Annotated in this window: 44 protein-coding genes; 24 read left to right on the forward strand and 20 right to left on the reverse strand. The window is 67.9% G+C overall.

The window, feature by feature from the left end; translation table 11 throughout:
- The 8 genes from AB1I47_RS24550 to AB1I47_RS24585 all read left to right on the forward strand — a co-directional run.
- Nucleotides 1–1422 (forward strand): spermidine synthase (locus tag AB1I47_RS24550; RefSeq protein ID WP_354686313.1); only part of this gene is annotated, 1422 nt, incomplete at its 5' end.
- Nucleotides 1419–2396, forward strand: coding sequence for an AAA family ATPase (locus AB1I47_RS24555; RefSeq protein WP_354686314.1), 978 nt, complete (start codon nucleotides 1419–1421; stop codon nucleotides 2394–2396). The genes AB1I47_RS24550 and AB1I47_RS24555, both read left to right, overlap by 4 nt.
- A 19-nt stretch (nucleotides 2397–2415) precedes the next feature.
- Nucleotides 2416–3438, forward strand: a complete 1023-nt coding sequence (locus tag AB1I47_RS24560; protein ID WP_354686315.1) for a DUF58 domain-containing protein — start codon at nucleotides 2416–2418, stop codon at nucleotides 3436–3438.
- Between the two features lie 11 nt (nucleotides 3439–3449).
- Complete coding sequence (locus tag AB1I47_RS24565) at nucleotides 3450–3980, forward strand: DUF4381 domain-containing protein (protein WP_354686316.1); 531 nt, start codon at nucleotides 3450–3452, stop codon at nucleotides 3978–3980.
- On the forward strand, nucleotides 3967–4998 hold the full coding sequence (locus AB1I47_RS24570) for a vWA domain-containing protein (RefSeq protein ID WP_354686317.1): 1032 nt from the start codon (nucleotides 3967–3969) through the stop codon (nucleotides 4996–4998). Before AB1I47_RS24565 ends, AB1I47_RS24570 begins: the two co-directional genes overlap by 14 nt.
- Entirely contained in the window at nucleotides 4998–6632 is a 1635-nt protein-coding gene (locus AB1I47_RS24575; RefSeq protein WP_354686318.1) for a VWA domain-containing protein, read from the forward strand. The genes AB1I47_RS24570 and AB1I47_RS24575 overlap by 1 nt, the downstream gene beginning before the upstream one ends.
- Nucleotides 6629–7990: a BatD family protein gene (locus AB1I47_RS24580; RefSeq protein WP_354686319.1), complete on the forward strand. Its 1362-nt coding sequence runs from the start codon at nucleotides 6629–6631 to the stop codon at nucleotides 7988–7990. Before AB1I47_RS24575 ends, AB1I47_RS24580 begins: the two co-directional genes overlap by 4 nt.
- A 137-nt stretch (nucleotides 7991–8127) precedes the next feature.
- Entirely contained in the window at nucleotides 8128–8571 is a 444-nt protein-coding gene (locus tag AB1I47_RS24585) for a thioesterase family protein (RefSeq protein ID WP_354686320.1), read from the forward strand.
- A 46-nt stretch (nucleotides 8572–8617) separates the two neighbouring features.
- Here the strand turns inward: AB1I47_RS24585 and AB1I47_RS24590 are convergent, their stop codons facing one another.
- Together AB1I47_RS24590 and AB1I47_RS24595 are read right to left on the reverse strand one after the other, a co-directional pair.
- The gene (locus tag AB1I47_RS24590; protein ID WP_354686321.1) at nucleotides 8618–9517 is read right to left on the reverse strand and encodes a recombination-associated protein RdgC; all 900 of its coding nucleotides are present in this window, start codon (nucleotides 9515–9517) and stop codon (nucleotides 8618–8620) included.
- A 119-nt stretch (nucleotides 9518–9636) separates the two neighbouring features.
- On the reverse strand, nucleotides 9637–10218 hold the full coding sequence (locus AB1I47_RS24595; protein WP_354686322.1) for a BPSL1445 family SYLF domain-containing lipoprotein: 582 nt from the start codon (nucleotides 10216–10218) through the stop codon (nucleotides 9637–9639).
- A gap of 229 nt (nucleotides 10219–10447) precedes the next feature.
- On the opposite strand from AB1I47_RS24595, the gene AB1I47_RS24600 reads away from it, so the two are divergent.
- Nucleotides 10448–10864, forward strand: a complete 417-nt coding sequence (locus tag AB1I47_RS24600) for a hypothetical protein (RefSeq protein WP_354686323.1) — start codon at nucleotides 10448–10450, stop codon at nucleotides 10862–10864.
- A 16-nt stretch (nucleotides 10865–10880) separates the two neighbouring features.
- On the opposite strand, the gene AB1I47_RS24605 is transcribed toward AB1I47_RS24600, so the two are convergent.
- Nucleotides 10881–11714: an aldo/keto reductase gene (locus AB1I47_RS24605; protein ID WP_354686324.1), complete on the reverse strand. Its 834-nt coding sequence runs from the start codon at nucleotides 11712–11714 to the stop codon at nucleotides 10881–10883.
- A gap of 141 nt (nucleotides 11715–11855) precedes the next feature.
- Complete coding sequence (locus AB1I47_RS24610; protein ID WP_354686325.1) at nucleotides 11856–12248, reverse strand: tautomerase family protein; 393 nt, start codon at nucleotides 12246–12248, stop codon at nucleotides 11856–11858.
- A 127-nt stretch (nucleotides 12249–12375) separates the two neighbouring features.
- On the opposite strand from AB1I47_RS24610, the gene AB1I47_RS24615 reads away from it, so the two are divergent.
- Together AB1I47_RS24615 and AB1I47_RS24620 are read left to right on the forward strand one after the other, a co-directional pair.
- Nucleotides 12376–13257, forward strand: a complete 882-nt coding sequence (locus tag AB1I47_RS24615) for a LysR family transcriptional regulator (protein ID WP_354686326.1) — start codon at nucleotides 12376–12378, stop codon at nucleotides 13255–13257.
- A gap of 178 nt (nucleotides 13258–13435) precedes the next feature.
- Nucleotides 13436–15574, forward strand: coding sequence for a TonB-dependent receptor (locus AB1I47_RS24620; RefSeq protein WP_354686327.1), 2139 nt, complete (start codon nucleotides 13436–13438; stop codon nucleotides 15572–15574).
- A 296-nt stretch (nucleotides 15575–15870) separates the two neighbouring features.
- On the opposite strand, the gene AB1I47_RS24625 is transcribed toward AB1I47_RS24620, so the two are convergent.
- Nucleotides 15871–16344, reverse strand: a complete 474-nt coding sequence (locus AB1I47_RS24625; protein ID WP_354686328.1) for a DUF2147 domain-containing protein — start codon at nucleotides 16342–16344, stop codon at nucleotides 15871–15873.
- Nucleotides 16345–17979: 1635 nt separating this feature from the next.
- Here AB1I47_RS24625 and AB1I47_RS24630 point away from each other — a divergent pair.
- On the forward strand, nucleotides 17980–18543 hold the full coding sequence (locus AB1I47_RS24630) for a histone H1-like repetitive region-containing protein (protein WP_354686329.1): 564 nt from the start codon (nucleotides 17980–17982) through the stop codon (nucleotides 18541–18543).
- A 235-nt stretch (nucleotides 18544–18778) separates the two neighbouring features.
- On the opposite strand, the gene AB1I47_RS24635 is transcribed toward AB1I47_RS24630, so the two are convergent.
- The 10 genes from AB1I47_RS24635 to AB1I47_RS24680 form a co-directional block, all read right to left on the reverse strand.
- Nucleotides 18779–19246: an outer membrane lipoprotein gene (locus AB1I47_RS24635; RefSeq protein ID WP_354686330.1), complete on the reverse strand. Its 468-nt coding sequence runs from the start codon at nucleotides 19244–19246 to the stop codon at nucleotides 18779–18781.
- Between the two features lie 37 nt (nucleotides 19247–19283).
- On the reverse strand, nucleotides 19284–20231 hold the full coding sequence (locus AB1I47_RS24640) for a carbohydrate kinase family protein (protein ID WP_354686331.1): 948 nt from the start codon (nucleotides 20229–20231) through the stop codon (nucleotides 19284–19286).
- Nucleotides 20232–20373: 142 nt separating this feature from the next.
- Nucleotides 20374–20874: a thiol peroxidase gene (tpx, locus tag AB1I47_RS24645; RefSeq protein WP_354686332.1), complete on the reverse strand. Its 501-nt coding sequence runs from the start codon at nucleotides 20872–20874 to the stop codon at nucleotides 20374–20376.
- Nucleotides 20875–20995: 121 nt separating this feature from the next.
- On the reverse strand, nucleotides 20996–22822 hold the full coding sequence (locus AB1I47_RS24650; protein ID WP_354686333.1) for a DUF3426 domain-containing protein: 1827 nt from the start codon (nucleotides 22820–22822) through the stop codon (nucleotides 20996–20998).
- A 9-nt stretch (nucleotides 22823–22831) separates the two neighbouring features.
- On the reverse strand, nucleotides 22832–23725 hold the full coding sequence (gene prmA / locus AB1I47_RS24655) for a 50S ribosomal protein L11 methyltransferase (RefSeq protein WP_354686334.1): 894 nt from the start codon (nucleotides 23723–23725) through the stop codon (nucleotides 22832–22834).
- Nucleotides 23726–23793: 68 nt separating this feature from the next.
- Nucleotides 23794–25146, reverse strand: a complete 1353-nt coding sequence (gene accC / locus AB1I47_RS24660) for an acetyl-CoA carboxylase biotin carboxylase subunit (RefSeq protein WP_354686335.1) — start codon at nucleotides 25144–25146, stop codon at nucleotides 23794–23796.
- Between the two features lie 247 nt (nucleotides 25147–25393).
- Entirely contained in the window at nucleotides 25394–25855 is a 462-nt protein-coding gene (accB, locus tag AB1I47_RS24665) for an acetyl-CoA carboxylase biotin carboxyl carrier protein (protein ID WP_354686336.1), read from the reverse strand.
- A gap of 161 nt (nucleotides 25856–26016) precedes the next feature.
- Nucleotides 26017–26505, reverse strand: coding sequence for a type II 3-dehydroquinate dehydratase (aroQ, locus tag AB1I47_RS24670; RefSeq protein WP_354686337.1), 489 nt, complete (start codon nucleotides 26503–26505; stop codon nucleotides 26017–26019).
- 197 nt (nucleotides 26506–26702) lie between these two features.
- Nucleotides 26703–27251 (reverse strand): TlpA family protein disulfide reductase, encoded by a 549-nt coding sequence (locus AB1I47_RS24675; protein WP_354686338.1) that lies wholly within the window; start codon nucleotides 27249–27251, stop codon nucleotides 26703–26705.
- Between the two features lie 63 nt (nucleotides 27252–27314).
- Complete coding sequence (locus AB1I47_RS24680; protein WP_354686339.1) at nucleotides 27315–28004, reverse strand: UDP-N-acetylmuramate--alanine ligase; 690 nt, start codon at nucleotides 28002–28004, stop codon at nucleotides 27315–27317.
- 184 nt (nucleotides 28005–28188) lie between these two features.
- On the opposite strand from AB1I47_RS24680, the gene mpl reads away from it, so the two are divergent.
- The 8 genes from mpl (at nucleotide 28189) to mtgA (ending at nucleotide 36761) form a co-directional block, all read left to right on the forward strand.
- Nucleotides 28189–29568: a UDP-N-acetylmuramate:L-alanyl-gamma-D-glutamyl-meso-diaminopimelate ligase gene (gene mpl, locus AB1I47_RS24685; protein WP_354686340.1), complete on the forward strand. Its 1380-nt coding sequence runs from the start codon at nucleotides 28189–28191 to the stop codon at nucleotides 29566–29568.
- An 18-nt stretch (nucleotides 29569–29586) separates the two neighbouring features.
- Nucleotides 29587–30201, forward strand: a complete 615-nt coding sequence (locus tag AB1I47_RS24690; protein ID WP_354686341.1) for a YqiA/YcfP family alpha/beta fold hydrolase — start codon at nucleotides 29587–29589, stop codon at nucleotides 30199–30201.
- Nucleotides 30198–30842: a chorismate--pyruvate lyase family protein gene (locus AB1I47_RS24695; protein ID WP_354686342.1), complete on the forward strand. Its 645-nt coding sequence runs from the start codon at nucleotides 30198–30200 to the stop codon at nucleotides 30840–30842. Before AB1I47_RS24690 ends, AB1I47_RS24695 begins: the two co-directional genes overlap by 4 nt.
- Before the next feature lie 4 nt (nucleotides 30843–30846).
- Nucleotides 30847–31587 (forward strand): 3-oxoacyl-ACP reductase FabG, encoded by a 741-nt coding sequence (gene fabG, locus AB1I47_RS24700; protein ID WP_354686343.1) that lies wholly within the window; start codon nucleotides 30847–30849, stop codon nucleotides 31585–31587.
- Between the two features lie 271 nt (nucleotides 31588–31858).
- Nucleotides 31859–33997 (forward strand): ribonuclease catalytic domain-containing protein, encoded by a 2139-nt coding sequence (locus tag AB1I47_RS24705; protein WP_354686344.1) that lies wholly within the window; start codon nucleotides 31859–31861, stop codon nucleotides 33995–33997.
- A 144-nt stretch (nucleotides 33998–34141) separates the two neighbouring features.
- Nucleotides 34142–35074: an energy transducer TonB gene (locus AB1I47_RS24710; RefSeq protein WP_354686345.1), complete on the forward strand. Its 933-nt coding sequence runs from the start codon at nucleotides 34142–34144 to the stop codon at nucleotides 35072–35074.
- Complete coding sequence (gene aroE, locus AB1I47_RS24715; protein ID WP_354686346.1) at nucleotides 35074–35970, forward strand: shikimate dehydrogenase; 897 nt, start codon at nucleotides 35074–35076, stop codon at nucleotides 35968–35970. The genes AB1I47_RS24710 and aroE overlap by 1 nt, the downstream gene beginning before the upstream one ends.
- Before the next feature lie 17 nt (nucleotides 35971–35987).
- A complete protein-coding gene (gene mtgA, locus AB1I47_RS24720) occupies nucleotides 35988–36761 on the forward strand; it encodes a monofunctional biosynthetic peptidoglycan transglycosylase (protein WP_354686347.1) in 774 nt (257 codons plus the stop codon).
- A 12-nt stretch (nucleotides 36762–36773) separates the two neighbouring features.
- Here the strand turns inward: mtgA and corA are convergent, their stop codons facing one another.
- Nucleotides 36774–37736 carry a magnesium/cobalt transporter CorA gene (corA, locus tag AB1I47_RS24725; protein ID WP_354686348.1) on the reverse strand — a complete coding sequence of 321 codons (963 nt, stop codon included), beginning with the start codon at nucleotides 37734–37736 and terminating at the stop codon, nucleotides 36774–36776.
- Between the two features lie 538 nt (nucleotides 37737–38274).
- A complete protein-coding gene (locus AB1I47_RS24730) occupies nucleotides 38275–39174 on the reverse strand; it encodes a DMT family transporter (protein ID WP_354686349.1) in 900 nt (299 codons plus the stop codon).
- 188 nt (nucleotides 39175–39362) lie between these two features.
- On the opposite strand from AB1I47_RS24730, the gene pyrF reads away from it, so the two are divergent.
- Nucleotides 39363–40181 (forward strand): orotidine-5'-phosphate decarboxylase, encoded by an 819-nt coding sequence (pyrF, locus tag AB1I47_RS24735; RefSeq protein ID WP_354686350.1) that lies wholly within the window; start codon nucleotides 39363–39365, stop codon nucleotides 40179–40181.
- Between the two features lie 68 nt (nucleotides 40182–40249).
- Here pyrF and AB1I47_RS24740 read toward each other — a convergent pair whose 3' ends face one another.
- From AB1I47_RS24740 to thiL, 3 genes are all read right to left on the reverse strand, one after another.
- Entirely contained in the window at nucleotides 40250–40747 is a 498-nt protein-coding gene (locus AB1I47_RS24740) for a CinA family protein (protein WP_354686351.1), read from the reverse strand.
- Nucleotides 40748–40800: 53 nt separating this feature from the next.
- Nucleotides 40801–41367 carry a phosphatidylglycerophosphatase A family protein gene (locus tag AB1I47_RS24745; protein WP_354686352.1) on the reverse strand — a complete coding sequence of 189 codons (567 nt, stop codon included), beginning with the start codon at nucleotides 41365–41367 and terminating at the stop codon, nucleotides 40801–40803.
- Nucleotides 41368–41503: 136 nt separating this feature from the next.
- Nucleotides 41504–42490 carry a thiamine-phosphate kinase gene (thiL, locus tag AB1I47_RS24750; RefSeq protein WP_354686353.1) on the reverse strand — a complete coding sequence of 329 codons (987 nt, stop codon included), beginning with the start codon at nucleotides 42488–42490 and terminating at the stop codon, nucleotides 41504–41506.
- A 429-nt stretch (nucleotides 42491–42919) separates the two neighbouring features.
- Here thiL and AB1I47_RS24755 point away from each other — a divergent pair, with 429 nt between their 5' ends.
- The 3 genes from AB1I47_RS24755 (at nucleotide 42920) to AB1I47_RS24765 (ending at nucleotide 46597) form a co-directional block, all read left to right on the forward strand.
- Complete coding sequence (locus tag AB1I47_RS24755) at nucleotides 42920–45244, forward strand: NADP-dependent malic enzyme (RefSeq protein ID WP_354686354.1); 2325 nt, start codon at nucleotides 42920–42922, stop codon at nucleotides 45242–45244.
- Nucleotides 45245–45611: 367 nt separating this feature from the next.
- The gene (locus AB1I47_RS24760) at nucleotides 45612–45983 is read left to right on the forward strand and encodes a guanyl-specific ribonuclease (RefSeq protein ID WP_354686356.1); all 372 of its coding nucleotides are present in this window, start codon (nucleotides 45612–45614) and stop codon (nucleotides 45981–45983) included.
- Nucleotides 45980–46597, forward strand: coding sequence for a barstar family protein (locus AB1I47_RS24765; protein WP_354686355.1), 618 nt, complete (start codon nucleotides 45980–45982; stop codon nucleotides 46595–46597). Before AB1I47_RS24760 ends, AB1I47_RS24765 begins: the two co-directional genes overlap by 4 nt.
- Nucleotides 46598–46790: the final 193 nt, after the last annotated feature.

The following is a 46790-nucleotide window of genomic DNA, read 5'->3' on the forward strand; positions in this document are numbered from 1 at the left end:
AGCCGACGGGTGGGCGCGGGGGTGGGCGGCGTGGTGGCACTCAATACGCTGGGCGGCATCGCCGGCACGGCACTGGCGGGGTTTGTGCTGGTGCCGCGCATTGGGCTGGTGCACACGCTGTCGCTGCTGGCGGTGGCGGCGGGCGTGGTGGGCGTGGTGGCGGTGGCGCTGGGCAGCGGGGTGCGCCCCGCGGCGCGCTGGGCGGTGCCGATGGTCTGCGTGCTGGCGGTGGTGGCCGCGGCGCTGGCGCCGGCGGACCGCCTCGCCACGCTGCTGGCGCGAGCGCGCGGCGGCGAGCTGGTGTTCTACGAAGAGGGCCGTGGCGCCACCGTCGCGGTGGTGGAACAGAGCTCGGCCACCAACCGCTTCCGCCGCCTCTATATCCAGGGCGTTTCCAATTCCGGCGATGCCATGACGTCGCTGCGCTATATGCGGCTGCAGGCACTGCTGCCGCTGATCGTGCATGGCGGCACGCCGAAGTCCGTGCTGGTGATCGGGCTCGGCACGGGCATCACGGCGGGCGCCACGCTGGCGTATCCGGAACTGAACCTGCGCGTGGTGGCCGAACTGCTGCCGCCGGTGGCGCGCGCGGTGCCGAAGTTCGAAGGCAACTTCGGTGTGGCGACCGACAAGCGCGTGGAAATCCGCCTGCGCGACGGACGGCGCGAACTGTTGCAGAGCGCGCAGCGCTACGACCTGATCACGCTGGAGCCGCCGCCTCCCTCCGCGGCTGGCGTGGTCAGCCTGTACTCGACCGATTTCTACCGGCTGGCGGCCGCCCGGCTGCAGCCTGGCGGGCTGGTGGCGCAGTGGCTGCCGCTGCCGACGCAGAACGACGAAGACACCCGCATGCTGGTGCGCAGCTTCCTCGATATCTTCCCGCACGCCATGCTGTGGACCACCGAGCTGCACGAGATGATGCTGGTTGGCTCGCTGGCGCCGATGGAACTGGATGTCGCACGCATCCGCGCGCGCTTCGAACCGCCCGAGGTCGCCGCCGCGCTGCAGGCCGTGGGCGTGCGCTCGGCGCAAGCGCTGCTGGCCACCTGGGTTACCGACCGTGCCGGCCTGGACTGGTATGCCGCCGACGCACCACCCGTGACCGACAACCGGCCGCGCATCGAATACGCCGGCTGGGTGCGCAAGGAAGCGTTCCCGCAGACGCTGTCGAAGCTGCTGTCGCTGCAGGGTGAGCCGCCACTGACCGGCGCCGACGATGCCTTGTGGCGCGAAATCCGGCACGAGCGCGACGTGCTGCACACCTTCTACCGCGCCGGCCTCGACGCCTACCGCGGCGACCGCGAAGCCTGGGCCAGCGAAATCGCGCAGGTGATGCGCGCGGACCCGGACAATCCCTACTACGCGTGGTTCTTCGGCGGCCGCGCTGCCCCCCGCAGGAACCTGCAGAGGTACCTGCCATGAGCGCCCGCGACGACGTGCTGGCCCTGCAGCAGCGCATGGGCGAATCCATCGTCGGTCAGCAACGGATGATCGAACGCCTGCTGCTCGGATTGCTGGCCGATGGCCACCTGCTGGTGGAAGGCCTGCCGGGGCTGGCCAAGACCCGTGCCATCAAGATGCTGGCGCGCAACCTCGACGCGCGCCTGTCGCGCATCCAGTTCACGCCTGACCTGCTGCCGGCGGACATCACCGGCTCGGAGCTGTATTACACCGAAGGCGGCAAGGGCGAGTTCCGCTTCCAGCCCGGGCCGGTCTTTGCCAATTTGGTGCTGGCCGACGAGGTCAACCGCTCGCCCGCCAAGGTTCAGGCCGCGCTGCTTGAAGCGATGGAAGAGCGCCAGGTGACCGTGGGCGGCACCACGCACAAGCTCGAGCCGCTGTTCCTGGTGATGGCCACACAGAATCCGATCGAGCAGGAGGGCACCTATCCGCTGCCCGAAGCGCAGATGGACCGCTTTCTGATGCATGTCCGCGTCGGCTACCCGGAGGCCGACGCGGAGGCCGAGATCGTGCGGCTCGCGCGCGCGGAAGAGGCGGGCGGCGGCGCCGCGGGCAGCGCCGCGCAAACGATCCGGCTCGCGCCCGAGGCGATCTTCAGCGCGCGCGGCGAGATCCATGCGGTCCATGTCAGCGATGCGGTGGCGCGCTATGTGGTGGCGCTGGTGCAGGCCACGCGCGCACCCAGGCCGGTCGACGACGATCTCGACCAGTGGATCCAGGTGGGCGTCAGTCCGCGCGGCTCGATCGGGCTGGACAAGGTGGCGCGCGCCCACGCCTGGCTGCACGGGCGCGACTTCGTCACGCCGGCAGACGTGCAGGCAGTGGTGCATGACGTATTCCGCCACCGGCTGATCCTGTCGTACGAGGCGCATGCGGCCGGCATCGGCGCCGATGCCGTGATCGATCGCCTGGTGCAGCAGGTGGCGGTAGCCTGATCCCACGCGAGGCAAGACCATGCGCCCGCCGTTCCGCGCCCTGGCCCGCACCGCCGCCCCCGCGGCGCATGTGCGGGCCTCTGCAGCGACGCCCGGCGTCAGCGTCGACGCCGCCGCGCTGGCGGCGCTGGAGGTGACGGCGCGCGAATTCCATTTCCTGCCGCGCCAGCCGGTGCACAGCGTACTGGCCGGGCGCCACGCCTCGCGCGTGCGCGGGCGCGGGCTGACCTTCGAGGAGCTGCGCCTGTACCTGCCCGGCGACGATATCCGCAGCATGGACTGGCGCGTCACCGCGCGCACCGGCAAGCCGCACGTGCGTGTCTACACCGAGGAGAAGGACCGGCCGGTGCTGCTGGTAGTGGACCAGCGCATCAATATGTTCTTCGGCAGCCGGCGCGCGATGAAGTCCGTCGCGGCGGCAGAGGCGGCAGCACTCGTCGCGTGGCGCGTGCTGGCGGAAGGCGACCGCATCGGCGGCGTGGTGGTCGGCGACGCCGGCAGCGAGACCTTCATCCCGCGCCACAGCCGCCAGGCGGTGCAGAAGCTGCTGGGCGGCATTGCGCGCTTCAACCGGGGCCTGCGCGCCGATGCGCCGGCGCGGCGCGCCGCCGGGCAGTTGAATGCCGCACTGGAGCATGCCGCGCGCGAGGCTCGCCATGACTGCCTGGTGATCGTCATCAGCGACTTCGACGGCCACGACGCCCGCACGCGCGCCCTGATGCTGGCGCTGGGCGCGCGCAACGACGTGCTGACCATGCTGGTCCACGATCCTTTCCTGAGCGAGCTGCCGGAGTCGGGTCAGCTCGTGGTCAGCGATGGCGAGTTGCAGGTGGAGCTTGGCTTCGGCCAGGCCGCGGTGCGGCGCAGCATCGCCGAATTCGCCGATGCGCACGGCAAGGCGCTGCTCGACTGGCACCACGCGATGGGCGTGCCGCTGCTGCCGCTGTCGGCCGCGGAGGACACGGCGCTGCAGCTGCGCCGGCTGCTGGGCAGCCCGTTGCAGCAGGCGCCGGTGCGCCGGCGCGGTGGCGTGGCGCGATGAGCGTGACCCTGATGAGCCTCACCCCAGGCACCGCACCGGTATCGCTGGCGCAGCTCGCCGACGTGGCGCTGCCGGCGCCGCCGTCGTGGGCGCCGCAAACCATCGGCTGGCCCGTGACGGGCGCCTTGCTGCTGGCCGCGCTGGTGTGGGCCGGCTGGCGCGCGTGGCGGCGTTACCGCGCCAACCGCTACCGGCGCGAGGCGCTGTCCGAGTTGGCACTGCTGCAGCGGCATCTGGGCGATACGGGCACGGATCCCGCGCTGAGGGCGGCGGCGCTGCGTGCGCTCGCCATGCTGCTCAAGCGCGCCGCGCTGGCGGCATGGCCGCGCGCGCAGGTGGCCAGCCTGGCCGGCGCGGAGTGGGCCGCTTTCCTGCAGGCGCATGCCGGCAAGGCCCACGATGCCGCGCCGCTGCTTGCCGCGCTGGTGCAGGACGCCGAGTACCGCGGCGACGCGGTGCTGGCGCAATGGCCCGACGCGCAGGTACAGGCCGTCGCCGGCGCCTGCCGGCGCTGGATCGCGGGGCATCATGTACCAGTTTGAGTACCCGTGGCTCTTCGCGCTGCTGCCGCTGCCGTTGCTGCTGTGGTGGTGGCTGCCGCCGTACCGCGAGGAAAGCGCGTCGGTGCGGCTGCCGTTCTTCGGCGAGGTGGCCAGCGCTGCCGGCCTGACGCCCGCGGCCGGCGCCGTGGTGCCGCGCACCAACCGGCTGCAGCGCGCACTGGCGCCGCTGGCATGGGCGCTGGTGGTGACGGCCCTGGCGCGGCCGCAGTTCCTGGAGGCGCCGGCGCAGAAGGTGCAGCCGGCGCGCGACCTGCTGATCGCGCTGGACCTGTCGCAGTCGATGGACACGCGCGACTTCCGTGATCCCTCCGGCGCGCCGATCCCGCGTGTGCAGGCGGTGCGCCAGGTGGTCAGCGGCTTCGTGGCGAAGCGTCCCGGCGACCGAATCGGCCTGCTGGTGTTCGGCGATGCGCCGTATCCGCTGGCGCCGTTCACGCTCGACCACCGGCTGGTGCAGACGCTGATCGACGGGCTGCTGCCGGGCATGGCCGGGCCGAGCACGGCGCTGGGCGATGCCATCGGCCTGGGCATCAAAATGTTCGATCACAGCAAGGCACCGCAGAAGGTGCTGATCGTGCTGACCGACGGGAACGACACCGCCAGCCGCATGCCGCCGGAGCGCGCCGCCGGCATCGCCCGGGAGAGGGCGGTGGTGGTGCATACCATCGGCATCGGCGACCCCAATGCCGCGGGCGAGCAGAAGGTCGACCTGGACGTGCTGCAGCGCATTGCCGCGCAGACCGGCGGGCGTTATTTCTTCGGCGCGGACCAGGCCGGGCTGGAGACCATCTACGCGACGCTGGACCGCATCACGCCGCACAACCACAAGACGCTGTCATGGCGGCCGCGGCGCGAGCTGTTTATGTGGCCGCTGGGCGCGGCGGTGGCGATCGTGCTGGTCTATCAACTGCTGATGGCGAGCGATGCGGCGTGGCTGTCGCGCGCGCGCCACCGCGATGCCGGGCCGCTCGGAATGGCGGATGGAGCGGCACGCTGATGCAGGCCATTGCCGACGCGCTCTCGCACTTCCACTTCCTGCGCCCGTGGTGGCTGCTGGTGCTGGCGGCGGCAGCGTTGCTGGTGTGGGCGGTGCGGCGCCGCGGCGACGTGCGCTGGCGCTGGCGCAGGACCATCGCGCCGCATCTGCTCGACGCACTGATGGTCGGCGAGCGCCGCCGGTTGAAGCTGCGCCCGGTGCACCTGACCGCACTGTTGCTGGCGCTGGGCGCGATCGCGCTGGCCGGGCCGAGCTGGCGCCAGGAACGGCCGCCCTTCCTCGATGACAAGGCGCCGCTGGCGATCGCGGTCGACCTGTCGCGCACCATGGATGCGGTGGACGTCACGCCCACCCGGCTGGAGCGCGCCAAGCTCAAGATCAAGGCGCTGCTGGCGCGCCGCGACGGCGGCGGCACCGCGATCTACGCCTATGCCGGCTCCGCCCACCTGGTACTGCCGCTGACCGACGACAACAACCTGCTGCAGACCTTTGTCGATGCGCTGCAGACCCGCATCGTGCCGGCGGCGGGGCGCGACATGGCGCGGGCGCTGCGCATCATCGACGCCGACCTGGCGCATGAGCCGGTGCCGGGCACCATCCTGTTCCTGACCGATGCCGTCGATCCCGCCGCGGTGGCGGCATTTCGTGCACAAGCGGGCAGCGGCCGCAGCCAGCCGGTGGTGCTGGGCATCGGCACGGAGCAGGGCGGGCCGCTGCGCGCAGCCGAGGGCGGCTTTGTCGAACAGGACGGGGCACGCGTGTTTGCGCGGCTCGACGTGGCCGCGTTCCGGCGCTTCGGCGACGACAGCGGCGTGCCGGTCGCGGCCTTCACCCCCGGCAGCGACGACGATGTGGCATGGGTGCAGCGCCATGTGCAGTCACACCTCGAACGGATGCAGGCCGGCAACCGCACGCGCTGGAAGGACGAGGGCTGGTGGCTGATGCCGCCGATCGCGCTGCTGGCCGCGCTGTGGTTCCGCAAGGGCTGGACGGTGCGATGGATCGCCGCGTTGCTGCTGGCGGTGGCGCTGGCGGCGCCGCCAGCGCGCCTGCATGCGCAGCAGCCCTCCGACGCGGCCCGCCCGTGGCGCTTAGCCGACCTGTGGCTGACGCACGACCAGCAGGGCCGCCGCGCCTTCGAGCAGGGCGATTTTGCGCGCGCGGCCACGCTGTTCGACGACCCGATGTGGCGCGGCATCGCCCAATACCGCGCCGGCCAGTATGGGCAGGCAGTGCAGAGCTTTGCGCTGCTCGATTCGCCGCAGGCCGACTTCAACCAGGGCAATGCGCTGGCGCGGCAGGGGCAGTACCGGGAGGCGGCCGGGCGCTACCGGCAGGCGCTGAAGCGGCAGCCGCAATGGCCCGCGGCGACGGCCAACCTGGCGTTGATGGAGAAGCTGCTCGCCCAGCAGAAGCCGAAGGACACGCAGGACCCCGACGACCAGGAAGACCCCCCTGACGTGCCGCCGGACGAGATCAGGTACGACGCCTCGAAGCCGCCGGAGCAGGGCGGCCGGTCGATGCGGGTTGGCGTGACGCAGGATGCGGAAATATGGATGCGCGCCATCCAGACCACGCCGACCGACCTGCTGCAACGCAAGTTCGCGCTGCAGCGTGGGGAGGGGCAGCGGTGAGCTTGCGTGCTGCTGCGCTGCTGGCGCTGCTGGCCATCCTGCTGCTGGCGCCGCCGGCACGCGCGGCCGAAGCCATCGTGCGGGTGGAGATCTCCGCGAAGCAGCCGGTGCTGGTGGGCCAGCAGGTCGGCATCGACGTGACCATCCTCGCGCCCAATTTCTTTATGTCGGCGCCGGATTTCCCCGCGCTGCAGGTGCCGGGTGCCGTTGTCACGATGCCCGACGCGCGCGCGCTGAATACCACTGAAACCATCGACGGGGTCACCTACGCCGGCATCCGCAAGACCTATGCCTTTACCGCCGAGCAGGACGGCGATTTCCGGTTGCCGGCGGCGACGGTGCGCGTCACCTACGCCGGCGACGACGGCGCGCCGCGCCAGGGGAGCGTCACCTTCCCGCCCACGTCGATCCGTGCTGGCAAGGGCGGGGCCTTATCAACCGGTGCAGGGACCGATGTCGCTAGGACACTGCTGCCGGTAGCGCGGCTGGTGGTCACGCAGGCTCTCGACCACGACCCTGAGCGCGGTGCCGTACGGCTGCATGCCGGCGATGCGCTGGTGCGCACCGTCACTACCTTCGCGCCGCAGACGCAGGCCATGATGATCCACCCGCCGCACGCGCAGGCGCCGCACAGCGTGCGCGTGTTCCGTGCCGATCCCAGGCTGTCTGACCACGCCCGGGGCGCGCCCGGGCCGGGCGGCACACGCGTGGATACCTACACCTATGTGTTCGAGCGCACCGGCACCTACACGCTGCCGCCGGTGACGGTGGACTGGTTCGACCCTGCCACGCGCCAGCCCGCGCGTTCCGAGGCGCCCGCGGTCAAGGTGGTGGTGGCAGCCGCGCGCGATAGCGGGGCGCTGGCGCCGGGCGGTTCGGCGCCAGCGCTGCCGGGGGAGGGCAGCCTGCCGTGGCGGACGTTGCTGTGGGCGGGGATGGGGGTGCTGGTGCTGCTGGCAGCGGCGCTGCTGTGGTGGCGGTTGCGGCCCGCCGTCGCGCGCTTGCGGCAGCGGCTGGCCGAACATCGGCGTGCCCGCGCCACAGGCGCGAACGCAAAGTTCATGGCCGTGCTGAATGCCTGCCAGGCCGGCGATGCCGCGGCGGCCTACGGGGCGCTGGCCGCATGGACGCGCACCGCGCACGACGCCGCACCGGCGGCATGGGCGCAAAGCGTTGGCGATGCGCAACTGGCGCAGGCCGTGGCAGGGCTGGAACAGCGCCTGTATGGGGCCACGCGCACGACGGCGGCAGCGTGGGATGGCAGGCCGCTCGCCGCTTCTCTGCGCCGTCACGCCACGCCGGTGTGGGCGCAGCGGCATCGGCATCGGGCAGCGGCCCTGCCTCCGCTCAACCCCTGACCACTCCGGCCGGCAACCGAACCGGCGCATCCTTTATGATGGGCGCCGCGCCGGCATCCGGGCCTGCGGCTCTATATGCGCCTGCCAGCCCCGTCCCCCGCCGTGCGGCGTCCGATCCATCTCGCTTTTGCTGTGCCATGGCCCGCCTCAAACTCGACCTGCCTGCCGACCAGTTCTGCTACGCCACGCACCTGACGGTGCGCGTGACCGATATCAACTCGGCTAACCACCTTGCCAACGATTCGATGATCTCGATGATCTCCGAGGCGCGGGCGCGTTTTCTGTTTGAATTCGGCAGCGAGGACGTGCGGCAGGAGGGCGTCGGCATCATCGTCACCGATTTGGCGACGATGTACCGCAACGAGGCGCATGCGCGCGACCAGCTCCAGTTCGAAGTCGGCGTGATGGACTTCAACAAGTACGGCGGCGACATCATTTTCCGCATCACGCGGCCGGCCGACGGCGCGTTGATCGCGATGGCCAAATCAGGCTTTGTGTTCTTCGACTACGTGCACAAGAAGGTCGTGCCGATGCCGCAGGGGTTTGCGGGGCGCTTTCCCAAGGTGAACTGGATCCAGTGAGGACAGCGCGCGCCGGACCCCGGCGCGCGCCATCGGTCCCATCGCTTCAGGCCTTGCGTTCCCCGCCAAGCGCCTCGGTCAGGTCACCAAGCATGGCGGACAATTCGCCGGCCATCATCGTGAAATCGGCGTCAAAGCGCTCGTCTTCGTCATGCGCGGTGCCATCGGCCTGCTCCTTGATGACATCCAGCGGCGCCACTTTCTTGACCACCAGCCCATCGGTCAGCACGAACGAGACGCGGTCGTTCCACGTCATCGCCAGCCGCGTGCAGCGCTTGCCGCCGGCGATATGGCGGCGCAGGTCCTCGGGATCGAGCGGGTGGCGCACATAGCGCACGGTGGCCTTGCTTTCGCTGCCGGACTGCAGCTCGATTTCCTGGTCGACGGTGAAGCCGGACGGCGCGGCATCGCCGGACAGCCAGTCGGTCATGGCGGCCACCGGGGACTGGTTGACGTGCAGGTTGATCAGCGGCAGCGGGTCGAGCGCCTTGAACAGCATGCCGCGCACTTCATCGGCCTTGGCGGCCGCGGAGGCGTCAATGGCAAGCCAGCCGTTGTCCGAGTCGATCCACACGCGGGTGTCGCGGCGGATGCTGAAGGCGCGCGGCAGCAGTTCCTCGGTGACCTGCTCCTTCAGTTCCTTCAGCTGCTTGCGGCCCGGCTTGTAGCCTTGCTGTTCCTCGATCTCGGCGGCGCGGGCGCGCGTGACCTGGTTGACCACGGTGGTCGGCAGCAGCTTCTTCTCGGTGCGCAGCGTCAGCAGCATCTGGCGGCCGACGGTATGGACGAGCTGGCCGTTGTCACGCGGCGAGGCCCAGCCCTGCGTCTGCATTTCCAGGCTGGTGCCGGGGAAGAAGGCGTGCTTCGCCAGGCTGGCTTCGACCTCGTCGGCGCCGAGCGACCACGGTGCGGAGAAACGATGGACCTGCAGGTTCTTGAACCACATGAGAATTCGGCCAAAGGGACGAATTCTATCCCCTCGCGGCGCCGGGCCGCGAAAATCGCCCTGACAGCGGTTGCCGCACGGCGGTCCGGCCATGCGGCGACCGGCTCAAAGCCGGGACCTTACAGGTCCAGCTTCGAGATCTTGCTGCCCTCGAAGCTCAGGCCTGCCATCAGGCCCGCATTGGTCAGCACGAAGCCGACAATGGGCTGCTGTGCGGTATTGGTGTCGAGTACGCCGCTGGCGCCGACTTTCGCCACCGCAACGGTGGCGTCCACCCCGGCGGTCCATCCCTCGCTGCGCAAGAACTTCTCATACGCTTCCTGCGTCAGGAACATCAGGATCACCGACTTGGACTGCGCGCCGATCTGCCAGCCTACCGAGCCGGAGATCAGGCGGTAGTAGCCGCGCGTGGCGCCGCCTGAGCGCAGCGCGCCGTCGCCGTACTCACCGCCGACGATAAGGCCGGCCTGCAAGGTCCTGGGAAACACCAGGATGCCGCGCGCACGGTTGGCGAGATCTCGCGAGCCGTTAACCGAGCCGTACAGGCGCTGCAGGGTTGCGTCGACGCCCGAGTCCAGCTCGCGCCGGCGCGCGGCCTTGTCGCTGGGGGGCGCGTCGGGCTTGGTGGTAGTGCAGGCACCCACTGCCACGCTGCCGAGGGCCAGGCCGGCGCTGGCCGAAAGGAAGGTTCGACGTTTCATCTTATCTCCTGTGGGTGTTGTTGGCGTCTCTGAAGCATAGGCGCGGGAAGCACTCGCTGAAATGGCAGCTTGTCCTACACACGTATCTATTTGTGAGGAAGATGGTGTCGCAACGCGATATATGGCATGGGATGGCAGCAACATGGCCGGAATTGAAGAAAGTTGCGGCGTGTACTGCCCATTGTAAAAAAAGCGGGAACCCCACCGTCGCAGGGCTGTCGATGGCTGCATGAAAAAGATCCTGACCGCCCTGCCGCTGGCCTTCCTGGCCGCGTGCGCCTCCCATCCTTCGGGTTCCTCCAACGATGCTGCCGGTACCTCGGCGGCCGCCAGCGCCGACACCAGCGGCTGGCAGGCACTGCGTGCCAAGTACATGGATTGCGTCAAGCAGAAGGCCGACGACAACCTGGCGGCCAAGGGCCAGTCGAAGGACGTGGCCAACGCCGCGCTGGCCGCGTGCCAGTCGGATCTGGACGCCATGCACGACTCCTTCCGCACCTACCTCGATGGGCAAATGTCGTCGTCGCACGGCAAGAACAGCGCGCGCCAGGCGGCGGCGCGCGTGACGACCGACACCAAGGAGAAGGCGCGTGCCTACCTGGTGCGCTACGTCGAGCGCGAGCGTTACGCGGCCCGCCTGCCCTGAGGCAGGCGCCAGCGCGTCATAGCATCTCCAGCGCGCCCGGCCCGTCGGGCGGCGGGAAGATGCGGTCGAGTTCGGCCAGCTGATCCGCCGTTAACGGATGCGACAGCGCGCCCAGGTTCTCCTGCAGCCGTTCCCGCCGGCCGGTCTTGGGGATGGCGATCACGCCGTCCTGCGCCAGCAGCCACGCCAGCGCGGCCTGCGCCGGCGTCATGCCGTGGTCGCGCGCAAAGCGCTTCAGGCCCGGGTTGCCCAGCAAGCGTGACTGCTCGATCGGCGAATAGGCCATCACCGGCACGCCGCGCTGGCGCAGCCACGGCAGCAGGTCCCACTCGATGCCGCGGCGGCTCAGGTTGTACAGGAGCTGGTTGACGGCAAGCCGGTCGCCGCCCGGCACCTCCCACAATTCCTCCAGGTCGGCCAGGTCCAGGTTGCTGACGCCCCAATGCCGGATCTTGCCGTCGCGCTGCAGCGCCTGCATGGCCTGCACCGTCTCTTCCAGCGGCACGCCGCCGCGCCAGTGCAATAAATAGAGGTCGATGCGGTCGGTACGCAGCCGTTTCAGGCTGCGCTCGCACGCCTGCACGGTGCCACGCCGGCTGGCGTTGAAGGGATAGACCTTGCTGACGAGAAAGGCCTCGTCGCGGCGCCCCGCGATGGCCTCGCCGATCATCTCCTCGGACTGGCCCTCGCCATACATCTCGGCGGTATCGATCAGGCGCAGGCCCAGGTCCAGGCCGAGGCGCAGCGTGGCGATCTCCTCGGCGCGCGCGGCGCGCGACTCGCCCATGTTCCAGGTTCCCATGCCGAGCGCCGGGACGCGCTCGCCGTCGGGCAGGGTGACTTGTTTCATGTGTTGGCTTCCAGGGTTGCCGGGTTGGGTGGCCGGGGGGCCGGCATCCCACCACACTAGTTAACAACACCTGAAATGTACAAGCTGCGCGCGCCGGCAGCGCTATGTTGGCTGACGCCGGCGCGCAGGAGACGCGCGGCTTCAGGCGTGCTGGTGCCGGTATTCCTGCGTGCGCCCGCCATAGCCGTACGCGGCGGCGCGGGCGTCGATCACATGCACATAAGAGACCGGATGCAGGTTGCCCAGGAGCTCGGACATGGCCTTGAACACGGCCTCGATGAACTGCGCCTTCTCGGCCTTGGTGTTGGTTTCGTCGGTCACGCTGATGTCCAGGTGGAAGGCGTTGCGGCCCTGCCCGGACAGCGGCTCGTCTGCGATGATCCAGCTGACGTGCGGGATGTACTGCACCGTGATGGCGATCACGTCGCGCTTCTTGCCGAGCACGCGCTCGGTGATGTCGGCGACCGCGGCGGCGCTGCGGCGGGTCAGGGCAGCATCTGGCTGGCCGGAGAGATGCAGGACGATGTGGGGCATGGCTTGGCTCCTGTAGCAAGGGGTCGGTGATGCCATGGTAGGTGCCGGTGTAATATCGGAAAAGCGGGATTATTCGATACGATCCATCGGATAAACCGAAGTAACATCGCCCTTGCCGGAGACTGCCATGCGTGGATTCGAAACCGACCAGTTGCGCACCTTTGTCACCGTGGCCGACAGCGGCAGCCTGTCGGCGGCGGCGCCCCGTCTGTTCCTGTCGCAGTCATCGGTCAGCGAGCAGTTGCGCAAGCTGGAGGAGCGCGCCGGCGTGCCGCTGCTGTCGCGCGGCCGGCACGGTGCGGTGCCGACGCCCGCCGGGGGGCGGCTGCTGGAGCATGCGCGCCGCATCCTGGCGCTGAACGAACTGGCGCTGCAGGAATTGCGCGGCCACGCGCTGGAAGGCGACCTGCGGCTGGCGGTGACCGATTACTTCCGCCCCGGCGAGATCGCCGGCATGCTGCGGCGGCTGCGCGAGCGCTATCCCTACCTGCGCCTGCACGTGACTGTGATGAAGAGCGCGGCGATCGACGCCGCCGCGGAGATGGATGCCTTCGATATCGGCCTGAGCATGCGGCTGCCCGGCGCGAAAGGCCGCAGCGGGCAGGGCGCACGCGGCACGGTGCTGCGGCGCGAGCCGCTGGCCTGGGTCGCCGCCCCCGCCGAAGCCGAGCTGCTGCCGGCCACGCTGCCGCTGGTGCTGTTGCCCGATACCTGCTCGCTGCACCAGTTCGTGGTCCAGCTGCTGCTGCGCAAGCGGCTGCCGTTCGAGGTCGCGCATTCGGCATCGGGAGTGGCGGGGCTGCATCTGGCGCTGGCGGCGGGGCTGGGCCTGTCGTGCCTGAACGCGTCGGCGGTGGGGCCGGGCGTGGCGCCGCTGGACGCCGCCACCGTTGCCCGGCTGCGGCTGCCACGCCTGCCCGAGGCGGAGTTCTTCCTGCTGCCCGGCAAGCGCGGCGAGTCGGCGTTTATTGCCGAAGCACGCGACGCACTGGCGGGGCAACTGGCCTGACCACCGCCGCATCGCGCACCAAATGTGTGCCGCGCGGCTCGGATAGTTGTGAAAACAACACCAGGCGTTCGCGTAATGCGAATTGTTCTTAATCTCGTTGACCCTCTCATTCCCTGTCGCTGATAATGCGTCGCTTTTTAAAAAATTATTACGAGCGATTACAGGAAAAGTCAGGAAAATGAGAATAAAACTTCACCCAATTTGTGCTGCGGTGGCGGGGAGCGTCGTGTTTCAACCGATGGCAGCGTGGGCCCAGGCCGCGCCAGGCACTTCGGCGCAGTTGCCGGAGGTCACCGTCAAGGCCGATGCCAGTCGTGAGCTTGGCGCCGGCTATAACCCGCCCAATGCGGTCAGCGCGACGAAGACCGAGGCGCCGCTGCGCGACATCCCGCAGACGGTCAACGTGGTCACTGCCGAGGTGATGCGCGACCAGCACGCGACCTCGATGCAGGATGCGCTGAAGAACGTGCCGGGCGTGGCGTTCTCGCACGGCGACGGCCAGCGCGACCAGGTAACGATCCGCGGCTTCACGGCGATCGCAGACCAGTTCGTCGACGGCATCCGCGATGACGCGCTGTACTTCCGCGACATGTCCAACGTCGACCGAGTCGAGGTGATCAAGGGCCCGGCAGCGGTGCTGTATGGCCGCGGCTCTGCGGGCGGCCTGATCAACCGCGTGACCAAGAAGCCTGGCATCGACGTCACCGACTTCGCGCTCAGCTACGGCATGTGGGCCGACCGCCGCGCCGAGGCCGACGTCGGCCGCGTGTTCGCCGACGGCGCCGCCGCGTTCCGCATCACCGGCGCAGTGCAGAAGGCCAACAGCTACCGCTCGCAGCAGTTCCTGGACCGCTCGGCGATCGCGCCGTCGCTGGAGCTGCGCGTGGCGCCCGAGACCACCGTGCTGCTGCAGGCCGACTACCTCGAAGACCGGCGCGTTACCGACTTCGGCATCCCGGCCTTCCGCGGCCGCCCGGTCGACGTGCCGGCCTCGCGCTACTACGGCGCGGCCAATGCGCGCGACGCCGACTACTCGCAGTCACGCGTATTCTCCGGCACCGCCACGATCAACCACCGCTTCAATGAGAACTGGTCGATCCGCAATGCGACGCGCTACTACCACTACTCGCTGGACCGCAACAACACGCTGACCAACACCGTCAACGAAGCGGCGCGCACGCTGACCATGAACCACGGCAATGTCCGCCGCGAGGAGCATGGCTGGTTCAACCAGACCGACCTGACGCAGAAGGCTTCGTTCCTGGGCATGCAGCATGAGCTGCTGTACGGCATGGAGATCGGGCAGCAGAACAAGGACCAGGTCAACAACACCAGGCCGGTGCTGGGCGCCGACGGCCGCACCGCGGTGTTCGACCTGTTCAACCCGGTGCTGCTGACGCTGCCGCGCCAGGCGCCGGGCACGCCGGGCACCTCCAACCTCGGCGTCTTCGACACCCTGGCGTTCTACACCCAGGACATGATCACTCTCAGCGAGCAGTGGAAGGCGCTGGTGGGCGTGCGCTATGACAACTTCCAGCAGGAGACCAGGAACCGTATCGCCGGCCAGCGTAGCTTGTCGCGCACCGACACCGCATGGAGCCCACGCGCCGGCCTGGTGTGGCAGCCATCGAAGGCGCAGTCGTACTACTTGTCGTGGAGCAAGTCGTTCCAGCCTTCAGGCGAGGCGTTTGCGCTGGCGGCGAACAATGCTGACCTGGCGCCTGAGTCCACCCGGAACACCGAAGTCGGGGCCAAGTACGACTGGTTGGGCGGCAAGGCTAGCACCACGATCTCGCTGTTCCGCCTCGAGCGCAGCAATATGAAGGTGTCGAATGCCGCGGGTACTGCCCTGCTGCCGATCGGCACGCAGCGCACCGACGGCGCCGAGCTGAGCGCGGCCGCTGAGCTGCCGCAAGGCTGGCGCGTGCTGGCCGGCTACGCCTACCTCGATGCCCGGGTGATCAACTCCACCCAGATCGATGCCGGCCAGCCGGTGCAGGGCAAGCGCGCCACGCTGACGCCGATGCACAGCGGCAATGTCTGGCTGACCAAGGATCTCGGTCACGGCTTTGGCATTGGCGCCGGCCTGAATCTGGTCGGCAAGCGCTTTGCCAATCCGGGCAACACTGTGACGCTGCCCGGTTATATCACCGCTGACGCCATGGCCTGGTACCGCCGCGGCGCGTTCGAGGCGCAGCTCAACGTGTACAACCTGTTCGACAAGGGGTACATCGTCTCGGCACACGGCACGAACGCCAACCTGAACATGCCGGGCGCTCCGCGCAGCGTGATGGCGACACTGCGGTATCGGATGTAAAGCGCAGCATCGTGGACAGGAAACCGGGCGGTTGGATAACCGCCCGGTTTTTTTTGCCGCTAGCTTTTCTTATACCGCTGGTTTGCTCCCTCTCCCGCGCGCGGGAGAGGGGAACGTTCACCAGGGTTCGTGGCAAGAGATTCAGCTTGCGGGTAGCAGGACTCAGGCAATGCACCGAGGGTGCCAGAACAAGTCCATCAATCCGCACTCATCATTGCATTGCGCGACCCGCCACTTTCGGCATGCAACAGCGCGCCTGCGGAGAAACCCTGAGTTCCTGCGCCGCAAAGCATCCGTCAATGCTCGCGCTGCCAGGTCTGGGTGCGGCCGATCAGGCTGATGCCGATGAAGCCGCGCACGTTGAGCTTGTTGCCGTCCTCGGTCAGCGACATCTTGCTCTTGTAGACCTTGCCGTTCTCGGGGTCGAGGATCTCGCCGCCGCTCCACTCGTTGTCGCCGGTCTTGCGCAGCCCGGACAGGATGGTCATGCCGATGAGGGGCTGGTCCTTGCGCGCGTCGGTGCACTTGTCGCATACGCGCGCCTTGCCCTCGCCGTCGACGAAGGTCTTCACCAGCCGTCCGCTGTAGACGCCGTTCTTCTCGGTGATCTCCACCAGCCCGCGCGGCTTGCCGGTGTTGTCGTCGATGGTCTTCCACATGCCGCTGGGCGTGGACTGCGCCATTGCCGCAGCGCTGCCCAGCAGGGTGGCGGCGAGCACCGCGGCACGCAGCAGCGGTCGGGCGGTGGCAAGGTTAGGGTGATGACGCATGATGTCTCCTTTAAGGTTCGTGGCCACCGGCAGTAAGCCGGTGCGGTGCGCCGCGCGGCGGTGGCAGCAATCGATCGAAGCGAGTCCGCGAAGCGGCCGGCGCGCACGCCAATCTACTGGCGCGGGCGCCTCGCGGCAATCCGCGGCCAGGCTGCGGTGCTATCTGCGCCAGCCCGTGCCGCTACCCGCAAAGCCGCTTGCAGGCTCGCTTTGCGGGTTATTGTGTTGCAGCAATTGGGGCCGCGGCGAAGGCGCTGAAGCAATCCTCTAAGCGGATGTACGAAGGCGCGCCCGGCCGCTCGCGGCACGCGCGCGCCACCTCGCATCAGCATGCGCAACCGTGCGAACAGGGAACGATTCGGACAGCCTTCGGTCTGCCTCGCGAAGCGATCGAGCTGGTCGATGCGACGGTGGCGATGGTGCCGGCGATGGTGTGCTGCCACACATCGCCAAGGTGTTGCCACAATGCTTCGCGCGCGTCGTCGCCGCGTCGTCAGTGCATGGGACCTTTGCTCTATCGCAACGCTTCGGATGCGTTCGCGCTGTTGCTTCGATGCAAACCGTTGCGTTCTCGCATCACTCTCGCGCAGCGTGTCGCGCGACGACCCTGCGCAGCGATGCCGAGGCTGTGCTTCATGGCGGCGATCGCGCGCGCCGGCGACTGTGTAAGCCATGCAGACGAGATGCAGCGCGGGGTGTCGCGCGTGATGGCACGCTTCCGTCCGAGCACCTCGCCAGCCATCGCGCGTGCATCGGTGCATCGCCCGCAAAGCCTTTGTCCATGCGGTTTTGCGCAAGACGAGGGAGCACGCGCCACGACGCGCGGGCGGTGCTGCGACGCGCGTCGCGCGGCTTGTAATCGGTGTCGCGCGGGTGTGTAAAAGCTGCGTGCCCGGCGTGTGTGAAGGTGTGTCGCGACGCGTGTGCGAGACAGCGAAAGTCATGTCGTCGCATGCGTGCGTGCGATGCATCGCGATGCCATCGGCAACCTCTTCGTGACGCTGCGCGTGAGAACTACTTCTAGCGATGCATGCAGGCAAGTTTTTTTGCACTTTTTTCTTAACATCATGGTGCAAACGAATTATGATTCGCCTTGACAAGAGTCTCACTTCATTGCAGCGAAGCAGGAAGAGCAAGATGGAACGACAAGCGCGATGCGCGCTTCGATGCAGTGACGAAGGTAGTAGCTTAGGAGTACGAGAACTTTGACGCAGACCAGGCCGGACCGGCTTCTTAAAACGCGTGCAGTCTCCCTGGGTCCAGTAACGGGTTGGGCCAGCTACCACCGAATGATGAATGCCGCCTGCCGTGCGCGAGGCCATGCCCGCACCGCAGGCCTGCGGTCCGATATCTCCTCATTAATGGCCGCGCGCCGGCTCAACGGGCGGCGCGGGCTGATCGAATATTCCAGGGCGCGGCACGTGCCCGAGACCCGCTTGGGGGCTCGCACCTGCCGCCTAGTCATCGCCAGGGGCGGTGCACCTGCAACCGAATTCATTAGCGTGCAGCCGCACATGCGCCGCGCGCCGATGAATCGCTCGCTCGACTGGGGCCGCGCTGCTGTATCGCGCCTCGGGTCGGTCGGGTCGCCAACTTAGGTCATTCGATATTCACTCTCTAGTGAAGGAGTTATCCATGGCAACTGCTGCAAAGAAGAAGCCGGCGGCTAAGAAGGCCGCCGCCAAAAAGGCCGCCCCGGCCAAGAAGGCCGCCACCAAGAAGGTAGCCGCCAAGAAGGCAGCACCGGCCGCCAAGAAGGCCGCAACCAAGAAGGTAGCCGCCAAGAAGGCACCGGCCGCCAAGAAGGCCGCAACCAAGAAGGTCGCCGCCAAGAAGGCACCGGCAGCCAAGAAGGCCGCAACCAAGAAGGTCGCCGCCAAGAAGGCACCGGCAGCCAAGAAAGCTGCAACCAGGAAGGTAGCCGCCAAGAAGGCACCGGCAGCCAAGAAGGCCGCCACCAAGAAGGTAGCCGCCAAGAAGGCACCGGCAGCCAAGAAGGCCGCCACCAAGAAGGTAGCCGCCAAGAAGGCACCGGCCAAGAAGGCTGCCGCCAAGAAGGCTCCGGCCAAGAAGGCTGCCGGCAAGAAGGCTGCCGCTGGCAAGCCTGCCGCTGCCCCTGCCGTGGCGCCCACTTCGGCTGCCAAGACCGCGCTGAACCCGGCTGCTGCCTGGCCGTTCCCGACGGGCAACCGTCCGTAAGCTGCGCCGCTACGGCGTGGACCTTACGCGTTCCGCAAGGAACCACACCGGCACGCAGCGCGTGCCAGCATGACCGGATACGCGGTATCCGGTCCGCAAGACGCCAGTCTTGCAGACCCGCCGATGGCATTTGCCCGGCGGGTTTTTTCATGGGCGCTGGCAGCAAAAGAAAAAGCGCCGCGACCCCTCGGGGTGCGGCGCTTTCGATGCGCCTTGCAGCGGCCCTGCGGGGCGTTCAGTGCGTGACGCGGGTCACGCCGCCCGATGACAGCAGGCGCACGCGCTCGCCGGGGCGGAAGGCCTCGTCGGCCTCCTGCGTGATCGCGCGCATCTCGCCGTTGTCCAGGCGCACGGTGATCTCCAGGCCGCGGCGCTGGTTGATCTTGTTCTCCGCCGCGCTGCCGACGATGCCGCCCAGCACCGCGCCGAGGATGCCGGCCGCCACCGCGCCGTTGCCGCCGCCGATGGTGCTGCCCGCGGCGACGCCGCCGATGGCGCCGCCAGCCAGCGTGCCGGCGCCGCTCTGGTTGCCCTGGATGGTGACCTCGCGCACGCCCTCGACCACGCCGTAGCGCACGGTCTGTTCACGTTGCGCCTGGCCCGTGCCGTAGACGCTGTTGGAGTTGGATTGCGTGGCGCAGCCGGCGACCAGGGTGGCGATGGCCAGGACGGCAACGGCGCCGCCACGGAGCTTGTTGTTCATTGTCAGTTCCCGAAAAGAGCCACGCGCTGGCCGCAGGTCAGGCGTAGCGGTACCCGAATGCAGACTGGAACCGGTTGCCGATTTCCTCGCGCGACAACCAGTGATTCTGCGGACCTTGCTGCGCGATCTTGACCGACCCCATCAGCGATGCCAGGCGGCCGGTCGTTTCCCAGTCTAAACCGTTTTCAATGCCGTAGAGGAGGCCGCCGCGGAAGGCGTCGCCGCAGCCGGTCGGGTCCACGATGCGCTCGGCCACGACGGCCGGGATCGCGTACTGGCGACCGTCGGCAAAGATGCTGGCGCCGCGCTCGCCGTGCGTGACGACGAACGCACGGACCTTGGCGGCCACCTCGGCGCTGGTCCACGCGGTGCGCGACAGCAGGACCTGCGCCTCGTAGTCATTGACTGTGACGTAACTGGCGAGTTCAACGAACTCCCGCAGGTCCTCGCCGTTGAACAGGGGCATCGCCTGACCGAGGTCAAAGATGAACGGCACGCCGGCTTCGGCGAACTGGCGCGCGTGGTGCAGCATGCCTTCGCGGCTGTCCGGCGCGACAATGCCAAGGCTCGGCGAGCTGGCGCCGCCGAGCGCATCCTTGACGTTGTTGACCTGCGACTGGCTCATTGCGCCAGGGTGGAAGGCGGTGATCTGGTTGTTGTCCAGGTCGGTGGTGATCATCGCCTGCGCGGTGAAGGTCTCCGGCAGCACGCGGATGTGCCCGGTCGGGATCTCCAGCTTGCGCAGGTAGTCCAGGTACGGCTCGGCATCGGTGCCGACGGTGGCCATTACCACCGGATCGCCGCCCAGCATCTTCAGCGTGTAGGCGATATTGCCGGCGCAGCCGCCGAACTCGCGGCGCATGCCGGGCACCAGGAACGAGACGTTCAGCATGTGGATCTGGTCCGGCAGGATGTGTTCGCGGAAGCGTCCGTCGAACGTCATGATGGTGTCGTAGGCGACGGAGCCGCAGATCAGGCTGGCCATGCTCTCTCCAGGTGGGTGTCGGTAAGTGGGTGGTCCCTTGCGGGAAGGCTACTGCGAAAGTGGCAAGAAAAAAACAGCGAGCACAAAGCAGCAGCGGCCGCCCCGGAGTCCGCGGGCGGCCGCTGCCGTCAGGTGGCGCGGATTACTTCAGCGCGGCCAGGGCGGCGTCGTAGTCCGGCTCGGTCTTGATTTCCGGCACGAGCTGGGCGTACTTGACGGTGTCGTTCTCGTCGAGCACTACCACCGCGCGCGCGGTCACGCCGGCGAGCGGGCCGCTCTTGATGTCGACACCGTAGTTGGCCTTGAACTCGGCGCCGCGCATCGTCGACAGCGGGACGACGTTGGCCAGGCCTTCGGTGGTGCAGAAGCGGCCCATCGCGAACGGCAGGTCGGCGGAGATCGTCAGCACCACGGTGTTGGCGAGGCCGCTGGCGGCTTCGTTGAACCTGCGGGCCGACGCCTGGCACACCGGCGTGTCCAGGCTCGGGACGATGTTCAGCACCTTGCGCTTGCCGGCGAAGTCGGCCAGCGTGACATCCTTCAGGTCCTTGCCGACCAGCGAGAACGCGGGCGCCTTGTCGCCGGCCTGGGGGAACTTGCCTGCGACTTCGATCGGGTTGCCGCCGAGGGTGACGTTGCTCATGTCTGCTCCTTGATATCTGGATGGTTTCCGGTTCAGTTTCCGGCGCCTGGCCGGTCACTGCCCCGGTAGGGGGCGCGGCCTGCTACCGGACTCGGATTTGGTCCGGCGGCGGGCCAGGAATTCAGGGATAAAAGATCAGCACGCGGTAGTTGGCTGGCGCCTGCTGCGTCCGGAATCGTACCCGAACCGGCAGTTCCATGCCCGCGCGAAGACCCTGCTCGGCAAAGGCCTTCTGCGTGGGCTCGAGATAATCCGCCGGTTGCAGCACCCGGCGCAGCAGCAGCTGATCCTGCAGGTCGGTCATCACCAGCTCGATCGCCGGCAGCACGGTGCTGGCGCGGCCCTGGTTGCGCAGCGTCACCGCCAGCAGGTAGGTGTCGCCGGTCTCGTCCTGGCGCTGCAGCTGCGAGGTCTCGATGCGCAGCGCGTCGATATCGCGCCAGGGCGGCACCTCGCAGCCCAGCGGCGCGCAGACGGCCTCGAGCGCGGGGCGCAGCATCGGGAAGCGGCCGGCGAGCTGGCTGCGCCCGAGGTACACCGCCTGCGCCGCGGCGCACAGGGCCAGCACCACCGCGGCCACGTGCCACAGGTAGCGCGGCACGCCGGGGCCGCGGCGCTGCTGGCGTTCCCGCTCACGCTCGCGCTCGTGCGCCTGACGCAGGAAGTCGGGAGCGAATACCGGGCCGGCCGGCGCTTCGGTACGCGCCCAGCGGCGCGTGGTCTGCTCGCGTGCGACGGCGCCGCCGGTGGCGCTGAAGGGCTCGTCGCCAAAGTTGGTGCCAAGGCTCGGTGCGCCGGTGATCTGGTCGACGTCGGTGCCGGTGCGATCGTCTGCGCTGTCGTTGCCGGTTGCGATCGTTGGCGCGGGGGCCGCCTTCGCTTCAGGCTGCCGCGCAGGCGGCACCGGCCCGGCATCGGCCGACGCCGCGCGCAGGAATTCGCTGGCGCTGGGGATCACGGCGCTTGGGATCACTGCGGGCGGGACGGGCGGAACGGCCGCTGGTTGGTCCGCCGTGGTGTCTTTCAGTGCGGGCGCCGGCGGCTTCGGCTCGCCCGGTACCGGCATTTCGAGCGCGACATGGTTGAGTGCCGGCCATGCGGGCGTGGGAACCGGCGGCGCTGGCGGGCCTTCGATTGGCAGCGCGATGACAGGGCTTGCCGGTGTTGCTGCTGTCTCGGGCTTGATTCCGGAGTCAGTCTCGGGTTCGGGTCGGGCTTCGGCGGATTCGGCTTCGGCTTCGGCTTCGGCTTCGGCTTCGGCTTCGGCTTCGGCTTCGGCTTCGGCTTCGGCTTCGGCTGCGGCTGCGGCTGCGGCTGCGGCTGCGGCTGCGGCTGCGGCTTCGGCTTCGGCTTCGGCTGCGGCTGCGGCTGCGGCTTCAGGCTCGGCTTCTCGCCCGGCTGGCGCTGCTGCCGCCGCTCGCGGCTGCGCCGCCTCGCGCGCATCGCGGTGCGCGACGGCTTCGTTGGCTTCGCGTACCGCGCGCTCGATCTCGTCGTCGTCCATGCCGGCCGGCGCCGGCACATCGGCGGATGCGTCGCTCTCGTCCGGCGACATGAACATGGTCGGCGCATCCAGCGCCGGCACGTCATAGCCGGGATCGATGGTGGGTTTGAACGGCGTGGCGGGCGGGGAGGGCGGCTGCAGTCTGGCCGCGGCCGGTACCGGTGCGGCAGGCGCGGAAGCCCCGGACGAAGCGGACGAAGCGGACGAAGCGGACGAAGCGGTCGAAGCGGTCGATGACGGGGTGCGGGCCGCAGGCGTCGCTGCAGCCGCCGGCGCGGCACTGCCGGCCGGCAACGGAATCTCGATCAGGTGTTCGCGCGCGTCGAACACCGTTTCGCACTGGCCGCAGCGCACCAGTCCCTGGCGCAGCCGCAACTGGTCGGCCACCAGCCGGAAGGCGGTGCGACAGGCCGGGCAGCGCGTGACTAGCTTGACGGCGGCCATCGGGATCAATCAGGGGCGAGTGCCATGCAGGCAGACCCAGCCTTCCTCGCTGCGCCATACCGTCAGCGGCAGCCAGGGCGCATAGGCCGCGGCGACTTCATCCGCCTGGCGCTCGAGCACGCCCGACAGCACCAGCCGCCCGCCGGGGCGCACGCGGGCGCTGAGCATGGCGGCCATCAGCTTGAGCGGATTCGACAGGATATTGGCGACCACCAGGTCGTAGGTCGCTTCGGACACCGACTCCGGCAGCGCAAACGAGGCTTGCACCTGGTTGCGTTCGGCGTTGTAGCGCGACGCTTCCACGGCGTTGGGATCGATATCGATGCCGACGGTGTCGCCGGCGCCGAGCTTGCGCGCCACGATCGCCAGGATGCCGGAGCCGCAGCCGTAGTCGAGCACGGTCTCGCCCGGCTTCAGGTTCTGCTCCAGCCACTGCATGCACAGTCGCGTGGTGGGATGGCTGCCGGTGCCGAAGGCCAGGCCCGGATCGAGCTCCAGCACCACGGCATCTGGTTCCGGCGCGTCGTGCCACGACGGCACCACCCAGATGCGCTCGCCGATGCGGATCGGCTCGAACTGGGACTGCGTCAGACGCACCCAATCCTGGTCCTCGACCCCGCGCAGCGTATAGGCCGGCACCGGGTCGATGCCAAGCTGGTTGGCGGCAGCGGCCACCACCACGGCGGGGTCCGCATCGTCGCCGAACAGCGCCACCACGCGCGAGCGGTTCCACGCGAGTTGCTTCGGTTCCAGCCCGGGCTCGCCAAACAGCGGCTGCTCGTCGGGGGTATCGGCATCGGCGTCTTCCACCGAAACCGACAGCGCGCCGAGGTCGAACAGGGCGTCAGACCAGGCCTCGGCCTGGTCCTGCGCCACTTCGATCACACATTCCTGAAATGCCACGGGCTTCCTTCTTTACTGCGGTGTGTGTTGGGCTAAGGCCATCGGGACCATCAGGCCCCTCACGCCCCTCACGCCTTCGCGCGCTCCGCCAGGCGCTGCTCCAGATAGTGGATGCTGGTGCCGCCTTCGACGAAGTTGGCGTCCATCATCAGCTCGCGGTGCAGCGGCACGTTGGTCTGGATGCCGTCCACCACCATCTCCGACAGCGCGATGCGCATGCGGGCGATGGCCTGCTCGCGCGTGGCGCCGTAGGTGATGATCTTGCCGATCATCGAATCGTAGGTAGGCGGGACGAAGTAGCCATCATACGCGTGCGAGTCGACTCGCACACCGGGGCCGCCGGGCATGTGCCAGGCGGTGATGCGGCCCGGCGAGGGCGTAAACTTGAACGGATCCTCGGCGTTCACGCGGCATTCGATCGCGTGCCCGCGGAACTGCACATCCTTCTGGCGGAAGCGCAGCTTTTCGCCGAAGGCGATGCGGATCTGCTCCTGCACGATGTCGATGCCGGTGATCATCTCGGTGACCGGGTGCTCGACCTGCACACGCGTGTTCATCTCGATGAAGTAGAACTCGTTGTTCTCGTACAGGAATTCGAACGTGCCGGCACCGCGGTAGCCCATCTTCTTGCAGGCCTCGGCGCAGCGATCGCCGATGCGCTCGATCAGGCGGCGCGGGATATGCGGTGCGGGCGCTTCCTCGATCACCTTCTGGTGGCGGCGCTGCATCGAGCAGTCGCGCTCACCCAGCCAGATCGCCTGGCGGTGCTGGTCGGCGAGGATCTGGATCTCCACATGGCGCGGGTTCTCGAGGAACTTCTCCATGTAGACCTCGGGGTTGCCGAAGGCACGGCCGGCTTCTTCGCGCGTCATGTTGACAGCGTTGATCAGCGCGGCTTCGGTGTGCACCACGCGCATGCCGCGGCCACCGCCACCGCCGGCGGCCTTGATGATCACCGGGTAGCCGACGCGGCGCGCCGTTGCCAGGATTTCCTTGGGATCATCGGGCAGGGCGCCGTCCGAGCCGGGCACGCACGGCACGCCGGCCTTGATCATGGCCTGCTTGGCCGACACCTTGTCGCCCATCAGGCGGATGCTGTCGGCGGTCGGGCCGATAAAGACGAAGCCGGACTTCTCCACGCGCTCGGCGAAATCGGAATTCTCCGACAGGAAGCCGTAGCCGGGGTGGATGGCCTGCGCGTCGGTGACCTCGGCGGCCGAGATGATGGCCGGCATATTGAGGTAGGACAGCGGCGACGGGGCCGGGCCGATGCAGACGGCTTCGTCCGCCAGGCGCACGTACTTGGCTTCCTTGTCGGCCTCCGAGTACACCACGACTGTCTTGATGCCCAGTTCGCGGCAGGCGCGCTGGATGCGAAGAGCGATTTCGCCGCGGTTCGCGATCAGAATTTTTTCAAACATGGTCTCTCTCTGCGAGAACAGGAGCGGTCCCGCTGCGTGCCGGCACGGCACATCGGGCGCGCGGCCGCGTGGCTGGCTGCCACGGTGGCTACGATACTGCGCGGAACTGCATGGAACTGCACGGAAGGGGACGCGATGTCCGCAGCGTCCCCGGCGTCACGAAACGCCATCGCGTGCCGCGCCGCTGCTGCCTGGCTCGCCACTTGTGTGGCTGGCGGCAGCGTCGCGCGCGGCATGCCGGTCAGGCTCAGCCGATGACGAACAGGGGCTGGCCGTATTCCACTGCCTGGCCGTTCTCGACCAGGATTTCCTTGATCACGCCGGCCTTGTCGCACTCGATTTCGTTGAGCAGCTTCATGGCTTCGATGATGCAGACGGTCTGGCCTTCCTTGACCGAATCGCCGACGTTGACGAAGGGAGCGGCGCCCGGCGACGGCGCACGGTAGAACGTGCCCACCATCGGCGAGGTCACCACATGGCCGGCGGGAAGCTGCGCCACCGGCTCGGCGGCCGGGGCGGCGGAGCCCACCGGGGCTGCGGCCGGGGCGGCCGGCAGCGCCTGCATCTGCGGCATGGCCATCGGCGCGGCGACGACTTGCGGCGGTTGCTTGACGATGCGTACCTTGCCGTCGCCTTCGGTGACTTCCAGCTCGGAGATGCCGGATTCGGCCACCAGGTCGATAAGCGTCTTCAGCTTGCGCAGGTCCATCTTTTTATCCTCCTGAATCGGGTTGTCCGGCCGCTGCCGGGAACGGCCGCGGCGGATGAAATCGTTGTGGCGGCCACCAGGGAGCCGCGCCCGCCGTGCCGGTGCACGCGCATCGGGCGCAGGCCGCCGGGCGGCGCGCACATCTGTTCAAAATCTGGGAATCAGCTCCCCGGTGGCGGCTGCTCCTGGGCCAGCGCGTAATCCAGCGCCAGCAGGTACCCCTGCCAGCCCAGCCCACAGATCACCCCGACTGCCACGTCGGAGAAATAGGAGTGGTGGCGGAAGCTCTCGCGCCGGTGCACGTTCGACAGGTGCACCTCGACGAAGGGGATCGCCACACCGGCCAGCGCATCGCGCAATGCCACGCTGGTATGCGTGTAGGCCGCCGGGTTGATGATGATGAAATCGACGCCTTCCTCGCGTGCGGCGTGGATGCGGTCGACCAGTGCCCCTTCATGGTTGGACTGGAACGATGCCAGCGAAATACCGGCCTTTGTCGCACGTTCTGCCAGGGCCGCGTCGATATCGGCCAGCGTCGTGTGCCCGTAGGTCTCCGGCTCGCGCGTGCCCAGCAGGTTGAGGTTTGGCCCATGCAGGACCAGCACCTTGCGGTAGCGGGCTGAGCGACGGATGGAGCGGGTTGCAGTCACGGCGGCTCGACCAGATCAACGAAATTGCGCGGAGATTACCGTAGCTTAGAGGGATTTGTCTAGCGGGCGATACAAGGTATGACGGCCGCATGCGACGCTTGGAGACAATTTTGGGCACTTTCTTACGATTTGCTGCGCCGGGCAAGGGAAATCAGCGAAGAAATCCGAAATTCCCTGAAATTGCCGGAAGAATGTGCTCAGGTGCGTGGCAGCACCGCCCGCAGCTCGGCCGCGGTGACACGTCCCATCTTGCGGAACTTCACCGAGCCATCCGGGTTGATCACCACGGTATATGGCAGCCCGCCCGCGCTGTTGCCGAAGCTGCGCGACAGCTCGGTGCCGGCGAAGCCGGCGACCGCAAGCGGGTAGGCAACGGGCACCTTCCGGGTGAAGTTCTGGATGTTCGCGGCAGAATCAATGCCGATGCCGACAAACTCCACCTGCCGGCTCTTGTACTCGTCATGCAGCGCGGTCAGCTCGGGCATTTCTTCGACGCAAGGGCCGCACCACGGTGCCCAGAAGTTAACCACCACGGTCTTGCCGCGCAGCTTGCCAAGGTCCAGGTCGGCGCCCGCCGCGTCGGGCAGGCGGGTCTGGAAGAAGGTCTCCACGGCCAGGTCGCTGGCGGGCTTGGGCGAGAAGACGAACTGGCCGGCCAGCGCGCCAGCGACGCAGGCGATCACGGCAACGCCGATCCACAACCAGAGGCGGGAACGGCGCAGGGGTGGGGAGACGGTTTCAGTCATGGCAAAAGGAAAGAAGGGCCTGGGCCGGCAGTCAGGGTGACGGGACGGGCGCTGGCCGCAGGGTCAAGCTGGCCCGGCGCCGTCGGCCGCATCCGTCAGCGCCCGCACGGCCTGGATATCCGCCCGCGTCAGGCGCCCCGAGGCATCGGCCCGCACGGCGCCGCGTTCATCGACCGCATCATACAGCGCAATATGGATGCCGACTGGCGCACCCAGTTCCGCGCGCACCTCGCCGGCCAGCAGCCGTGCCTCGCGGCGGTCGGGCCACTGGCCCTTCCACAGGAAGCTCAGGGTCTCGACATCGGCCCGGCCGCCGAAGTGGCGGCTCTCGCTGGTGTCGAAGGTCACCCCGGCGTTGAGCAGGTGCAGCGCCGCGTCCTTGGGGCTGTCGCAGAACAACTGCAGATAGATATCAGAGTGTTCGGTGGCGGTGCCATTCAGTACGGCGCCGACCAGGTAGGGCCGGAACGGCGCCAGATCTTCCATCGCCAGGATCGCCAGCCGGCGCAGCAGCGCCAGGATGCGGGGCTGGCTCTCGGCATGGAACAGCGCCTGGTAGGTGCGCACCTCGGCCTCGATCTGCTCATTGTCGGGCAGCCATTCGCCGGGCACGCGTTGCTCGCCCAGCACCTGGCGCGCGGCCTTGCGCTTGGCGGTGCCGTAGTCGGCACCGTCCTCGGCAATCATGCGGGCGGCGGCCTGGGCGATTTCGTCGCGCAGGCGGGTGGGGTCGGGCTGGGTACGTCGGGTCATGCCCCATGATACCGGACCACGCCCGCGCGTCAGGTGCGCATGGTGCCGCAGTGCAGCGGAGGCCGCTGGCGCTCGGGTACAATCAGGGGCTTCCTGCCCGGCCGCCGCCAGCGGCACAAAACCGCCGCGCGCCGCCGGGTGCCGAGTCCCCAAGCCTGCGGGCATCAAGTCTTTCCGGGAACCCATGCATATTCATATCCTTGGCATCTGCGGCACCTTCATGGGCGGCCTGGCGGTGCTGGCCAAGCAGGCCGGGCATCGCGTCACCGGCTGCGATGCCAATGTCTACCCGCCGATGAGCACCCAGCTCGAGGCCCAGGGGATCGAACTGATCGAAGGCTTCGACCCCGCCCAGCTGGCACTGGAGCCGGACATGTTCGTGATCGGCAATGTGGTGTCGCGCGGCAATCCGCTGATGGAAGCCATCCTCGACCGCAACCTGCCTTATGTGTCGGGCCCGCAATGGCTGGGCGAGCACGTGCTGGCGCGCAAGTGGGTGCTGGCCGTGGCCGGCACGCACGGCAAGACCACCACCACCTCAATGCTGGCCTGGATCCTGGAGGATGCCGGCTACAACCCGGGCTTCCTGGTGGGCGGGGTGCCGCAGAACTTCGGCATCTCGGCGCGCGTGACCGAGTCCGACTTCTTCGTGATCGAGGCCGACGAGTACGACACCGCCTTCTTCGACAAGCGCAGCAAGTTCGTCCACTACCGCCCGCGCACGGCTATCCTGAACAACCTGGAATTCGATCACGCCGACATCTTCCCCGATCTGGCGGCAATCGAGACCCAGTTCCACCACCTGGTGCGCACCGTGCCCGGCCAGGGCAGGCTGGTGGTCAATGGCGTGGAAGAGAGCCTGGCCCGGGTGCTGGAGCGCGGCTGCTGGAGCGAGGTCGAGCAGTTCGGCGTGGGCGACTGGCGCGAGAGCGACGCCGCCGAGGCCAAGGCAGCACCTGGCAAAGATGCCTTCGACGTCTGGTTCGGCCAATCGGTCGCCGGCACGGTGGTGTGGGACCTGCAGGGTACCCACAACCGCATGAACGCGCTGGCTGCGATTGCCGCGGCGCGCCACGTCGGCGTGCCGGTGGCGCAGGCGATCGCCTCGCTCGGGCGCTTCGCCAACGTCAAGCGCCGCATGGAAGTGCGCGGCGTGGTCAATGACATCACCGTCTATGACGACTTCGCCCACCACCCGACCGCGATCCAGACCACGCTGGAAGGCCTGCGCCGCCGTGTCGGCGATGCCCGCATCCTGGCCGTGCTGGAGCCGCGTTCCAATACTATGAAGCTGGGCGTGATGAAGGCACAGTTGCCGGCCAGCCTGGAGCAGGCCGACCTGGTGTTCGGCTACGGCGCCCCGGCCGGCAAGGATGCGCTCGGCTGGGATCTGGCCGGCTCGCTGGCGCCGCTGGGCGCCAGGGCCGGCGCCTTCCACGACCTGGCCGAGCTGGTGCAGGCCGTGCGCGCCGCGGCGCAGCCCGGCGACCACGTGCTTGTGATGAGCAACGGCGGCTTCGGCGGCGTGCACCAGAAGCTGCTGGACGCGCTGTCCCAGCGCTGACCGACGCCAAGGACCATCATGCTGCTGTACCTGCACGGATTCCGCTCCTCGCCACAGTCGTTCAAGGCCCGGCTGGTGCAGGAGCGCATGCGCGAGTGGGGCGTGGGCCGCTACTACGCCTGTCCCACACTCAATGTCTCGCCGGAAATGGCCATTGCACAGGCAGAAGCCGCGATCCGGGCCGCGCAGGCGACCCGCGACCAGGAAGTCGCCATCGTCGGCTCGTCGCTGGGCGGCTTCTACGCGCGCTGGCTGGGCGAGCGCCACGGCTGCAAGACCGTGCTGCTCAACCCGGCCATCCATCCCTGGACTGATCTCGAGCAATATCTCGGCGAGCAGCCGCTGTGGCACGGCGGCGGCTCGGTCACGGTCGAGCGCCGCCACCTGCACGAGCTGCTCGACTTGCGCGTGGACACCCTCACCCGGCCCGAACGCTACTACCTGATCGCCGCCACCGGCGACGAGGTGCTGGACTACCGCGAAATGGTGGCCGCCTGCCCCGGCGCGCAGATCCGCGTGATCGAGGGCAGCGACCACGGCATCAGCGAATTTGCCGACTACGTCGACGATGTGCTCGCCTTCTGCGGCTATGGCCCCGATGGCAAGGTGCCGGCAGGCGCAGGCCCGGCATGAGCGCGCAGTCCGCGCGCCGCTGCGGCTGGAGTTCGCACCTGCCTTTCGACGCGGCCATCACGCCCAACCTGCGGCGCTGGGTCACCGGTGACGATGGCTCGCTGACCGCGCGGCTGGTGGCCGCGTCCGAGCGCTTTCGCGTGGCCCGCCTGCTGCAGCGCCCGCTGCGGCCGCTGGCCGACGAGTGGCAGGCGCTGGGCCAGCACGACCGCACCCCGGCGCTCACACGCGAGGTGCTGCTGATCTGCGACGACATCCCCGCGGTGTTTGCCCACACCGTGGTGCGCCAGTGCCATGCGCGCCGCGACTGGCCGTTCCTGCGCGGGCTGGGGGAGCGTCCGCTCGGCGGGAGGCTGTTCGTCGATCCGGTGGTCGAACGCGATCCGTTCCAGTTTGCCCGGCTGCTGCCGCACCACCCGCTGCGCCACGCGCTGCAGCGCGTGCTGCAGGCGATGGGGCCGGTGCCGATGCTGCCGGCGCGGCGCTCGGTGTTCCGGCGCGGCGACGGCGTCATGCTCGTGACCGAGGTCTTCTTGCCGGACCTGCTGACGCGGCCATCCCCGGAGACCGCGGCAAGCGCGCTGGCGCGAATCAAAGACCGCGGCCCGGTTTTCACACGCGTTACTGAATCGAAGAGGTGATGAAATGAAATTGCAGGGACGGGTTTCCATCATCACCGGTGCCGCCGCCGGCATCGGCTTTGCCACCGCGCAGCGCTTTGCCGCCGAGGGCGCCATCGTCGTGCTGTGCGACGTGCAGGAAGTGCGCCTGCGCGACGCCGCCGACATGCTGGCCGCCGCCGGCGCCACCGTGTCGGCCTACCATGTCGACGTGACCCGGCGCGACGAGGTCGACGCCATGGTGGCGGCGGTGATGGCCGCGCATGGCCGCATCGATGTACTGGTCAACAACGCCGGCATCACCCAGGATGCGCGCCTGGTCAAGATGACCGAGGCGCAGTTCGACGCGGTGATCGACGTCAACCTGAAGGGCGTCTTCAACTGCGCGCAGGCCGTCGCCAACATCATGATCGAGCAGGGCCGCGGCGTGATCCTGAACGCGTCGAGCGTGGTCGGCCTGTATGGCAACTTCGGCCAGACCAACTACGCTGCCAGCAAGTTCGGCGTGATCGGCTTCACCAAGACCTGGGGGCGCGAGCTGGGTCCCAAGGGCGTGCGCGTCAACGCGGTGTGCCCGGGCTTCGTCAATACCGAGATCCTGCAGACCGTGCCGGAGAAGGTGCTGGAAGGCATGAAGCAGTCCTGCTGGCTGCGCCGCCTGGCCGAGCCGGCCGAGATCGCCGGCATCTACGCGTTCCTTGCCAGCGACGACGCCAGCTACGTCAACGGCGTGGCGATCGAGGCCAGCGGCGGCATGTCGCTGTAGCCGTTCCGGGCCTTTTCCCGGGTCTCTGCGCCCCGTCGCGTGCACCGCGGTGATGCGCTGCAGCGAGGGACGGCCCGGGCGCGGCAGCGGGGGTGCGGTATCATTCCACCTCTGCGGCCACGCCGTATCGTTACGGGCGGCCTCCGGCGCGCGGCTTGCGCGCCCGCGCTGCCAGCCGTTTCCGTTCGCAGCTTTTCTCCCACAGGATCCGCTCCAGCGCCGCCATGGCGGCCCCGGCGCGGCTTCCGCGCATTTCTGAAAGTACCGATCGATGCAGTTGCTGTTCGAAGAAGGCGGCGAAATCCGCGCCGGCACCGTGCTGAACCAGCAGGGCGAGGCCTACCAGGTGGAACTGCCGGCCGGCAAGCGCACCAAGGTCAAGTCCCGCGATGTGCTGCTGCAGTTTGCGCAGCCGTCGGCGATCGAGCTGGTACGCCAGACCGGCGACATGGTGGCGGAGATCGACCTGGACTTCCTGTGGGAATGCGCCCCCGAGGCCGAGTTCGGCTTTGCCGAGCTGGCCGCCGAATACTACGGCGCCGAGCCCGGCGCGGTGCAGCAGGCCGCGCTGGCGATGGCGCTGCACGGCAACCCGGTGTACTTCCGCCGCAAGGGGCGCGGGCGCTACCAGCGCGCGCCCGAAGACCAGCTCAAGGCCGCGCTGGCGGCGCTCGAGCGCAAGCGCCAGCAGGCGCTGGTGCAGGCCGAGTACGAAGAACAGCTCAAGGCGCTGACGCTGCCGGAATCGTTCCGCAACAAGGTGCTGCAGCTGCTGTTCAAGCCGGACAAGAACAGCCTGGAGTACAAGGCCATGGACGCGGCCTGCACCGCGCTCGGCATGTCGCCGATGCGGCTGATGGTGGCCGCCGGCGGCGTCGCCAGCGCGCGCGCGCTGCATGAGGCCAAGTTCCTGGCCGAGTGCTTCCCGAAAGGGACGGGCTTTCCGGATACCGACGTGCCCGAGCCGTCCGCGGACCTGCCGCTGGCGGACGTCGAAGCGTTCTCGATCGACGACGTCACCACCACCGAGATCGACGATGCGCTGTCTGTGACCAGGCTCGCCGATGGCAAGCTGCGCATCGGCATCCATATCGCTGCTCCCGCATTGGGCATCCGCCGCGGCGAGCCGCTCGACGCGGTGGCGCGCCAGCGCCTGTCGACGGTCTACTTCCCCGGCGACAAGATCACCATGCTGCCCGACCCGGTGGTGGAGCGCTACACGCTGCAGGAAGGGCGCACGTGCCCGGCGCTGTCGCTGTACGTGACGGTGGACCCGAGCGTGTGGCTGATCACCGGCAGCGAAACCCGTGCGGAGATGGTGCCGATCGCCGCCAACCTGCGCCACAACCTGCTGGACGAGGTGATCACCGAAGCCTCGCTCGCCGAAGGCACCGGCGACTACCCGTTCCGCGACGCGCTGACGCAGCTGTGGCACTTTGCCGGCTACCTGTACGACGAGCGCCAGAAGGCGCGCCTGGCCAGCGGCCTGCGCCCCGAGACGCACAACCGCGCCGACTTCAACTTCTATCTGGACGACCAGCCCGACGGCAGCCAGCGCGTGCGCATCGAGCAGCGCAAGCGCGGCTCGCCGCTGGACAAGATCGTGGCCGAGCTGATGATCCTGGCCAACAGTACCTGGGGCAAGCTGCTGGCCGACCACGGCGTGCCGGGCATCTACCGCACGCAGAAGGCGTGGGGCATGCACCGCACCCGCATGCAGACCTACCCGGCGCCGCACGAGGGGCTGGGCGTGGCGCAGTACGCGTGGAGCACCTCGCCGCTGCGCCGCTATGTCGACCTGGTCAACCAGTGGCAGATCCTGGCGGTGGCGCAGCATGGCGTGACTGCCAAGCTGGTGGCGCCGTTCAAGCCCAAGGACGCCGACCTGCTGGCCGCGGTGGCCGACTTCGAAGGCACCTATGCCGCCTATGCCGACCACCAGTCGACCATGGAGCGCTACTGGTGCCTGCGCTGGCTCAAGCAGGAAAACCGCGAGCGCCTGATGGCCTCGGTGCTCAAGGAAGGCGCGGTGCGCTTTACCGAGATCCCGCTGGTCACGCGCGTGCCGGAACTGGCCCAGGCGCAGCGCGGCACCCAGGTGCTGCTGGAGATCGGCGAAACCGACGAAATCACGCTGGAAGTGTCGTGCCGCGTGCTGGAAGTCTTTGCCGGCGAAGGCGAATTGCCCGAGGAAGAACTGGAAAGCGACGAGGAAGCCGCTGAAGTGTCGGCCGAAGCTGCTGCGGAGGCGGCAGCGGAAGAGGCTGCCAAACAGGCCGCCGGCGTGTCCGACGCAGTGTCGGACGAGGCGCCGGACGAAGCGGCTGTCAGCGAAGGCCAGGGCGAAGGCGCGGCCGACGAAGGCGAGGCGTCGGCGCAGCGCGACACCGGCGGGCCGGCCGCGGGCTGAAGCCTTCGGAAAACAGCGGCGCTCACTTACAATGCCTACCGTCGTTCCCGCGTGCGCGGGAATGACGGCCGGCCCATGCGGCACCGCAATGTCCCGCACTGTCCGCCTTTCCCGGACACCCCTCCAGCCCCTCATCCAGCCATCGTGAACGCCGCTCTCGCCGCTCCCCGCCACTGGTGGCATGCCAGGTGGCACCACAGCAGTACGCTCGCCAAGGCGCTGGCCATTTCCCTGGCCGTGCACGCGGTGCTGCTGATGGTGCGGATCGCCGCGCCCGAGGTGTTCGAGATCAAGCGCCGCGATGCCGCGCTGGACGTGGTGCTGGTCAACGCCAAGTCGGCGCAGAAGCCGCGCAACCCCACCGCGCTGGCGCAGGCCAACCTGGACGGCGGCGGCGACCATGACCAGCAGCGCGCCAGCACGCCGCTGCCGGCGCAGACCGTAACGCAGGAAGGCGACCTGGTGCGCCAGGTGCAGCGCCGCGTCGAGCAGCTCGAACAGGAGCAGCAGCGCCTGCTGACCCAGGCGCGCGAGCCCGCGCCTGCCGTGCGCAACCAGCCGCTCAAGCCCGGCGAACGGCGCGATGACAACCCGCAGCGCGGCCAGGACGAGCGCACCTCGGCCGACGAGATGGCCAGGCTCGAGGCCGAGATCGGCCGCAACCTGGACCACTACGCCAAGCGGCCCAAGCGCTTCCAGCTCACGGCCACGAGCGCGCAGGCGGTCGACTACGCGCAGTATTACGACCGGCTGCGCCGCAAGATCGAGGCGCGCGGCACCACCGACTTCCCGCAACGCAACGGCAAGCCGCTATACGGCCAGCTGATCCTGGTGATCAACGTCAACCGGCTGGGCAAGCTCGGCTACAACCGCGACGGCTACAACATCGACGCCATCGACGTGGTCAAGAGCTCGGGCGATCCCGCGCTGGACCGCCAGGCGGTGGCGATCGTGCGCTCGGCCGCGCCGTTCGGCGCGTTTACGCCGGAGATGGCGGCGCGCCAGGACATCCTCGAAGTCATTTCCACTTTCAAGTTTTCGCGCAGCGGGCTGGAAACCCGCTTGCAGGCACGCTGATGACATCCACTGATCCTTCCGCTTCCTCCCAGCTCCCGGCCGACCGCTATGTGGTGATCGGCAACCCCGTCGCGCACAGCCGCTCGCCGGCGATCCACGCCGCCTTCGCGCGCCAGACCGGCGAGGCCGTGCAGTACGACCGGCTGGAGGCGCCGCTGGACGGGTTTGCCGACACCGTGCGCAAGTTCTTTGCCGATGGCGGCTACGGCTGCAACGTGACCGTGCCGTTCAAGCTGGAGGCCTATGACCTGGCCGACCGCCTGACCGAACGCGCAGAAGCTGCCGGCGCGGTCAACACCCTGTGGATCGAGGAAGGCCTGATCCATGGCGACAATACCGACGGCGTCGGCCTGGTGCGCGATATCCAGGACAACCTCGATACGCTGATCGAAGGCAAGCGCGTGCTGCTGCTGGGCGCCGGCGGCGCGGCCATGGGGGCGATGCTGCCGCTGATCGAAAGCCGGCCGTCGCGCATCGTGGTGGCCAACCGTACCGCCTCGCGCGCCAGCGACATGCTGGAAGAATTCGTCGAAGCCGCCGACCAGTACGGCGTGGAGCTGTGGGGCGGCGGCCTCGATGCGCTCGACGGCCTGTCCGAGGACGAGGCCGTCGACGTGGTGATCAACGCCTCGTCCAGCAGCCTGCATGGCGAAGTGCCGCCGGTGCCCGAATTCCTGCTGGGCGAGGGCGTGCTGGCCTACGACATGATGTACGGCGCCGAGCCCACGGTGTTCCTGCAGTTCGCCGCGCGCTGCGGCGCGCGTACCAGCGACGGCCTGGGCATGCTGGTGGAACAGGCGGCTGAAGCCTTCTACATCTGGCGCGGCGTGCGCCCCCGCACGGCCCCCGTGCTGGCCGAGCTGCGCGCAGCGCTGCAGGCCGAACGCAAGGGCTGACCGGGGCGCCGCCACCCGTGGCCAACCGCAGCCGCACGGCCAGCGCCGCGCGCGCCCGCGCTTCGTCGGGGCGCGCGGTATTCAACCCGGTCCGCTGGCTCGGCTACCTGCTGGGCTGCGTGCTCGCCGGCGTCGTGGCGATGCAGCTCTACTTCTTCGTGCAGATCGCCTCGTGGCAGTACGTGAACCCGTCGACGACCACGTTCATGCGCGCCGAGCGCTGGCGGCTGTGCGGCATCAACGTGTGGAACTGCGCCATCGACCGGCAATGGGTGCCCTACGACCGCATCTCGCGCAATCTCAAGCGCGCCGTGATCGCCAGCGAGGACGCCGACTTCGTCAACCACCCGGGCTATGAGCTGGACGCGATGCTCGACGCCTGGGAGCGCAACAAGAAGCGCGGCCGCATCGTGCGCGGCGGCTCGACCATCACGCAGCAGCTCGCCAAGAACCTGTTCCTGTCCGCCGAGCAGCACTACCTGCGCAAGGGGCAGGAGCTGGCGATCACGTGGATGCTCGAGTTCTGGCTCGACAAGCAGCGCATCTACGAGATCTACCTGAATTCGGTGGAATGGGGCGAGGGCGTGTTCGGCGCGCAGGCCGCGGCGCAGTACTACTTCCGCACCAGCGCCGACAAGCTCAGCGTGGGCCAGTCGGCGCGGCTGGCCGCGGCGCTGCCGGCGCCCAAGTGCTTCGACAAGAAGGAATACTGCGCCAACGTGCGCGTGAATTTCCGCGCCAAGGCGGGGATCATCGCGCGGCGGATGGGGGCGGCGGCGCTGCCCGACTGAGCCCCGCGGGGCTCAGCTCAGCCACCCCTTCCTGCGGAAATACACCAGCGGAATCGCCGCCGACACCGCCATCAGCGCAATCGCCCACGGATAGCCCGCGGCCCAGTCAAGCTCCGGCATAAGCTTGAAGTTCATGCCGTAGATGCTGGCGATCAGCGTGGGCGGCATCAGCGCCACCGACACCACCGAGAACAGTTTGATGATCTTGTTCTGGTTGATGTTGATGAAACCGACGGTCGCATCCATCAGGAAGTTGATCTTGTCGAACAGGAACGCGGTGTGGTTCTCGATCGAATCGATATCGCGCAGGATCTGGCGCGCCTCGTCCTGCTGCTCGGCCGACAGCAGCTGGCTGCGCATCAGGAAGGACACCGCGCGGCGCGTGTCCATCACGTTGCGGCGGATGCGGCCGTTCAGGTCTTCCTCGCGCGCAATGGTTTCCAGCACATCGGCGGCGGCGGCATCGGTCACGTTCTCGGCCAGCACGCGGCGGCTTGCTTCTTCGAGCCGCTCGTAGATTTCCTCGATCGAGTCGGCGGAATACTCGGCGTCGGTCGCGTACAGGTCCATCAGCACGTCCTTGGCGTTGCGCACCGAGCCTGGCCGCATGCGCGCGCGCAGCCGCACCAGCCGGAACACCGGCAGGTCTTCGTCGTGGATGGAGAACAGCACGTCGCGCGTCAGCACGAACGCCACGCGCACGTTGCGCGACGCCTCTTCCTCGTCCAGCAGGAAGTCGGTGCGGATATGGATATTCTCGTCCTCGCCCTCGAAGTAGCGCGCCGACGCCTCGAGGTCGCCGAGGTCTTCCAGTTCCGGAAGGGCGACGCCGTAGGCTTCCTTGATCCAGTTCAGCTCTTCGTCGTCGGGATTGACGACGTCGATCCAGATCGGCTTGTGCTGCAGCAGCTCATTGCGCTCGTCGACCTGCTCCTGGGCGAGCCGGCCTTTCTGCAGGACGAACAGGTTGATCATCCCCGGGATTCCTTATTGCTGATTGCGACGAAAAACAAAGACAAGCGCGAAGACAAGCGCAGGCGGCTCGCCGCATCCCAGGTGCTCCGTCATGCCCTCTAAGCCTTGCGGCGATCGCAATGGCCGGGCCACGGGCAAGCGTGATCGCGCTGCGCCGCGGCTGCCGGACTCGGCACGACGGTACAAGGCGATGGCGTTTGCCTGGGTTGGCTGGCTAGCCGGGAGAGGAAGATCCGCAACGATGCGGCGCGCATGGATGGCGCCGCCGGTGGCACGGAAAGACACTCGCCCGCAGTGTTCTGCTGCGGGCGAGGCCGACGAGGCGCGGAGCCGGGTGCTCCGGGCGGGTCGTCGTTACGCAGCCCGCAGTGACATGGCATTCGTAGAGGCGGCAGCGTTGCTGCGCCAACTCGAACACCCGATGCTACTGCCCACGTAATTTCTCCGGGATTGTGATGGCCGCGAGTGTAGCCCAACGAAGGGCCGCTTGTTAAGTGAAATCTCCGCGTCGACGGCCCGCCGGGGCGCCATGCCCCCGTCAGCCCATGGCGCCCCGCAGCCGGCGCCACAGCAGCGGCGCCAGCATCACCGAGGACAGCGCCATGAACATCAGCACGATCGCCGCGTAGTCCTGCCAGTGCGGCTGCTCGCCCAGCAGCCACATGCCCGAGAACACCCCGACCACCGGGATGAACATGATCGACAGGCTCGACACCACCGGCGGCAGGCTGCGCGCGAGCCCGAACCAGACCAGGTGACAGAAGGCAAAGACCACCACCGCGTTGTAGGCGATCGCGCCCCATTCGATGGCGGTGGGCATGCGCCAGCCGGATTCCAGCAGCAGCGAGCCGGCCAGCAGGAAGGGCAGCGTCACCGCCAGCATCCAGAAGGTCATGGCGCCGATCGGCACGCTGGTCTGGGTGCGCTTCATCAGCTGGGTGCCGAAGCCCCAGCCGGCCGCGGCCAGCAGCATCAGCAGCGTGCCGGCGGGACTGCCCGTCAGCGCGCTGATCTCGCCCGACAGCAGCAGCACGGTGCCGGCCAGCGCGCAGCCGATGCCGAACCAGGCCCAGCCGCTGATGCGCTCGCGGAAGAACACCAGCCCCCACACCACCGCCCAGATCGGCATGGTGTAGCCCAGGATGGCGGCCCGGCCCGACGACAGCATCTTGACCGCGACGATGGCAAACAGGTGCCAGACCACCATATTCGGCAAGGCCAGGCGCAACACGGTGCCCCATTCGCGGCGCGGCACTGCCAGCGAATCGCCGCGCAGCCGCAGCGCCAGGCCCAGCGCCAGCACGCCGCCCGCCATGCACAGCAGCCGGAAAGCCAGGGGCGGGAAGTGCGCCACGCCGACCTTCATGATGGGCCAGTTGATGCCCCAGGCGAGGGTCAGCACGACAAGCAGGAAAATACCGCGGCGATCGAGAGACATGGATGAGGGCGGCTGGCTGTGCGCGATGCCGCTCTTTGTTTTGAGAGGAAGCGCAAAACCATAGCACGCAGCGGGTAAAATTGCCGAAAGCGACATATGCTGCAGGGATGAATGGTTTTCACGCCGCTGCGGCCAACCGCGCCGGCCGGTCCAGTGGGCGCCGGCGCCATCAGGATACCGAGTTACCCATGACTTTCATCGAGCAGCTTGCTGCCGCCTGGCAGCGCAACGATTCCCTTCTGTGTGTCGGGCTCGATCCTGACCCGCAGAAGCTGCCGCTGTCCCTGACCGGGACGGGCGGCGCCATCTTCTCGTTCTGCCGCGAGATCGTCGACGCCACCGCCGACCTGGTCTGCGCCTTCAAGCCGCAGATCGCGTACTTCCACTCGCAGCGCGCCGAGGAACAGCTCGAGCAGCTGATCCACTATATCCACGACGCCCACCCCGGCATCCCGGTGATCCTGGACGCCAAGCGCGGCGATATCGGCTCGACCGCCGAGCATTACGCGGTCGAAGCCTTCGAGCGCTACAAGGCCGACGCGGTCACGGTCAGCCCCTACATGGGCTTCGATTCGATGCAGCCGTACCTGAACTACCCGGGCCGCGGCGTGATCGTGCTGTGCCGCACCTCCAACCCGGGCGGCTCGGACGTGCAGTTCCTGCAGGTAGACGGCAAGCCGCTGTACCAGGTGGTGGCCGAGGCCGCGCGCGAGCGCTGGAATACCACCGGCCAGATGGGGCTGGTGGTCGGCGCGACCTTCCCGAACGAGATTGCGCGGGTGCGGCAGATCGTCGGCGACATGCCGCTGCTGATCCCGGGAATCGGCGCGCAGGGCGGCGATATCGAGGCGACGGTCAAGGCCGGGCGCACGGCGGACGGCACCGGCATGATGATCAATTCGTCGCGGGCGATTCTTTACGCCAGCCGGGAGAAGGACTTTGCCAATGCGGCGAGGAATGTCGCGTTGCAGACCAGGGAGACGATCAACCGGTATCGCCACGGTTGAGCCTGTTGTCGGTCGTTCCAAGCTTCCAAATCAACAAGGGCCGCGTCACTGACGCGGCCCTTGTTGATTCAAGCCTCATTCCTCACCAGCTCCAGCAACCCCCGCATCGCATACTCCGCCGCCTGGCGGCGGATCTGCCCGCGATCGCCCCGGAAGCGCTGGGTCTCGGTACGCGTGGTAATGCGGTTGCTCCAGCCAAAGCACACCATCCCCACCGGCTTCTCCGGCGTGCCGCCGTTAGGGCCGGCCACTCCCGTAATCGACAGCGATACCTGCGCGCGGCTGTTGAGCAGCGCGCCCTCGGCCATGGCGTGCGCCACTTCCTCGCTGACCGCGCCGTGGTCGCGGATCAGCCTGGCCGGCACGCCCAGCATGGTGGACTTGGCTTCGTTGGAATAGGTGACAAAGCCCCGCTCGAACCAGCCGGACGAGCCCGACACGTCGGTGATGGCGGCGGCCACGAGCCCGCCGGTGCAGGATTCGGCGGTGGCCAGCATCAGCGATTTGTCGGCTAGGGCGACACCGGCCTGGATGGCGAGCTGGTCGAGCAGGCGGCTGACGGACATGGTGGATTCGGGTTGGGTTCTGGTGATGGGAGTAACTGGGGGTTGGCCGCGTTTCAGAACGAGCGCCACAGCGCGAACACCAGCAGGGTGTAGAACGCGGCAAAGATATCGTCGAACATCACGCCAAAGCCGCCGCGCAGGCCGGGGCCCTTGAGCGTGCGGTCGTAGTAGCCGATCGGCGCGGGCTTGGCGATATCGAACAGCCGGAACCACAGGAAGGCGGCGAACTGCCCCCAGAACCCGGTCGGCATGACAAAGGCCAGCACCAGCCAGAACGCGATGATCTCGTCCCAGACCATGCTGCCATGGTCGTGCACGCCCATGTCGCGCGCGGTGCGGGCGCAGGCCCACAGTCCGAGCAGGAAGCCGCCGGCGATGATCCACAGCCAGCTGATGGGTTCGATCCACAGCGAGATCACCGTGTACGTCAGCCAGGCATAGAGGGTGCCGACCGTGCCCGGGCTGACGGGCGACAGGCCCGAGCCGAAGCCGAAGGCGATCAGGTGGGCCGGATGCGCCAGCATAAAGCGGGCGGTGGGGCGCGTGACCTTGACGGTCTGGCCGGCTTCCAGGGTCAGGGCGGGGTCGCGCGGCGCGGCCCCGGGAGGCAAGGTGGACATCAGTCTGGCTCGTGTGATGCGGATGCTGCTTATGGTTATGGCCTGATGTTCCGGCCCCGTTGCGCCGCATGGCGCGGGACTCCCTTCCCGCTGCAGCGCACCGATGCCGGCATCATGACACGGCTATGCGCCGGTGTCAGGGGGAAGCGAAGTGGTCGAAGCTGGCGCCCTCGTAGCGCGTCGGGTTGCCGGACGCGTCGACCAGCCTCAATCCGGGTTCCGGCGTGATGGTGCCGACGCGCACCAGCGGCAGTTCCAGCCGCCCGGCGATCGCGGCAATGGCGTCACGGTTGCCGGTCGGAGCGGTGAAGCACAGTTCATAGTCGTCGCCGCCGGCCAGCACGCATTCGCGCTGGATCGCCTCCGGCTGGCTGGCCAGCACAGCCGAGCGCGGCAGCGCATCGACATCGACCAGCGCGCCGACCTGCGAGCGCGCCAGGATATGGCCGAGGTCGCCCACCAGCCCGTCGGAGATATCGAGTGCGGCATGAGCCACGCCACGCAGCGCCATGCCCAGCGCCACGCGCGGCGTCGGCGTGTCCATGCGCGGGCGCACCTGGCTGAACTCGGGCTCGGGCAGCAGCCATTCGCCGCGGCAGTCACCCAGTGCCAGGCGCGCGTCGCCGAGGGTCCCGGAAACCCAGATATCGTCGCCCGGGCGTGCGGCATCGCGGCGCAGCGCCGCGCGCACCGGCACGTCGCCGAACACCGTCAGCGACAGCGTCAGCGGTCCGCGCGTGGTATCGCCGCCGACCAGTTCGCAGCCGTGCGCATCGGCCAGTTCAAGCATGCCTGCGGCCAGTTCGGCCAGCCAGGCCGGATCGGCCTCGGGCAGCGCCAGCGCCAGCGTGAAGGCGCGCGGCTCGGCGCCCATCGCGGCGAGGTCTGACAGGTTGACCGCCAGCGCCTTGTGGCCGAGCGCGCGCGGCGCCACATCCGGGAAGAAATGCCGGCCGCTGACCAGCATATCGGTGCTGATGGCCAGGTGATGGCCCGGGCGGCCCTCGATCAGCGCGCAGTCGTCGCCCACGCCCAGCGCGGCCTTGCGCACCGGCCGGGTGAAATAACGGCGGATCAGGTCGAATTCGGAAAGCTGGGGCTGGGCGGACTGGGCGTCGGACATCGCTGTGCGGTGGATTGGCCCGGCCGGCAGGACGGGAAAGGCATTGGGGGATGCTGCTGGCGGGGGCGTTGCGCGCGCAAGCTTACCGATTGCGTGAGGATTGCGTAACGACTGGCGCGGCGTCCACACAGCGCGCCAGCATGCGGTGCCCTTGGCATTTCAGCAAGATACTGCCGTGCATGACAGCCATGACCGCAGCGGGACACCCCGCATCCGCCGGGCGGCGCTACGCTTGCTGGTGTTGGCCCCGGGGTTGGGGCATATTGTACCGAATCGCAAAGGTGCCCCAAGTAAAACGCTTATTGTGAAATAGTATTTCACTATATAAAATGCTGGGTTCCAAAGGAAGAGAAGGGCGGACACGTGGAGCCGGTCCGCCGATCGTCCCAGCCTCGTCAATGACGGCTCCACCGATTGGAAGATGCGCCGATGACCAGCCCTCAGCAGCCCCCGTCCCAAGACGATCTGAAACAGCAGCAGCGTGAGGCGCTGCGCAAAGCGGCGCTCGAGTACCACGAGTTTCCGACCCCCGGCAAGATCTCGGTTACGCCGACCAAGCCGCTGTCGAACCAGCGCGACCTGGCCCTGGCCTATTCGCCGGGCGTGGCCGCGGCCTGTGAAGAGATCGTGGTCGATCCGGCCAATTCCTTCCGCTACACCGCGCGCGGCAACCTGGTCGCCGTGATCACCAACGGCACCGCCGTGCTGGGCCTGGGCGATATCGGTGCCGCGGCTTCCAAGCCCGTGATGGAAGGCAAGGGCGGGCTGTTCAAGAAGTTCGCCGGTATCGACGTGTTCGATATCGAAATCGATGAAAAGGACCCCGAGAAGCTGGTCCAGATCATCGCGGCGCTGGAACCCACCTTCGGCGGCATCAACCTGGAAGACATCAAGGCACCGGAGTGCTTCTACGTCGAGCGCAAGCTGCGCGAGAAGATGAAGATCCCCGTCTTCCACGATGACCAGCACGGCACCGCCATCGTGGTGGCGGCGGCGATCATCAACGGCCTGAAAGTGGTCGGCAAGGACATCAAGCAGGTCAAGCTGGTCGCCTCGGGCGCCGGCGCGGCCGCGCTGGCCTGCCTGGACCTGCTGGTCGATATCGGCCTGCCGATCGAAAACATCTGGGTGACCGACCTGGCCGGCGTGGTCTACGAAGGCCGTACCGAGCTGATGGACCCGGAAAAGGCGCGCTTCTCGCAAAAGACCGACAAGCGCAAGCTGGCCGAAGTGATCGACGGCGCCGACATTTTCCTGGGCCTGTCCGCCGCGGGCGTGCTCAAGCAGGACATGGTCCAGCGCATGGCCGACAAGCCGCTGGTGCTGGCGCTGGCCAACCCCAACCCGGAAATCGCGCCGGAGCTGGTCAAGGAAGTGCGCCCCGACGCCGTGATGGCCACCGGGCGTACCGACTACCCGAACCAGGTCAACAACGTCCTGTGCTTCCCGTTCATCTTCCGCGGTGCGCTGGATTGCGGCGCGACCACCATCACGCGCGAAATGGAAATCGCCGCGGCCAATGCGCTGGCCGAGCTGGCGCGCCAGGAGCAGAGCGACATCGTCGCTACCGCCTATGGCATCCAGGACTTGTCGTTCGGCCCCGAGTACCTGATCCCGAAGCCGTTCGATCCGCGCCTGATCGTCAAGGTGGCCCCGGCCGTGGCGGAAGCCGCGATGAAGTCGGGCGTGGCCGCCCGTCCGATCGAGGACATGGACGCCTACCGCCTCCAGCTGCAGCAGTTCGTGTACCACTCGGGCACGCTGATGAAGCCGATCTACGCCGCCGCGCGCAAGGTCGAGATGGAGAAGAAGCGCATCGTCTTCGCCGAGGGCGAGGAAGAGCGCGTGCTGCGCGCGGTGCAGGTCATCGTCGACGAAAAGCTGGCCAACCCGATCCTGATCGCCCGACCGGCCGTGCTGCAGCACCGCATCGAGCGCTTCGGCCTGCGCCTGCGCCCCGGCGTGGACTTCACCTTGGTCAACCCGGAGCACGACGAGCGCTTCCGCGATTACTCTGACACGTATTACCGCATGATGGCGCGCCAGGGCATCACGCCGCAGTACGCCAAGCTGGAACTGCGCCGCCGCACCACGCTGATCGGCGCCATGCTGGTCAGGCAGGGCGAGGCCGATGGCATGATCTGCGGCACCGTCAGCAACACCGCTGCACACCTGCGCTATATCGACCAGGTACTGGGCGGCACCAGCAAGGTCTACGCGGCGATGAACGGCCTGGTGCTGCCGGGCCGCCAGATCTTCCTGGTCGACACCCACGTCAACGTGGACCCGACCGCCGAGGAACTGGCCGAGATCACGCTGATGGCTGCCGAAGAGCTCAAGCGCTTCGGCATCGAGCCCAAGGTCGGCCTGCTGTCGCATTCGAACTTCGGTTCTTCCGAGGCGCCTTCGGCCCGCAAGATGCGCGAAACGCTCGCCATCCTGCGCGAGCGCGCGCCGGAACTCGAAGTCGATGGCGAAATGCACGGCGACAGCGCGCTGGACCAGAAGCTGCGCGACCAGCTCGTGCCGGACTGCACGCTCAAGGGCGAAGCCAACCTGCTGGTGTGCCCGAACATCGATGCGGCCAATATCTCGTACAACCTGCTCAAGGTCGCCGCGGGCAACAACGTCGCGATCGGGCCGATCCTGCTGGGCGTGAAGGCGCCGGTGCACATCCTGACGCCGTCGGCGACGGTGCGCCGTATCGTCAACATGACCTCGCTGGTCGTGGTCGATGCCGCTGCGAAGCGTTAAGACGTCACATCACAAATGTGACCAGAAGCCGGGCTTGCCCCGGCTTTTTTTGTGTCGGTATGTAAGGGGTTAGTATGCGCACACATACGCTTAACATATTGAAACAATTGAAGAAATAGCGCTGCCAAAGGGCCGGGATTGATTAATTGCGTGCATGCGCGTAACCTTACGCCTTTGATACAGGCAGGCGCTCGCCATGAGCGCCCCGGTGCGGCCGGCATCCATCGCGCTCCTTCAGGTGGCGCAGGGCGCTGGCCAGGGTGGCCCGGACAGATCGTCTACCCAACCAGCGGCAGGCTCGATTTCCGGTTCAACCAAGACAAGCAACGTGGGTTTCCAAGTTCCTCTGATGCGGCACGCAACGCGCATGCTGGCCCGGTCCATGACCGGCGCGGCGCTGGTGCTGGCCCTGGCGCAGCCGACGCTGGCGCGGCAGGTGCAAACCGAAGGGTTGGGAACCATTGCAGTGCAGCAGTTGCCCAACGAAGCACGGCAGACCCTGGACCGGATCGAAACCGGTGGCCCGTTCCCGTATGACAAGGACGGGTCCAGATTCGGTAACTACGAGCGCATCCTGCCGCAGAAAGAACGCGGGTATTACCGCGAATACACGGTCAAGAGCGCCAGAAGCCGGAACCGGGGAGCCAAGCGGATCGTATGCGGCGGGGAACAACGCGCTGCCAACGATTGTTACTACACGGAAGATCACTACAACAGCTTCAAACGGATAATCAAATGATGACTGACATTTTCGGATTGGGCGACGCCCTTGCCGCCCGCGAAGAGCGCGGCGCCGGAGATGGCTGGCAGCGGGCTCAGCAGCAGGCCCAGAACCTATACGACAACGTGCTGATGATGCCGCGCCAAGAGCTGACGCACAAACTCCCGCCCGCGACCGCGCCTGTGGCCATGCCTACCGGTGCGGGCTGGGCCGACGGCACCAGCGAGGGGGCCATGAATCTGTTCAAGACGGTGCGTCCGAACATCGTCCAGTCGATCCGCGCCTTCCGGGTGCCCGCGCTGGCGCAGGCGGCCGCGGATCTTGGCCAGCATTTCCTGTACGCCAACTGCGCGCATTGCGCGAGCAAGGCGGAGATCCTCGAAACCATCGCGACCTCGTTCACCTTCCCGAAGCACTTCGGCAAGAACTTCGACGCGTTGGCGGACTGCCTGACCGACATGATCTACAAGGCCGGCCCGCAGCCGGGGTTTGTGATCGTGCTGGAAGGGCTGCCGATCGCGCAGAAATTCGACAAGGAAGGGCGCGAGGTGCTGCTCGATGTGTTCCGCGATGCCGCCGAGTTCTGGGGCGAGCGGAAGGTGCAGTTCAGGGTGTTTTATTCGTTTGCCTGATTGGTTCTGTGCGCAGTCTCATGCAAAAAGCCCGCAATTGCGGGCTTTTTGCTAAGTGCTGATCAGTTCTGAATCCTGCCGGTTTTCTCCCCTCTCCCGCTTGCGGGAGACGGGCTGGGCAGGCGGTGGCATACCGACGCGTTTTGCTTCGTTGACGCTCCGGCCCTCACCCCCACCCCTCTCCCGCGCGCGG

The organism is Cupriavidus necator, assembly GCF_040578825.1.
In the GTDB taxonomy this organism is placed as follows: Bacteria; Pseudomonadota; Gammaproteobacteria; order Burkholderiales; family Burkholderiaceae; genus Cupriavidus; species Cupriavidus necator_E.

Coding starts and splice junctions, on each gene's coding strand:
- AB1I47_RS24610 (WP_354686325.1), bottom strand. CDS start 12,248: ATGCCCCACATCGTCCTGCATCTCTCCGGCCAGCCAGATGCTGCCCTG.
- aroE (WP_354686346.1), top strand. CDS start 35,074: ATGACATCCACTGATCCTTCCGCTTCCTCCCAGCTCCCGGCCGACCGC.
- AB1I47_RS24760 (WP_354686356.1), top strand. CDS start 45,612: ATGCTGGCCCGGTCCATGACCGGCGCGGCGCTGGTGCTGGCCCTGGCG.
- corA (WP_354686348.1), bottom strand. CDS start 37,736: ATGATCAACCTGTTCGTCCTGCAGAAAGGCCGGCTCGCCCAGGAGCAG.
- AB1I47_RS24565 (WP_354686316.1), top strand. CDS start 3,450: ATGAGCCTCACCCCAGGCACCGCACCGGTATCGCTGGCGCAGCTCGCC.
- AB1I47_RS24680 (WP_354686339.1), bottom strand. CDS start 28,004: ATGACCCGACGTACCCAGCCCGACCCCACCCGCCTGCGCGACGAAATC.
- accC (WP_354686335.1), bottom strand. CDS start 25,146: ATGTTTGAAAAAATTCTGATCGCGAACCGCGGCGAAATCGCTCTTCGC.
- fabG (WP_354686343.1), top strand. CDS start 30,847: ATGAAATTGCAGGGACGGGTTTCCATCATCACCGGTGCCGCCGCCGGC.
- AB1I47_RS24640 (WP_354686331.1), bottom strand. CDS start 20,231: ATGGCCAGCCTGATCTGCGGCTCCGTCGCCTACGACACCATCATGACG.
- AB1I47_RS24705 (WP_354686344.1), top strand. CDS start 31,859: ATGCAGTTGCTGTTCGAAGAAGGCGGCGAAATCCGCGCCGGCACCGTG.
- AB1I47_RS24605 (WP_354686324.1), bottom strand. CDS start 11,714: ATGAAACAAGTCACCCTGCCCGACGGCGAGCGCGTCCCGGCGCTCGGC.
- AB1I47_RS24630 (WP_354686329.1), top strand. CDS start 17,980: ATGGCAACTGCTGCAAAGAAGAAGCCGGCGGCTAAGAAGGCCGCCGCC.
- AB1I47_RS24585 (WP_354686320.1), top strand. CDS start 8,128: ATGGCCCGCCTCAAACTCGACCTGCCTGCCGACCAGTTCTGCTACGCC.
- AB1I47_RS24560 (WP_354686315.1), top strand. CDS start 2,416: ATGCGCCCGCCGTTCCGCGCCCTGGCCCGCACCGCCGCCCCCGCGGCG.
- AB1I47_RS24675 (WP_354686338.1), bottom strand. CDS start 27,251: ATGACTGAAACCGTCTCCCCACCCCTGCGCCGTTCCCGCCTCTGGTTG.
- AB1I47_RS24615 (WP_354686326.1), top strand. CDS start 12,376: ATGCGTGGATTCGAAACCGACCAGTTGCGCACCTTTGTCACCGTGGCC.
- AB1I47_RS24620 (WP_354686327.1), top strand. CDS start 13,436: ATGAGAATAAAACTTCACCCAATTTGTGCTGCGGTGGCGGGGAGCGTC.
- AB1I47_RS24765 (WP_354686355.1), top strand. CDS start 45,980: ATGATGACTGACATTTTCGGATTGGGCGACGCCCTTGCCGCCCGCGAA.
- tpx (WP_354686332.1), bottom strand. CDS start 20,874: ATGAGCAACGTCACCCTCGGCGGCAACCCGATCGAAGTCGCAGGCAAG.
- mpl (WP_354686340.1), top strand. CDS start 28,189: ATGCATATTCATATCCTTGGCATCTGCGGCACCTTCATGGGCGGCCTG.
- AB1I47_RS24745 (WP_354686352.1), bottom strand. CDS start 41,367: ATGTCCACCTTGCCTCCCGGGGCCGCGCCGCGCGACCCCGCCCTGACC.
- AB1I47_RS24575 (WP_354686318.1), top strand. CDS start 4,998: ATGCAGGCCATTGCCGACGCGCTCTCGCACTTCCACTTCCTGCGCCCG.
- AB1I47_RS24695 (WP_354686342.1), top strand. CDS start 30,198: ATGAGCGCGCAGTCCGCGCGCCGCTGCGGCTGGAGTTCGCACCTGCCT.
- AB1I47_RS24690 (WP_354686341.1), top strand. CDS start 29,587: ATGCTGCTGTACCTGCACGGATTCCGCTCCTCGCCACAGTCGTTCAAG.
- AB1I47_RS24595 (WP_354686322.1), bottom strand. CDS start 10,218: ATGAAACGTCGAACCTTCCTTTCGGCCAGCGCCGGCCTGGCCCTCGGC.
- AB1I47_RS24740 (WP_354686351.1), bottom strand. CDS start 40,747: ATGTCCGTCAGCCGCCTGCTCGACCAGCTCGCCATCCAGGCCGGTGTC.
- accB (WP_354686336.1), bottom strand. CDS start 25,855: ATGGACCTGCGCAAGCTGAAGACGCTTATCGACCTGGTGGCCGAATCC.
- AB1I47_RS24590 (WP_354686321.1), bottom strand. CDS start 9,517: ATGTGGTTCAAGAACCTGCAGGTCCATCGTTTCTCCGCACCGTGGTCG.
- AB1I47_RS24555 (WP_354686314.1), top strand. CDS start 1,419: ATGAGCGCCCGCGACGACGTGCTGGCCCTGCAGCAGCGCATGGGCGAA.
- AB1I47_RS24755 (WP_354686354.1), top strand. CDS start 42,920: ATGACCAGCCCTCAGCAGCCCCCGTCCCAAGACGATCTGAAACAGCAG.
- pyrF (WP_354686350.1), top strand. CDS start 39,363: ATGACTTTCATCGAGCAGCTTGCTGCCGCCTGGCAGCGCAACGATTCC.
- AB1I47_RS24625 (WP_354686328.1), bottom strand. CDS start 16,344: ATGCGTCATCACCCTAACCTTGCCACCGCCCGACCGCTGCTGCGTGCC.
- thiL (WP_354686353.1), bottom strand. CDS start 42,490: ATGTCCGACGCCCAGTCCGCCCAGCCCCAGCTTTCCGAATTCGACCTG.
- AB1I47_RS24570 (WP_354686317.1), top strand. CDS start 3,967: ATGTACCAGTTTGAGTACCCGTGGCTCTTCGCGCTGCTGCCGCTGCCG.
- AB1I47_RS24600 (WP_354686323.1), top strand. CDS start 10,448: ATGAAAAAGATCCTGACCGCCCTGCCGCTGGCCTTCCTGGCCGCGTGC.
- AB1I47_RS24635 (WP_354686330.1), bottom strand. CDS start 19,246: ATGAACAACAAGCTCCGTGGCGGCGCCGTTGCCGTCCTGGCCATCGCC.
- AB1I47_RS24730 (WP_354686349.1), bottom strand. CDS start 39,174: ATGTCTCTCGATCGCCGCGGTATTTTCCTGCTTGTCGTGCTGACCCTC.
- AB1I47_RS24650 (WP_354686333.1), bottom strand. CDS start 22,822: ATGGCCGCCGTCAAGCTAGTCACGCGCTGCCCGGCCTGTCGCACCGCC.